Source organism: Pseudomonas sp. YuFO20, from assembly GCF_035064975.1.
Lineage (GTDB): Bacteria > Pseudomonadota > Gammaproteobacteria > Pseudomonadales > Pseudomonadaceae > Aquipseudomonas > Aquipseudomonas putida_AE.
The window spans coordinates 1-57671 of record NZ_JAXDEO010000026.1 but is presented as its reverse complement, the minus strand read 5'-3'; the positions used below and the strand labels follow the sequence as shown (position 1 = coordinate 57671).

Genomic DNA, 57671 nt, shown 5'->3' with positions numbered 1-57671 from the left:
CCAGAATTGACGAATGGGGCCGGGCACAATTTTGTGTGGGAACACGGAATCTGGATGCACGCGGGGCCACCTTGCACAGGTCTTGACGGGGCGGGCGATGACATTGGTTTCAACAGCTTCTGGAGACACCCGGTGGGTGCCGGGGTGTGTGCCAAGCGTGCGCTTGTCAATATCCCACAGCCCTTTCGTTATCTGACATTCGACATCACCTATGAGCTGACGACCCCCAACCCGCTGCAAATGGTCGCGGGTCAGTACACCGGCCAGCACGTGTTTCAAGTAGGTCCCCATAAGGATTTTGATCTCGGCGACATCATGCAGCCCGAAGACAACGTGATCGTGCTCGACTTTGTGCTGGATGTTGAACACATATTGAAAGTTGAGATTCCTCCTGGTGGTAACCGCGTTGAATTGGAACCCCAGAATGGCTGGCAGAGCTGGTTGCAACAAGGCCTGAAACCGACGCGTCTGTTCCGCGACCAGACATTCAGTATTTCCACCAGTTCGCGTTTCAAAATGAACCTGGAATGCCAGTACTCACAAGACAGCAAGACCTGCTCTTTGTATGAGCCCCGGTCCGGACATGGGGTACCGCTATTGGTCAGCGTGAGCCTGCCCCATGGGTTGACCGACGCTGACGGGCAAACCATCAACCGCCGCAGGTTATTGCTGGATGGCAGCGGTACCGAACTATTCCAACCAGGCATCTATGTGGACCGTAAACCGGGAACGCTGCATTTCGAGATTGCCCAGAACGAAGTTGCGGAAATGATCAAGCCGCGACAACTGCGGCATTACTCGGGCCAGGTCACGATTATCTGGGACTCCGAAGTCTAGGTCTTTGCGTTATTGCACATCCATTCGACGAGGTACAGGACGATGAAACGTCTGTTGGCAACTGTTGGTTTTTGTCTGCTCACCCAGGTGGCCCAGGCCGCCCCGAACATCAATATCGGCACCGTGTATGACTATCTGGACGGGGACAAAAGTACCTTCTTGAAACGCGTTTTCAATGGCGGCGACAGTACGGCGTTCGTCAAGGTCAACATCCTCGAGATTCTCTACAGCGCCGATGGCACATCCCAGGAAGTGCCGCTCAAGACCCATGCCGACGGCAATTCCCGCGATGGCCTGATGGCCAGCCCGGCGCGGCTGATCGTGCCGGCCAACGGCATGCAGGGCACCCGCCTGTTGTTCATGGGCGAGCGTGACAAAGAGCGCTATTTCCGCGTGCGTTTCGTGCCGGTGGTACCCGAGAAAGAGGATGAGTTCGCGGTCTCCAGTGAAGAGCGCGATGACTATAAAAAGGAATTGTCCGCCGGGGTCACCGTGTTGGCCGGTTATGGCGCGGTGTTTTTTGTCCGGCCCAAGGACACGGTTTTCAACAGTGCCATCGAGAATGACCCGGGCAACTATCGAATCCGCAACAACGGCAATTCCGTCGTGGTGGTCGATGAGTTTCGCGACTGCTCGATCAAGAACGAACAAGACTGCCAACCCACCACCAAACACCACATTCTCGCGGGCCGCACGTTCACCTTCGAAAAACAGGCGGGTCGTCAGTACCACTTCACGCTGGTGGAAGGCCAGAGCAGCAAAAAACTTGATGTGAAGGGATAACGCCATGTTCAAGAAGCTTTCACGGGTGCTTGTTGCTACGACCTTTGCGTGGGCCAGCTTGTCGGCATTTGCGGCCCGGGAAGTGCAAACGTTCGACGTGTTCGTCACCATTCCGACCCTGGGGTTTTACGTCATTCCCGCTGACCCCGGCTGGATCCACCGCGAACAACAACTGCCCTGGAACCTGAGCGCCTCGACGCTGGGCGGCTTGCGCAAGTATTTCGACGTCAAGAACGAAGCGGGCGCCATAGAGGCCAGGCTTGAAGGTCGGCCCTATTTGTCCAACGGATTCGCGGCCCAAGACATCGGCTTGCAGGTGCTGTTCAACGGCACGGCTTTGAGCGAACTGCAAAGCAGCGAAGTGGTTTCCCTGAGCGATGCGGCGCCGGGTAAACGGGTGTTGCTGGAAATCCTGCCCATGCCACCTGCCGATGGAGTCTACAAACCCGGCAGCTATTTTGGCAGCGTCAATTTGATCTTCAATGCAGTATTGCCGGAGGCTTGAGTGAAAGGCGATGAACTTCAAAAAAATATCAGGAAAAACCAGCCGTTTAGCCTGGGTCATGGTGTTGCTTGCAGGGAGCATTGAACCAGCGATGGGTGCTTCCACGGACATCAAGGCGCTGTTTCGGCCGGATTCATCGAAGCCCATGGACAACAAGTTTATCAATCAAACACCGAACAGTGGGTATTGCGTGTCCAACCCCGTCGAGTGTAATCGGCTGAACATGTTCAGCATTCGGCTACCCCTGAGGTTCGAGTCAACCAGGCCGCTTCTGCCTGACACTGATCCACGCAGTAATGCCATCTTTAGCGTGCCGGCACAGTGGCGCTCCCTGACGGTGAGGAACATCAGTACAGGAGAGTCGGAGCAAGTGGAAGTACGCATTGCAGGGTTCGGCTCACAGTACAGTCTAAGCGATACGGCCGCCAATCTGACAGGGGCCCCGGAAGGTGAAGCGCACCAGAGATTGTGGACCCAATCGAGCTGGGTCTATGCCCCCCCGCCCTGCGTGTACAGTGGCGTTGGATTCTACTCCCCTTACTCCTACTCTTTTTTCTGGAGGACGCCTGTCGCGGGTACCTGTCTCAAGTCGACCCTGTTTCCCATTCCGGCAATGGCTTACAACTATCTGGATTTCGCCTACGAACTTCGAACGCCGAATCCGCTGGGCATGTCATCAGGTTCTTATACGGGTGCCTTGAGTTATCGCGTCGGCCCCGGGGGCGACTTCGATATGGGCGATGTCATGGTTCCCAACGATACCGAGATGCTCTTGAACTTTGAGCTGGAGGTTCAGCACACGTTGAAAGTCGAAGTGCCACCGGGCGGCAATCGCGTGGAGCTGGTCCCCCAGGGTGGCTGGCAATCCTGGCTCACCCAGGGGCGCAAGCCGACGCGCCTGTTGCGCGACCAGACGTTCAACATCTCCGCCAGCTCACGGTTCAAGATGAGCCTGGAATGCCAGCACTCACAAGACAGCAAGACCTGCTCGTTGTATGAACCCCTGTCCGGTCACGCCGTCCCGCTGTTGATCAGCGTGAGCCTGCCCCATGGGTTGACCGACGCTGATGGGTTAGCCGTCAATCGCCGCCGGTTGTTGATGGATGGCAGCGGTACCGAACTGTTTCAGCCAGGCATCTATGTGGACCGCAAAGTGGGAACGCTGCATTTCGAGATTGCCCCGGACGAAGTCGGGGAGATGATCAAGCCGCGACAGTCACGACAGTATTCGGGTTGGGTCAATGTCATCTGGGATTCGGAGGTATGAATGCACGCCCCTGAAGGTGACCTTCAGGGGCGTATCCTGGCCAGGGATCGACTACTGCCCGGCGCGTTGCAGGGCCTCACGGGTCAACCGCCTGCTCAGTTGTTGTTCCTCGTAACCGATGTCGTTTTGTAACCCTTCGTACACCGCGTCGCTCATTCGCTCTGCGGTGAGCACGGTGGTTGGCGCAACATTGAGTTGCGTGGCGAGGTCCAGCAACCTTTGCTTGCTCATTTGTCGTTGCTCAATCGACGATCCTGGCGATTCAGACCAGGCGCGTTGTGCGTCCCGCAGTTCTTCGAGTAGATCGTTTTTGAGCTCGAAATTTCGGGCATTACGCTGGAACTCACGCGGGTAAGTGTTGCGCAGGTAGGTTTCCCAGAATGTCTGGGTGAGCATGTCGTTGATCAAGCCATCGCCTTCTCCCATCGAAATCACCGTATCAAAAGCGGTGTCGAGGGTCTCGGCACTGACACCGGCAACTTCTCGATAAAGCATTGCCTGCGATTGCCACGGCAGACCCAGGCGCTCAGCCAGTCCGGTTTCATAGGCCAGGTACACTTCGACTTCATCGGGCGTACCGGTACGACTGCCGAAATCCGCTCGGGCGATGTCATCGACCCGCATCAGGCGCGCGGCACCTTTTGCCAGCGTGACCAGTTGGCTTTCCAGGACGGTGGCCGACGTCGACAAGGCATAGGCTTCGGCTGCGAGCACCTTGATGCCCATGTGGTTGAACACCTGGGCCCCGGCATCGGCGCAGGTGGTAGGCGATGTTGCCATCTCGAACAGCTCTGTGCGCAGGTCACTGTCCAGGTCCATGGCTTCGATCATCCGCCACACCCTATCACTGAGTTGTTGGCGCAGGTCACCTCCCGCAAGATAATCGGCAGACCGCGTCTGCTTCTGGATCAAGGCGAAAAAATCTTCGGCGCCCGGCTCGTTCATCAAGTCGTGCCAGGCTTCCACTCTGAAAGTCCCCAATCCGGTCGCCTGGTCGCTCCACCACTGGGAGTCGTCCGACATGGGCCATTGATCGATCGCTCGATCGGCCATGGCCGAATAGACCTGCTCGGCATTCAGGCCTACCGAGCGTCTGTAGTCCTGGTAGGCGATACGATTGGCGTCCGAGAGGTCTTTCACATAGAGCCGTGCCCGCGCCACGAGGCGCGCGTCATCGGAACCCGGTACCACGCTTGGAATCTCGGTGAGCGGGTTTTGCATCAGGTCCAGTAGAAAACCCCGCGGCCGGCGCTTGTTGAGCAGGCCCTCAGGCCAGGTGGTCGCGCCGGTGTTGCTCAAGCTCAGGATCTTCAGTTTTGGCATGCGCTCCACGTTTGGCATCAATCCCAGCTGCGGGTTGTCGTCCAGCCTGATGGTTTCCATGCGCGTCAGGTGCTTGAGGTGCTCGACAGCGCGCGGCGTCAACCTGATCCGGTTGCTCATCAGGCGCAGGGTTCGCAGATAGTGCATGGCGCCGATACCTTCCGGCAGTTGCGTCAGTTGGCAGCCCCTGGCACTCAGTTGTCGCAGTTTCGAAAAGTTTTTCAGCAGGCCGCCGGCGTTGGCGGAAAACGTCGTGCGATCCAGGTTCAGGGTTTCTATCTGATCGAGGAAGCGCTGGATATCCGGCAGCTTTTTCCACCACAACTCGAGATCGTAGCGGCTTAATTCGGCTGAGAGGTCCAATACGTAGCCGTCTTCAAGGCGCGTGCTGCGCTCGCCGAACACGGTCGACTTCCTTTCGAAACATTGCATGAGCCGGTCGGCAATATGCTGCCCACCACCGTTTAAAAACCCGTTCCTGTCAGGGCCCCAGTGCTCCGGTTGCTGGTCGCGCCATTTGTCGAGAATTTCACCCAGCTCGTACTGTTCGCGTTCCAGGCGTTTGAGCGTCTCGAGCGCTTCGTCTGGCTCGCCCAGCGAATCTACAAATACCGCGACCTCCCGTTCATTGAAATGCGGATAGATCTCTCGCACCCGTTCTTCCGGCGTATCTGCAACGGTAGAAAGGCTCGGGCCACGCAGTAACCGTTCGGTCTGCAAATCCTGGGTCGCGCGAATCGGTGGCTCGGCCAGCACGGTCCGACGTTCAGCCGGTGCCTCGGTTTTCACCATCACCCACTGCTTGAATTGGGCGCCCTGGCCGGGTCGATAGCCCAGGCGAGCACGTTGGTCGGCGGGTAGCGCGTTGAGGACTGCCTGGTAAAAATCATCGGCTGCATGCAGTGGGGTGTTTGAGGCGTCATAAACGGCATATTTTCCCGGCTGCTCCCTGATCAGTTTGCGCAGGGTCGAAGCGTCCTCAGGGCCAACACTGCAACGCAAGTCACCGTCGTAGGTGCCGTCATGGACTTCGATACGCAAATCACCGAACGAATCGGTGAAAACCCTCAGGGTGTTCAGCACCAAACGTTCCGTGTCCGCCACCATCTGCACATCATCCTGGAACCCTTCGTAGGCATGATTGGTTTGTGCTTCGAAGGCTGCTTCACGGGCCAGGGATTTCAGGCGCAACGGTATCTGTTGATGGTCCGTCATGCGTTCAAACTCGGTGGCGCTGGCACGGGTCAGCAGCGTCTGCGCCACATTGGCCGGCAAGTCCGGGAACGTGGTGCAAAGCAGTTGAACGGAGGGGGTGTCGGAGCTTTGCGCAGCCCGGTAGAGCTGATTGAAAATATCCGGTTCGAGGCTGTTGGCCAGATCAGCCAGGCGATTGCGCAAGGCCTGAAGCTGCTCCTGCTTGGCGGGGTGACTGCCGATCAAGTCGCGCAGTTCTTCGTTACTCAGAAAATCGACAAGGCTTTGTGGCAGTTCACCGCTGGTGATGTGAGAGAGGCTGACGGACAGGGTTTGCGCCGGCGTAGCCTCGGCATTGCCATAGTGACGAGAGTGTCCTGTGAGATCGGCGTTTTCGTAGACCTTCAGGGCTTTTTCCGTGGGCCAGCCTTCCAGATAAGTCGCCAGCGGTTCGAACCAGTAAGCGGTCGGTTCTAGCGCGTCGCCGGTGCGGATGTTTTCGATGGCTTGGCGGGTCTGCTTCTGCAGTTGCAAGCGCTTGAGGCTGTCCGCCAGGAGCGGTGGTGGCGGGGTGTTGTCGACGTACATCCGGCGCAGCTCGCCGTCCTCGGTACCACTGATTATGCGGGTTTGCTCAAGCTCGGTATCACTGAATCCGTCCACGCCATGGCCGAGTCGACGCATCAGCGTCGGGCTGTCCCAGGTTCGCGGGTTTTCAGCTTCATGGGTCCAGGCGCCCAGGCCATTGTGCTCAAGCTCAGGTGAATAGGCGTTCGGGCGCTGTGGGTGCTTGATACGATAGCGCTGTGTTATCGGGTCTTGCCGCTGGACTTCGTAATGCTGGTTATCCAGCGCCAGGATGTGCTTGCCTTCGTGGGTGTGCAGTCCCAATGCATTGGGTTGGCTGTCGGCCGGCAACTTGAAATCTGGTAATGCGTAGGGGGTGAGATCGGGGTTCCACAGGCGGGTCTGACCCTCGGGGAGTACGACAGGCTTCAGGCTTTCGATGAATGCCGAGAGCCTCAGCCGGGGGATTTTCCCAAGCTCGGCCCCCGCCGCGAAAATCGCCAACTCCACGACATTGGTCACCACGGACACGATATGTTCGGCGGCTTCGATCCACAAGCCTTCGGCCAGGTCTACCAACGACTCGATAACGTCACTGGTGATCTGGTAGGCGGTATAGGCCATCATCAATTCGCCCAGGCCGGGTACGAACGGGGTGAGGACCATCAGCGCGACATTGAAGATGTCGGAAACTATTTTTTTGAAATTGTCCCACCAGGCCCAGCGGGCATTGCTGTCGGTGTCGGCGGTGGACACGGCAATGTGCTTGGCGTCGTTAAGGATCTTGTTCAGTTTTTTCTGAAAGAGATGTTCCCAGAGGTCACCGCTGACCGGTGTCACCGCAAACTGCAGGTGCGGGGTAGGCACGGGCTCCTCGCGCCATGTCGGACGTTGATCCAGGGGCTCCTTCTGATGCCATTCAATTGTGAACAGACGTTGCTGCAGCCCGGCAAAAAACGCCCCGCGCTCGGGCTGATCGACGAACTGGCTGAAGTATTGACGATAGGTCATGCCGCTGGAAGGGATGAAGTTGTTATCGCGCAACTGGCGGGTCAGTTCGTTCAGGAAGTCGGTGACCGACGGGTACTCCTTCAGGGGATGTTCCGGATCATGAGGGAGGTAAGCGATGATCGGCGCGACCTCGCGGGTTCGCTCAAGGTCTGGCGAAATCACCACGATGCCGGTCAGCGCCGTACCCATGATCGACAATTCGCCGAACTGTACTATTTTGCCCTTGAAGGTGAGGTTGCGCTGGCCATCGAGCATGGCCAGTACGAGCTGAAGGGTGTCGCGCTGAATGTCGCCAGTCATCACGGCCAGTTGTGCAGCCGCCGTGAACGCGGCTTTTTGGCTTTTGACCACGCTGCGTTTCAGGTAAGTCTCTGCGACCGGATCGCCGGGTAGCAAAAAGCTTTCAAGGTGTTCGGTGTATTGCGCGCCGATGTCCAGTTCGCGACACAGGGTCTGGAACTGGGCAATCGACATTTTGCGTTTGATCGGTTTGATGTCGAACAGTCCGCGTTCATCGGGCTGACTGATGAAATCGGAATCCGCTTCGCAGGTTTCGGAGAGAGCGAAGTTATGCAATGCGGCGTCCAGCAGGGAAACAGTACGAGTGGTGACGCCACTTGAGATATTGAGGGCATACCAGGGTCGTTCTTTAGGCAAGTAAAGATGTAAGTAAGTTGTTCGAACGTCGTCATCGACGCCGTATTGTTTTTTCAGTGCAGCACTTAATAGCGGTTCGGCGAATTCGTAAATATTTTGTAGCTTGTCCAGGGCCTTATCGACCTCGTTGTGTGTTGCCCAGAGTTCCAGGTTGGCATTTTTCAGCCGGTTGTGATTGTAGTTCGAGGCTGTCGTGACCCAGCGCGAGGGCCCCTTTTTAGCGGCGTCCAGTGCCTGTATCCGCTGCAGGGAAGCCGCCTGGATGACAGAAGGAATTCGATTTTTAATGAAGTCGTAGTGGCGGCCATTATTATCGGTTGTACGTCCTTGTAGTTCATTCACTTTTAATAAACCTTGAGTACCAATGGAAGTCACCAGCCTATCTTCCATCGCCCAAAGTAAAAGTCTGAATTCTTGCTGTTAAACCGCTGTTCGTCCGTACGAAACAGCGGGATTTTCCATGCCGAAAATAATTAATTACTACCCGGGTTCCTCAACGCCGTGCCACCTCTACGGGCAGGCACTGTGTATTACTCCCTGGTTGCAAATAAGGGGTGAGGATCGGCGCCATGCCTTTGAGCACTTGGGTTGGCAACGCCGAAGTGAACGTGAACGCCTCGGCCGAGCGCCCCGGCACGAATGCCGTCAGGGTGCCGAAATGATGGTCGCCGATGTAGAACACGAACGTGGCCGTGCGGTTGAGTGACTTGGAGCTGAGAATTCGCCCACCGGAGCCAATGGCTTCGATACGGTTGTCGCCGGTGCCGGTCTTGCCGCCCATGGCCAACGCCTTGCCATCCGGGGTGATGAAACTGCCGGATACACGTCTGGCCGTACCGGCGTCCACCACCTGCGACAAGGCTTCGCGCATGGCCGTGGCGACTTCGGATGGCATCACCCGTTTGCCGACGTCCGGGTCGTTGATCAGCTTGGTTTCGTAGGGTGTGTTCGCCGCGAAGTGCAGGCTGTCGATGCGCAGGGTCGGCATGCGCACACCGTCGTTGAGGATGGTGCCGATCAGCTCGGCCAGCGCCGCCGGCCGGTCACCGGAGCTGCCGATGGCAGTGGCCAGCGAGGGCACCAGGTGATCGAACGGATAGCCAACTTTCTGCCAGCGCTGGTGGATGTCGAGGAACGCTTCGATTTCCAGGATGGTGCGGATACGGTTGTCACGTGCGCCCTTGTGACGGCTCTTGAACAACCAGCTGTAGACTTCCTGGCGCTCGAACTGGCTGGCCTTGACGATGTCCTTGAACGTGGCGTCCGGGTGGGTCAGCAGGTAGCCCATCATCCACAGGTCCAACGGGTGGACCTTGGCGATGAAGCCCTGGTCGGGCAAGTCGTAGGTGCCGGGACCATAGGCGAGGTACAGGCGTTCGAGGCGCTCGTCGGTGAGTTTCTCCTTGTCGGTGGACTTTTCGCCTGTGAGGTGCGAACGCACAAAGGTGTTGAAACTTTGCTGGCTGGCGTGGGGTAACAGGTAACGGTGTACGGCGGCCAGGCGGATGGGCGTCGGGCGCATGCTGTCGAGGAAGGTCTCGAGCCGCGCCTGGGTGTCCTTGTTCTTGTATTTCTTCCAGAACTTGAGCAGGAACGACGTGCCTTCGCGGTCGGCGAACGAGGCCAGGTATTCCTGGCGCCGAGGGTCGCGATCATCCTTGAGCAGTTCGGCCCGGTTGTTGGGGCCCGAATAGGTGGTGTAGCGCACCAGGTCGCGCATCAGGCGAATGAACGGCAGGTTGATCGACTCACGCAGGGAATCGCGCAAGGTCGGGTTGCGCCCGTTGTCTTCCTTGCGGAAGTTATGAAACACATGCAAGCCGCCACCGGTGAAAAACGCTTCGCCGGGGCTGGCGGAGTACTTGCGATCCAGCGCGGCGCCGAGCATGGGTTGCAGGCTGTGGTCCTTGTTCTGGATCAGGTAGTCGACCACCCAGCGGCTCAGGCGATCCTGCTCCGGCACCTCGACTTTCTTCAGGTCCGGGACACTCATCTCGGCATATTTGTCGTGCAACTCGGCAATGATCTGCAGGTAAGTGGTCAGCACGCGCATTTTTGCCGTGGAGCCCAGTTCCAGTTTGCTGCCTTCATTGATGTCGAACGGCTGGTCGGTGCTGTCGGTCTGCACCCGCACCCGCGAGCCATCCGGGGTCAGTTCGAACAGGGTGAAGCTGTAGCGCACCTGGGTGGTGCTGGTGGGGGTCAGCAAGCGTTCGCCCATCAGGCCGATTTCAGCGGCATAGGCAGGGTCGGCCAGGCGCTTGAGGTAGGCGGTGGCCTGGGTTTGCAGGTCGCCTTGCAGGGTGCTGGTGGCCGAGAGGTCGAGCCGGTCGAGATCGTACAGCGGACGATTGAGCAGCCCGGCCAGGCGGCTGCGTGCCACGCTGATGCCCTTGTTGGTTTCGATCGGTTGAATGGTCGGTTGGGTGGCCCAGTCGCGATAGGTCACTTTGCTCGCCAATGCCGCGGCGGCAAAGGGCGCATCGATCACGCCGTTCTGTGCAAGCAGGCGAATGTGGCTGTCGGTGAGGTCGGCCAGTTCATCGCGACCCTTGGTCAGGTAATGGGAAGGACGGCGTTGGGCAATCATCAAGGACAGCATTTCGCGCAGGGCCAGGCCTTTGTCCGCCAGGCTCTTTGCATCCGTGGCATCGCTCGCCAGGGTTTTGTTGGCCGTGTTGAAGTCGGCGCCGTACCACACGCGCAAGCCCTCAGCCATGCCATGGACCTCACCGTGGCCCGGCACCGCCGACAGCGGCACGCTATTGAGGTAGTCGCGCACCACGTTCTGCCGGGCGATGAGCGTTTGCGGCCCATCCTGATAGGCGCGCACGGTGGCGGAAATCATCTGGCGAATCTTTTCCCCGCCCGACACGGTCAATCCGTCGGGTGAGTGCCGATACTTCTCCAGTTGCGTGGCCAGGGTACTGCCGCCTGCCGATTGACCGGGCAGGTGCAGCATCTTGGCGACCTGGGTATAGGCCGCCATGCCGAATCGCGGCCAGTCCACAGCCGGGTTGGCCAGGGGCTGGCGTGGGTCGAGCAGAAAGCGGTTTTCGATGAACAGCAGGCTGTTGACCACCACCGGCGGGATCGCCTCGAAGCTGGAATAGAGCTGTTGCGGATACTTGTACTGGTACAGGGGATTGGCGCGGCAATCGGTGATCGACAATCCCGCCTGGATTTTCTCCGCATAAGGCACGAACAGGCCCTTGCCCGTGTAGTCCATCAGGGCAGGAGAAAACCGGGTCTGGGCGGAAATCACGTAATCACGCTTGAGCAGGCGCGGCAGGAACTCGCCCAGCGAGCTGTAACCCAGGCGCAAATCGAAGGGGCCAGCGCCAGGGTAGCGGATCGAGTCGGTGGGACCGGGTTTGAGTTCATAGCTCAGGGTCTTGGCGAACTTGCTGGCTTCCCGAGCTTGAAACCGTGACGTGCGCATCTCCTTGGACGCCGCGAGGCCCAGGACAATTGCAATGATCACCACTAACAGCCAAAACGCTTTCCAGCCGTGCTTGACGCGACTGCGAGGAGGTTTTTCAGGTATTGGCGCTTCATCCACAGGTTCAGTCTGGACCACGTTTTTACTCGAATCGGTTTGTTCTAAAGCGCCCATAGTCGATTGATCCATTCACGCGCAGATTGATCGGACTTGTCTGAAGCTTAGTAGGAGCTGCCGCAGGCTGCGATCTTTTGATCCTGCTTTCACACAACAAAGTCAAAGGATCGCAGCCTCGTTGCACTCGGCAGCTCCTACAGGGCCGATCCAGAGGCGTCCAGAGCATTACCGAAACATGACGACGCACCAATACCGTGCAATACTCGCCGCCGTTTCAAAAGCGAAAAATCCTACAAAGCCTAGGCAATCCATCTCCGTAGATAGCGCTTTTACCGAGATTTACACCTGATTTTTGTGATTTATAGAGTGAAAATCTCTGTCGCGAGCTTTTTATACTGCACCCCCCGCTGATCGCGCAGGTTTTGCCCTGCAAGACGGTTCTGCCCATGAAGCAGGATCGGTTACGGGAGGCGCTGGCTTATCGGTCAACGCTTCGCCGCTCGGTGGATATATCCAATAACAAGACGAGGTTGTACCCCATGCCCGTAGGCAATCAGTTGCCCCACGGCGAGACCGCTCAAGGCGGCCCGCTCAAACGCGAACTCGGCGAACGGCATATTCGCTTGATGGCGCTCGGTGCCTGTATCGGCGTCGGTCTGTTCCTGGGTTCGGCCAAGGCCATCGAAATGGCTGGCCCGGCCATCATGCTGTCCTACATCATTGGCGGCCTGGCCATCCTGGTGATCATGCGCGCGCTCGGCGAAATGGCCGTGCACAACCCGGTCGCCGGCTCGTTCAGCCGTTACGCCCAGGACTACCTCGGCCCGCTGGCGGGCTTCCTCACCGGCTGGAACTACTGGTTCCTGTGGCTGGTGACCTGTGTCGCGGAAATCACCGCCGTGGCGGTGTACATGGGCGTGTGGTTCCCCGATGTGCCGCGCTGGATCTGGGCGCTCGCCGCGCTGGTCAGCATGGGCTCGATCAACCTGATCGCGGTGAAAGCCTTCGGTGAATTCGAATTCTGGTTCGCCCTGATCAAGATCGTCACCATCATTGCGATGGTATTGGGTGGTATCGGCATCATCGCCTTCGGTTTCGGCAACGACGGTGTGGCCCTGGGGATTTCCAATCTCTGGACCCACGGTGGTTTCATGCCAAACGGCGTGCAGGGCGTGTTGATGTCCCTGCAAATGGTCATGTTCGCCTACCTCGGCGTGGAGATGATCGGCCTGACCGCCGGTGAAGCGAAAAACCCGCAGAAGACCATTCCCAGCGCCATCGGCTCGGTGTTCTGGCGGATCCTGCTGTTCTACGTTGGCGCGTTGTTCGTGATCCTGTCGATCTACCCGTGGAACGAAATTGGCACCCAGGGCAGTCCGTTTGTGATGACCTTCGAGCGCCTGGGCATCAAGACCGCCGCTGGCATCATCAACTTCGTGGTGATCACGGCCGCGCTGTCGTCCTGCAATGGCGGCATCTTCAGCACCGGGCGCATGCTCTACAGCCTGGCGCAGAACGGCCAGGCCCCAGCCGGTTTCGCCAAGACCTCCAGCAACGGCGTGCCGCGTCGCGCCTTGCTGCTGTCGATCGGCGCCCTGCTGCTGGGCGTGCTGCTTAATTACCTGGTGCCTGAGAAGGTGTTTGTCTGGGTGACGGCGATTGCCACCTTCGGCGCGATCTGGACCTGGGTGATGATCCTGCTGGCCCAGCTCAAGTTCCGCAGAGGCCTGAGCGCCAGCGAGCGTGCCGGCCTCAAGTACCGTATGTGGCTGTTCCCGATCAGCTCTTACCTGGCGCTGGCGTTCCTGGTGCTGGTGGTCGGCCTGATGGCGTACTTCCCGGACACCCGCGTGGCGCTATATGTGGGCCCGGCGTTCCTGGTGCTGCTGACGGTGTTGTTCTATGTGTTCAAGCTGCAACCGACCAATGCGACGCAAGGTGCGGTGGGTTCGGCTTCGTAAGTCGTAACGCCTGAAATGCAAAAGCCCCGGTCAAATGATCGGGGCTTTTTTCATCCTGTAGCTGGCTTGTCGGGTCGCCGCATCGCAGCGAAGAAGCCCGAAAGGCCAGCGCAATACTCAAGACCGCCTTCGCCGGCAAGCCGGGCTCCTACAATGTTTTATGTTTGGCACGGATCCGTGGCTGTCCTCGCTCCCACAGGGGATCACCAGTGCACACAGATCTTGTGCACGGCGCCAATCAAAATGTGGGAGTGAGCTTGCTCGCGATGACTGCTGATCAGTCAATATAGATGCCGCCAGACCCACCGCCATCGCGAGCAAGCTTGCTCCTACAAGGGATCTCCAGTGCACACAGATCTTGTGCACGGCGCCAATCAAAATGTGGGAGCGAGCTTGCTCGCGATGACTGCTGATCAGTCAATCAAGATGTCATCTGACCCACCGCTTTCGCGAGCAAGCTCGCTCCCACAGGGGATCACCAGCGCGCACAGATCTTGGGCACGACGCCAATCAACCTGAGCTGGCTTGGCAGCGAAGGTGCGATGCGGCGACTCGACAAGCCAGCTCCTACAAGGCGGCGACGGCGGGAGCCGGTCGATTCAAGCGCTTGTTGAATTCCAGCCACGCCCCCAGCAACGCCATCAACCCGGCCCCCACCAACGCGGTGAAGACCTGCATGGCGAACGCATCGTCCGTCAGCGCATTGAGCATGTCCGCCAGGGGCGCCAGCAACACGCCCAGGCAGAAGATCTCCAGGGAAAAACGCCCCATGCGGCAGCATTGCTGTGCCAGCCAGTTTTGCGTCCAGCCGGTGTCGGGCAACAGTTTCGCGGCGACGTAGGCCAGCGCGAGAAAGTGCAACAGGCGCACAGGCGACAGGTTGGTCTTGCTGATCGGGTACAGCAGATTGCTCAGGCTCGCAGGCATCAGGGCGTCGTGGATCTGCGGCCAGCGCCAGGCGACCGTCAGCACCGCGGCGATCAATGCATACACCGCCGCCGTCATGAACAATGGCTGGCGCACCAGCGGCCGGGTGTCGGGCAAACGTGGGCGTTGCGCATGAATCGCCGCCGCGCCGCCGAGGATAAACAGCAGTTGCCAGGCCACGGGGTTGAAGTACCACACGCCATCCTTGATCGCGGCCAGGTTCCAGCCAAACAACGGTACGGTCAGGTACAGCGCAAAGGACACCGCCACCACCGGCCAGACCTTGCGCACCAGTATCGGCAGCACCAGCGGCAGGCCCGCCAGCAGCACGATGTACAGCGGCAGCGGGTCCATCAGGTTCGGTTTGAAGCGCAACAGGAGCTCATCGATCAAGGCCTGCTGGGGGTCGCTGATGAAATGGTGCATGCCCATTTCTTCCACCAGGTCGCGGGTTTCCACATGGCTGTTGGCGAAGAACACAATGCCCATCAGCATCGCCAGCAGGAAGATGTGCACCACATAGAGCACCCAGGCGCGGCGCAGGATTTTCACCCAGGCGATCAGCAAACCTTCCCGCGCAAGGACTTTGCCGTAGGCCAGGACGGCCGCGTAACCGGCCAGGAACACGAAGACTTCGGCGGCATCGCTGAAGCCGAAGTTGCGCAGGGTGATTTGACCCAAGGGGTTGTGGGGCACGTGATCCCAGAAAATGAAGATCAGTGCCAGGCCGCGAAAAAAATCGATCCGGTGATCGCGCGCTAACGTCATGACGGCAGGCTCGCTGGTAAACAGGTATTGAACAAAGGATGAGCCGAAGGCGCAAAAAGTTGCTTGCCGCCTATTGGCGGCGCGCAGGGTGGACTGATTCGCTGGTAATTGCAAAGGCGGGGTATTGCGGGATGTCTCCTGAGGTGGGCGCAGAGCCAGACCGCTGGTCTGAAAGGTCGGTATTCCTGCGATTTCTGACAGTAGACAAGCTCAAATGTTTGTGTGAGCAGCGTTCAATCGCAGGAGCGTCACGTGAGACTTTCATACAAGGGCTTGTCCAGCTACACCGTGATCGGCGTCGCCAATACGCTGATTCACTGGCAGATCTTTTTTCTCTTGAGCGTGGGCTTCGGCTTGACGCAAGCGGCCAGCAACCTGGCAGCCTTTTGCGTAGCGGCCTCGTTTTCCTTTTATATGAATGCGCTCTATACCTTTGATGCCAAGGCGTCAGTCGGCGGTTACCTGTTGTTCATGCTGGCGATGGGGGCGCTCAGCCTGGGCGTCGGCCATGTCGGCGATGTCTGGCGGTTGCATGGGTTGCTGACCGTGGCGCTGTTTTCTGCGTTGAGCCTGGTGTTCGGTTTCCTGTTTTCCAAGTACGTGGTGTTCCGTGAGCGTGACGTATGAAGGTTTCGCTTATCGTCCCGGTGTTTAACGAAGAACAGGCGATCAATCTGTTTTACCAGGCGGTACGACGAGAGTTGAAACTCGACGCGACCGAAGTCGAGATCGTGTTCATCAATGACGGCAGCTCCGATGGCACGGCCGAACAGGTGGCGGCCCTGGCGCAGGCGGACGAACAGGTCCTGCTGATCAATTTCTCGCGCAATTTCGGCAAGGAACCGGCGCTGTTTGCCGGGCTGGAATATGCCAGCGGCGATGCGGTCATCCCCATGGACGTAGACCTGCAGGACCCGATCAGCGTCATCCCGTTGTTGATCGAACAATGGCAAAAAGGCGCGGATGTGGTACTGGCCAAGCGCCGCGACCGCGCCGCCGACAGTTACTTGAAACGCCACAGCGCAGCGCTGTTCTACCACCTGTTGAATCGAATTTCCTACACCCGGATCGAGGAAAACGTCGGGGATTTCAGGCTGATGGATCGCAAGGTGGTGGACGTGATTCGCACCTTGCCCGAGCATCAATTGTTCATGAAGGGCGTGCTGTCGTGGGCCGGCTTCAACACCGTGGTGGTGGAGTACGAACGCGCCCGGCGGGTGGCGGGGGATAGCAAGTTCAACGGCTGGAAACTGTGGAACCTGGCGCTGGAAGGCGTGACCTCGTTCAGCACGGTGCCGCTGCGGTTATGGACGTATGTCGGCGGATGCGTGTCGATCTTTGCCGTGCTCTATGCGGTGTACATGGTGCTGGACAAGATTTTCTTCGGTAACAGCGTGCCCGGTTACCCTTCGTTGATGACCGCTATTCTGTTTCTCGGCGGCGTTCAACTGATCGGCATCGGCATCCTCGGTGAGTATGTCGGGCGGATCTACATCGAAGCCAAGCACCGGCCGCGCTATGTGGTCAAGGACATCGTCGGCGGCAAAGACAGGCGCAAACCCTAGCATGGGCAGGTTCAGCGATTTCTTCACCAAGGAACTCACTCGACGCCAGGCCTGGCTGTTTTTTCTGCTGGCGACCCTGGTGTACGTGCTGCCGCTGATCATTGCGGATTATCCCTACATCGATGACAACTGGCGCTCGCTGTCGGCCGGCATGGCCTGGGCCAAGGAAGGGCGTCTGTTCGCCGAGTTGTTCTACAACGCGCTGACCTTCAGCAGTGGCGCGCCGAACATTTTTCCGCTGCCGTTGTTGATCGCCACCCTGGCCATGTCCTGGGCACTGACCAGCCTGACCTTTCATCACTTCCGCGAACCGACCTTCGGCTGCTGCCTGGTGCTGTTGCCGCTCTGGTACAACCCGTTCTTCCTGCAGAACCTGACCTACCAGTACGACGGCCCGGTCATGACCTTGAGTGTGGTGGCGGTGATCTACGCCATCACCTTTCGTCACACTTCGCGCAGCCTGCAATGGCTGGTGCCTTCTTTCCTGATTGCGCTGGCGCTGGGCCTGTATCAAATCAGCGTCAATGTGTTTCTCGGCCTGTGCTGTCTTGAAGTGCTCAGGGCGGTCAATGACAAAGTGGCCTGGCCGCGTTGGGGCGGTTTGATCGGCTGGAGAATCGCCCAGCTGTTTCTCGGATGGCTGATTTACCTTGTCAGTGCATACCCCTTCATGGGGCAGGGTCGCACGGTGTTGCTGGACTGGGCAGCGCAGCCTTTGCTGCAGATCCACATCAACATCACGCGGGTACTGGAAAAAGTCGTGCTGCTGTTCCATGGCGGATTTGCCTGGGTGGCGGCCGGGTTGGTGCTCTGTGCCATTGCCGGTGCAGTGTGTTTGGGATTGAGGGTTATCGAGCGCAAGGACAGTGGACCGAAGAAACTGCTGATCGGCCTGCTGTGTGTGCTGACAGTGCCGGTCGTGGTGTTGCTGGTGTCCGGCGTCGCGCTGGTCTTTCGCGACTTCAACGAAGGCGCCAGGACCCTGATGGGATTCGCGGTGTTGCTGGTGCTGCTGTTCTACTTGAGTCACCTGGCCCTGGCCACACTCCACGAACGCTTGCCGCTGTTGTTGCTGGTGCCGCTGCTGGGCATGTTGTCGTTGTCGTTCGCCTATGGCCGGGTCCTGACGGTGCAGAAAGCCTTCGCCGGCAGCGCGCTGAGCAGCCTTGAACATAACATCGCCAGCCATCAACCCTTGCGTGACGCCAAGCGCATCTACATGTCGGTGACCTATTCCGATCACTGGCTGCTGGGGGCGGCGGGTTCGTTCAAGCAGATGCCGGTGTTGCATTACCTGCTGAACGTCGACTTCTACATGCTGGCGGAAAACCTGCCCAAGGTCGGCATCACCAACGTGGTGGCGGAGAAGGAGCGGCGCAATGCGACGCGGGTGGGTTATCTAGGTTACACGCCGTTGGTGGAGAGCCAGTTCTACCGGATCTACCTGATTGGTGATTACGGATTTATCGTGATGAAAGAACCGGCCCCGATCAAATCGCTTCATTGGTAAAGCGCAATGTCGGAGCCGTGAAGGTCAGGCCGCAGCCTCTTCATTGGGCTCGAAACTGTCTGCCCGCGCCATCTGCCACATCCGCGAATAAAACTCGCCATTCACTTCACCGGTCAGCAACTCCCCCGGTTTGAGGAACACATGCAGCTGTGAGAACAGCTTGATCTCGGTGGCCGACATGCGCCGCACCAGGTGCTTGGCCGACAATTGCGATGGATGTTCAAGGCCGGCGGCAGCGAGCATCTCGGCCAGGCCCTTGAGAGTGTTACGGTGGAAGTTGTAGACGCGCTGGGCCTTGTCCGGCACCACCAGCGCGCGCTGACGCAGGGTGTCCTGGGTGGCGACGCCGGTCGGGCATTTGTTGGTGTGGCAACTTTGCGACTGGATGCACCCGATGGCGAACATGAAACCGCGCGCCGAGTTGGCCCAATCGGCACCGATGGCCAGCACGCTGGCGATATCGAACGCACTGACGATCTTGCCGCTGGCACCGAGCTTGATCTTGTCCCGCAGGTTCAGGCCGACCAGGGTGTTGTGCACGAACAGCAGGCCTTCGCGCATCGGCACGCCGATGTGGTCGGTGAATTCCACAGGCGCGGCGCCGGTGCCACCTTCCTTGCCGTCGACCACGATGAAGTCCGGGAGGATGCCGGTTTCCAGCATGGCCTTGGCGATGCCCATGAACTCCCACGGGTGACCCAGGCAAAACTTGAAGCCTACCGGTTTACCACCGGACAGCTCGCGCAGTTGCTGGATGAAATGCATCATCTCGATCGGCGTGGAAAACGCACTGTGGCGGGACGGCGAGATGCAGTCTTCGCCCATCAGGATGCCGCGTGTGTCGGCGATCTCGCGGGTGACCTTGTGCTTGGGCAGGATCCCGCCGTGGCCGGGTTTGGCGCCCTGGCTCATCTTGATTTCGATCATCCGCACCTGGGGCGTTCGGGCCTGTGCGGCGAAACGCTCGGGGTCGAAGCGGCCATCGCTGGTGCGACAGCCGAAGTAGCCGCTGCCCAGTTCCCAGGTCAGGTCGCCACCGTGTTCGCGATGATAAGGGCTGATGCTGCCTTCGCCGGTGTCGTGGGCGAAGTTGCCGAGCTTGGCACCCTGGTTCAACGCGCGGATGGCATTGGCACTGAGCGAGCCGAAGCTCATGGCCGAAATGTTGAACACCGACGCGCAATACGGCTGGGTGCATTGCGGGCCGCCGACCGTGACCCGGAAACCGCTCGGGTCGCTCAAGGGCGCCGGGCGCATCGAGTGGCCGATGAACTCGAAACCCGACTGGTAGACGTCGATCAAGGTGCCGAACGGTTTGTCGGCGCTTTCATTCTTGGCCCTGGAGTAGACCAGCGAGCGCTGGGCCCTGGAAAAGGGCAGGGCGTCGCTGTCGGATTCGAGCAGGTATTGGCGGATTTCCGGACGAATGCCTTCGACCAGATAGCGGATATTGCCCAGGATCGGGTAATTGCGGCGCACTGCGTGGGGGCTTTGCAGCAGATCGAACAGGCCGATCAGGCTGAGTACGCCGGTGACGGCAGTGATAGGCCAGAGCCAGTCGTGTTGGAGGAAGGGCAGGCTGGCGAGGGTGAAGATCACGCAGGCGGCAAAGAAGGCGTAGCGGCTCAGGAGTGACAGGCTCATACGGTTTCCTTGGGTTCGGACTCAAAAACTTTGGCAATACACAAACCACCTCGCGATGGCGGTGCGTCAGCCAACATCAATGTCGAATATAATGGCGTTTTTGAGTCAAAGGCCTTTTTAATGTCAATGTCTGTTGCCCAGCCCTCTGCACTTATCCACATCGCCGCCGCCCTGTTGATCGGCCCCGACGGGCGAACCCTGCTGGTGCGCAAGCGCGGCACCCAGGCGTTCATGCAACCGGGTGGCAAGATCGAGGCCGATGAAAAACCGGTCAGCGCACTGGCCCGGGAGCTGGAAGAAGAGTTGGGTCTGCTCATCGATACGGCGCATGCCACGTTCCTCGGGCAGTTCTCGGCCCCCGCCGCCAATGAGCCGGGTTTTGTCGTGCAGGCCGAACTGTTTCTGCTGACCATCGATGCCGAAGTCACCCCGGCTGCCGAGATCGAAGAAGTGATCTGGATCGATCCGGCCAGCGACGGTGGTGTCGTTCTGGCGCCATTGACACGGGACCTGATCCTGCCGTTTTATCGAGCTTCGCTGACCGCTATCGCCTGATCATTACGCAAGGGACTTCGCCCATGATCCCGCTTCAAGACCTGCTGATTTTCGCCGCTGCCGCGTTGCTGATGGTGCTGACACCGGGGCCGAACATGATCTACCTGATCTCCCGTTCGATCTGCCAGGGACGCAAGGCCGGGGTCACCTCGTTGCTTGGCGTGGTCGCGGGTTTCTTCGTGCATCTGTTCGCCGCCGCGGCCGGTTTGACCGCGGTGTTCCTGGCGGTGCCAATGGCCTATGAAGTGTTGAAGTGGGCCGGTGCGCTGTACCTGTTGTGGCTGGCCTGGCAGGCGGTCAAGCCGGGTGCGCGTTCGCCGTTCGAAGCGCAGCAGCTGCCACCGGACTCGTCGCGCAGGCTCATTACCATGGGTTTTCTCACCAGCGCCCTGAACCCGAAGATTGCGGTGTTCTACCTGTCGGTGTTCCCGCAGTTCATCAGCCCCGAGCACGGTTCGGTGTTCACGCAAAGTATCGTCCTGGGCCTGACCCAGATCAGCGTCAGTTTCTGCGTGAACCTGATGATCGCCCTGTTCGCGGCGGGCATCGCGTCATGGTTCGTCAGCAATCCGACATGGCTGGCGATGCAGCGTTATTTCATGGGCTTTGTCTTGTCGGCGCTGGCGTTGCGCTTGATGCTCGAGCAAAAACGGATGGCCTGAACATGTTGATTCAGCGACTGGATGCCAGCCATGCGCTGGACTATCGGACGATGACGCTCGAAGCTTACGACCGGCACCCCCGGGCGTTCACCTCCAGCGTGCGCGAACGAGCAACGATGCCCTTGAGCTGGTGGGAGTCGCGCCTGACCGGCAAGCTGGATGTGGTGCTAGGCGCTTTCGACGAGGGCCGGTTGGCGGGCATCGCCGGGCTGGCCTTCGAGCCCCGGGAAAAGGCCCGGCACAAGGCGACGCTGTTTGGCATGTACGTGTCCGCCGACGTGCGCCAGCGCGGGCTTGGTTTGCAACTGGTGCAGGCGGTGCTGGCCGAGGCGCGGACCCATCAATATCTGCGGCTGATCAAATTGACCGTCACCGCCGGCAACGATGCCGCATTCAACCTCTATCGGCGCTGCGGCTTCGTCCAGTTCGGCCTGGAGCCGATGGCAGTGCGGGTGGGGGAGGATTACTTCGACAAGATCCACATGTGGCGCGAACTCTGAATCCGCCCCGATCAAAAAATGTGGGAGCGGGCTTGCTCGCGAATGCGGGTCAACATTCAGCATTGAAGCTGACTGATACACCGCTTTCGCGAGCAAGCCCGCTCCCACATATCAACGAACGGCGCTTACCCCATCCAGCGTCGAAAACGACGTGTCCTTGGCCGTCAGCAAAAAATCCCTCATGTACGGCGCATCGAGCATGTCGGCCCGAATCGCCGCATACAGCGTCGCAAACAAACCTTTCTCGCCCAGGCGCTTGGCCTTCACGTAGCCCCGTGAGCTGTATTCATGCAGTGCCCAATGGGGCATGCCGCACACGCCGCGACCGCTGGCCACCAGCTGCATCATCATCACCGTCAGTTCCGACGTGCGGACCTGGGCCGGCTCGACGTCGGCCGGTTCCAGAAAGCGCGTGAAGATATCCAGCCGGTCACGTTCCACCGGGTAGGTGATCAGGGTCTCGCTGAGCAGGTCCTGCGGGACGATGTAGGCCTTGTTGGCCAGGCGGTGCTGGTTCGCCACCGCGAGCATCGCTTCATAAGTAAACAGCGGCACATAGGTGATCCCTACCAGATCCACCGGGTCGGACGTCACCACCAGGTCCAGGTCGCCACGGGCCAGGGCGGGCAGGGGGGCGAAAGAGAAGCCCGACGCCAGGTCAAGCTCGACTTCCGGCCAGGCATCGCGGAACTGGTCGATGGTTGGCATCAGCCACTGGAAGCAACTGTGGCATTCGATGGCCATGTGCAAGCGCCCGGCGGTGCCTCCGGCCAACCGCGCGATGTCGCGCTCGGCCGCGCGCAGCAGCGGCAAGGTGGCATCGGCCAGTTGCAGCAGGCGCAAACCGGCGCTGGTGAAACGCACGGGCTTGGTCTTGCGCACGAACAACGGCATGCCCATGCGTTCCTCAAGCTCCTTGAACTGATGGGACAGCGCCGACTGGGTCAGGTGCAGGCGGTCGGCCGCATCCACCAGGCTATCGGCTTCGCGCAAGGCGTGCAGGGTCTTCAGGTGACGGATTTCAAGCACCGGGGGCTCCATGAGGAAAACTTGTGATCAACACGAAAAGGTTGAGTTTGTCTCATGATGCCCTGGCTGTCGACAATAGCGCCATCTTTTACAGGAGCAATTCGACATGGCCGTAGCCCACACCCTTGGTTTTCCCCGCATCGGTGCCGACCGCGAACTGAAAAAAGCCCTCGAATCCTACTGGAAGGGCGACCTCGACCAGCAAGCGCTGCACAGCGTCGGTCGCCAGTTGCGCGCTACTCACTGGCAATTGCAGAAAGACGCCGGCATCGACCTGCTGCCGGTCGGCGACTTCGCCTGGTACGACCAGGTACTGACCCATTCCCTGGCATTCGGTGTGATCCCCGAGCGCTTTGACAGCACCCGGGACGAACGCGGCCTGCCGACCCTGGACACCTTGTTCGCCATGGCCCGTGGCGCCACCGTGAGCTGTTGCGGCAGCGAGCACGGCCAGGCGCAATACGCCCAGGAATTGACCAAGTGGTTCGACACCAACTACCACTACCTGGTCCCGGAATTCAGCGCAGACCAACAGTTCAAGCTGAGCTGGGAGCAGCTGTTCGACGAAGTGGGCGAAGCCCAGGCTCTGGGGCACACCGTCAAGCCCGTCATAATCGGCCCGCTGACTTACCTGTGGCTGGGCAAGGTCAAGGGCGACGACTTCGACAAACTCGACCTGTTGGAACGCCTGCTGCCGGTCTACAACGAAATCCTCGGGCGCCTCGCTGCCCAAGGGGTGGAGTGGGTACAGATCGATGAACCGATCCTGACCCTCGACCTGCCGCAGGAATGGAAAAACGCCTTTGAACGCGCCTACCACATCCTCCAATACTCGCCGCTGAAAAAGCTGTTGGCGACCTACTTCAGCGGCCTGCAGGACAACCTCGGCCTGGCCGTCGGCCTGCCGGTGCAAGGCTTGCACATCGACGCGGTGCGCGCGCCGGATCAACTGCTGCACGTGCTCGATCGCCTGCCGACCTACAAGATCCTCTCGGTGGGCCTGGTCAATGGCCGCAACGTCTGGCGCTGCGAGCTGGAACCGGTGCTGGCACAACTGCAATTTGCCCAGGAACGCTTTGGCGACAACCTCTGGGTCAGCAGCTCCTGCTCGTTGCTGCACAGCCCGGTGGACCTGGAGCGCGAAGACAAACTCGATCCCGAGCTGAAAAGCTGGCTGGCGTTTGCCGTGCAAAAATGTGGCGAAATCGCCGTACTGCGCGATGCCCTGAACGATCCGCAAGCGCCCAAGGTGCAAGCCGCGTTGGCCGAAAGCCGTGCCATTGCGACCAGCCGCGCTGAATCTCCGCGCATCCATAAAGCCCAGGTGCAAGCCCGCATCGATGCCATTGGCACAGCGGACAGCCAGCGCCAATCGCCGTTTGCCCAACGCATCGAGCAACAGCGTGCACGGTTGAAACTGCCAGCGTTCCCGACCACCACCATCGGCTCGTTCCCGCAGACCGGCTCGATTCGCCTGGCGCGCCAGGCTTTCAAGCAAGGCAAGCTGTCGGCCAACGACTACACCGACGCCATGCACCACGAAATTCGTCATGCCGTGCAAATCCAGGAACGCCTGGGGCTGGACGTGCTGGTGCACGGTGAAGCCGAACGCAATGACATGGTCGAGTATTTCGCCGAGCAACTCGATGGCTATCTCTTCACGCGTTTTGGCTGGGTGCAGAGCTACGGTTCACGCTGCGTGAAACCGGCGATCATCTACGGCGACCTGAGCCGCCCGAAAGCCATGACGGTCGACTGGATCACCTATGCGCAGAGCCAGACCGACAAGGTCATGAAAGGCATGCTCACCGGTCCCGTGACGATGCTGATGTGGTCCTTCCCCCGTGAAGACGTGTCGCGCAAAGTCCAGGCACAGCAACTGGCGCTGGCCCTGCGCGACGAAGTGCTGGACCTGGAAGCGGCCGGCATCAAGATCGTGCAGATCGACGAAGCCGCATTCCGCGAAGGCCTGCCGCTGCGTCGGGCACAATGGCAGGAATACCTGGACTGGGCGGTGCAGGCATTCCGCTTGAGCGCCAGCGGCGTGCGTGATGAAACGCAGATCCACACCCACATGTGCTACAGCGAATTCAACGACGTGATCGAGGCCATCGCGGCGATGGATGCCGATGTGATCACCATCGAAACCTCGCGTTCGGACATGGAGTTGCTGCAGGCCTTCGAAGCGTTCGACTACCCGAACGACATCGGTCCGGGTGTCTATGACATCCACTCGCCACGGGTGCCGGACACGGCCGAGATGGTCAAGTTGATCAGCAAGGCGGTGAAGCGGATCCCGGCCGAGCGGTTGTGGGTCAACCCCGATTGCGGGTTGAAGACCCGCGCCTGGCCGGAGACTGAAGCGGCGCTGGTGAACATGGTGGCCGCGGCACGCCAGCTGCGAAGCCAACTGGCTTGAGGAACCCGCACGGGAGCGGATTGACCGCTCCCGTGCGGCCTGTCAGCCCTGATCGAAATGTCTGAGCGCCGCTGATTTCTTGCCGATATCGGCGTAAGGCAGGTTGGCGTTATCGGCGTGGGTCAAGGCACGATGTTCAGGCAACTTAAGATGCGCTTTTTCGAACTCGAGAAAGGCGGGGGCCGGCTTTGCGTAGTGGAAATGGGCATACCACAACAGCGTGGGAGGCGTTGCCGTCATGTCCCATATTTCGTATTCCTGCAAGTAATCGGTTCGCCGATCAGGACGTTTGCCCAAAGTTTTCAGCGCACTGGTCTTGCGTATCTCTGCGGCGTTTTGGCTGATCAGATCATCGAGCATTCCATCCGTAGGGTTTTTGCTGCGCAGTGACTGACGGGTGCGCATCCGACGTCCGGTGGCAATCAGTTCCACTGCCTTGTTCCGCAGTTGCTCGATGACGGGGCTCTGTGGGGAAATGGCTTCGATATCGAGCGCCCGGCGCTTCAGTTCGATGGCCTCGTTGACCATCATGTGCTCCAGATCGACCGGGAGCATATCCTGCGCTGCATAGGCTTGAATTCTCGACCGGTAGGCCGGCTGCGACTGCAGGCGATTACGCGCATCTTCAATCATGGCAGCTGCGTCCTTTTGCACGGGGCGAGCGGTTGGCTCGGGAGGATTGAGCAAGCGCGACTTGCCGTTTGCACCCTGTTCCCATATTTCCTCGACACCACCCTTCCCGGTCAGGATGTATTGACGTTTCTGGGTCGTTGGTTCCCAGCGCTCCCCCCCGATCAACAAGTGGTCATCTTCGGTGATGAAGACCTTCTTGCTGCGTTGCCCGGCCGACACGACTGGCGCGGGTTGGTCGATGCCCTTGCGTGCCCGTTGGGCCATTTTTTCGATTCCCTCCAGCAAGGGCGCGACCGCGTCGAGATAGAAGTGCTGGGGATCGCTGGCGGTCCAGGCATTCATGCCGCGACGGAACTGGCTGTAGTGCTCGAGGCATTCCTGGAAAATCTGATTGCGTTGGGCTCGGGTGGCAGGGACCTCCTGCAGGCTGAATTGAGTGAACAATGCACGGTCGACGTTGATGCGCAGGCTTTCGGCTTGGGTCTGTAGATGGAACCAGGACAGATCCCGTACCGTGTTAAAGCGATTGACCGTCTCCAGAAGATGAGCTGTTCTCAGGTAAAGCAGAGTGGGCTCGTTGAGGCGTCCGTTCAACGCCTCTACTTCGGATGTCATTTGTGCCTTTTCGGTTCTGACCGTAATGCGCTCGTACCACCGGTTGAGGTCGCGCATTGCCGTTTCAATCTGTTCCAGGTGGCCGATGACTTCCAGGCGTAGCTTTCGAATGTCGTGCAGAATCCGAACGCGTTCGGCGAGGGCACTGTCTGGTAGTTCGTCCAGTTGATCGATTAGAGCGTCAATTCGGTCGGTGAGCGGATTAGACCGATGGTTGGCAAAGAAAACCCTCTGCTTTTGCCTGTCGGCGATTATCAGGGCGTCATGACTTTGCATTTCACTGAGCAGGCGTCGTTTGTTGCCATGTGCCAGGGGCGCCAGCTCGACCAGCGTCTGGTAATGCCCGCTGGCCAGTTCGATGTCGCCGATACAGGCTGCTTCGGTCTCCTGAATCAGGGCCGGACGGGCTTCTGCAGCAACACTGTTGTACTTTTCCAGTGCCGCATTGGTGCGCGAGATCCGAGCATCGATTTGCGGCGCCAAGTTGTCGGCGGCGTCGGTCAGTGCATTGTGACGACGAAACACCCGATCGGCCCACCACCTTGGCAGGCGTTCGCGAATGGCAGCAGGCCAGATCGGGTCAAGTGCATCGGCCAGATGCCCGAGCACGCCGCCGCCACCCAGCCCGCCGCCTTCGAATGTCGACCCGTAGACGCCGAACCAGGTATCCCATTGGCCGGCTTCATCGAGCGCGATGGGTTGCCGGTAGGTTTTTTTCCGCGTGCCGCTCAGTCTCAAGCCGCGTGAGTCCTTACTCGGTTCAACCTGGAAGATGCGGCCCTGGCGCGTGATGAAGTCGCCATCGGCATGCCGGTAGACATTGCGATAGACCCCGTGCTCGAGCGGTTGCAAGCCGGCCAGGGAAATCGGTTTTTCATACTCGTATCCGGCGAAGCGCTGGGCGATATGTCGTGCGTGGCGTGCTGACGTCGACCGCAATGCCGTGGCGCCTTTGCCAAGCGCCGTCAACTGACGAGCACGCGCCAGCGAGCGGACGACGGTGGTCGAGCGGGTGGCCGGCGAAGTACCGGCGATGTCCATGGCGGCATCGATCAACGACAGCAACACCGACTCTATCTCTGCCAGGCCCTCAGCCACCTCGCCATGCAACAGAGCAGCGACCGCGTTGTTGGCGCTGCTCCAGGCATCATAAAGCGCAACTCCCGCACCGACGAAGGGCACCAGGCCTATCGCCATCTTGATGTAGTTGAACGCCTTCGAGCCGCTGAGCGCGTAGCGTTCCAGGTACAGGTCGGTGCGTGAGCGCGAGGTGTCGCGATGGGCTTCGATCAGGCGGCCCATGTGGGCATTGAGCAAATGTTCGGCCAGCGAAGTCGTCGATGGCCACGCCAGGCCAACGCCGATCATGGCGTCGAAATGCTTCAACACGGCCTGGTTGATGCGGCTTGCGTGGGCCGCCTCGCTGCCTTTCAAGGCTCGGCCGGCCAGGTAGCTGACCATCTCGCTGCGCAGGCACAGATTGAACAAGGCCCGGCGAGCGCTCTCCAGGCTGTCGTAGCGGCGCAGGCATTGGCCGTCGGGGCTGTCGGGCAGATACAGCAGGGTCATCCCGCTGACCTGTTCTTCGATGAAGGTCACGCCGGACAGGGTGGTCGGGCCTTCGTTTGGCGTGTCCTTGCCGCCGGCACTCAGGTAGGCCGGGAACAGTACGATACGATTGCCGTGCGCTTGCCAGGCCCCAGGGGTCTGGGCATCGATGGCAATGGTCAGGACCTGTAGCTGGTCCTGGTTGATCTGGTTTTGCAGGTGTGCGCATTGACCCTGCAATTTGAGCATCAGGCGCCAGGGCTCGACCAGGCATTCGCGGCGATGCTCCCTGACGAAGGGCGTTTCGCTGGCCGAGCCCATGAAGGTATTACGAATCTGATCTTCGTAGCGCTGTGCAAGGTCAAGCTCGGGCAGGACCTTGCGCAGGTAGGTGTTTGTGATGCCGGTCACCAGTGCCTGGCGTGCGCTTTCGTCCGTTGCGTTGACGTGCACCCGCATCTGGGCCAGTCGCAGTGAAAGAGGCTCCAGCTGCATGGACGGGGTGTTATCGATATTGAGCTGGGCCAGCTCCTCGAGGGACATTCGGCTGCGCGTGGCACTGGGCACCGCCACCAGTTTTTGCGGGGTGCCTGGCGCCGCGCCGTCGGCCAGTTGTTTTTCCAGCTTGACCGAATCCGGCAGGTCCAGCTGGATGTCAAACTCCCCTTCAATCGAGAAGTCACCGCGCAACCGCACCTGGAGGTGTTGACGGGTGAATGCGTCACGGGGCGCCAGGGCCGCTTCCAGTTGTGCGTGACTGCGATGCATGGCCTGGATATAGGCCTCGATCAGCTTTTTCAGCTCGGCGCCGGCTGACACCGACAATGTCGCCAGCCAGGTGGGCAGACGCGAAGCCATGCCGGCACTGCGGCTTTGTTCCAGGCGCTGCGCCAGAGCCAGATGACGGGCTGGGTTAACCGGGACCTGCAGCTTGGCCAGGGTTTTGCGCCGCAGCTTTTCCAGTTCATCGGCGCGTTCTGCCGCCTGCGCCGGGTCGGCATGGCGCTGGCGTACTTGCGCGGCCTGTTCTTCAAAGCGACTGATCTGTTTATCCTGGCTGTAAAGCAACGGATCGCAACTGATTTTTGTCAGCTGCAGGGTCAGCTCCGGATCCTGTTCGCGGATCTTGAACAGTTCCAGCTCCAGGTCCCTGCGACTGGCGAAGCGTTGCAAACCGCCGCCAATGCCGGGCCAGTAAATTAGCAGGCTGTGAGGCGCGGCGGGATCGAGCAGCACCTGGGAGCGGGTGATGACAAACGGCCCCTCCAACGCCTGGGTCTGGTTGCCGCTGGTGTCTTCGATCAACGACAGACTGGCCGCCACGACATCGGAATCGGTTTCGTCAGCCGCAGACGGTTCCAGGATGGCCTGGAGCATGTCGAACTGCGGACCGTCGAGCTGATTGAGCGACCTCTGCAGTTTGGCCTCGGCCTGCAACCCGTCCTTGTGGGCCTGATAAAGCGCGCTGGACTCTCGGTTGAAAGTCGTCAGGTCGAGGACGCGCGATCGGTAAAGCAGGGCGGATGCGGCCCTGTCGGCAGCCTGTTCCGCCGTTTCCAGAGCCTTGAGGGTGTCCTCGAATATCCGCTGAAAGTCAGTAGCGCTGTCCTCTCCCAGCAGTGTTTCCAGCGCCGCCTGCTGTTGGCGAAGCGAGGTCAGGCGCATGGCCAGGGGAATATCGGCAGACAGGCTATCGAACAGCGCTGATCGATCCTCATCGCCAAAGCCTTCGGTCAACTCCAGGCTCTCAAGGCTTGGCGCCTGGGCAAACGCTCCGGCACGCCGGGCTTGCAGTTCGGGCGCAAACAGGTCGCTGATGCCTGTGGTCAATGGCCCGGTAGTGGTCGTGTACTGAAAACTGTAATGGCTGGGTAACTCGGGCGGAGCAAGTAGTTGCGCGGACAGCCAATGCTCCATGTCGCTGCGCTCCTCGAAGGCCTGGACGGGAACCGGGCGAGAGGGCAGGTAGAGCAATTGCGCGACGGGTTGCTGGCTGCCCACGGTGATCACCCAGGCCGCCGGGATTTTCCAGAGGCTGTTGTCACTCAACTTCAGCGCCAACTGTTCGCAATGGATGGGCTGGTCGTCCAGATGCACCGTCTCGGTCCCGGCGTCCAGCATCAACCACAGCGGTTTCAATTGTTCGGCACCCAGGGTTCTCAGGGCGAACCCCAGTTGCGCCGCTGATTCAATGTGAGCGCGGTATAGCTGCTCGGCCCGATCACGGCGCGACAGCGGTGTACCCGGGGCACGGGCCTGCCAATAGGCCGTCGCGCCTTCATCCAGCGGCGCGCTTGCGAACAGTGCCTGCAAGCTTTCCTGACAGGCTTGCCAGCTCGCCAAGGCGCTTTGCAACAGGCTCTGGTGGGGATTGCTGGTCAGCGTTGAAAACTCGGGGATGGCGGTCGGCGAGGAGGGTGCGAGTGTTGGGAGTCTTTCGGTCATGATTGCGTGGCTCATCCATGAGGAGCGGCGGGTCCACTCCTGATCAAGCGCCATTTAAGAAAAATCCCCTGTGCCGGTGGCACTACATAGTTATCGCATCGACCATTGAGCGGCATTCATGAAACTGTCACGCAACTGTGGCAGCGCGCTTGAACAAACTTCATCAGACTCGCGCTCTACTGGGGTTCTGCGTTTTGGTGTTTTTCCATGGGTGCTTGGTTCTTTTCACGAATGGTTTTCCTGGCCGCACTGTTGTGCGGCCTGCCGTCTCTGGCGGCGTCTCGCTGTGACGTCAATGTTGCAACCCAACGGGTTGATCTGGCCCAGGTAAGCCTGGCGTACCAGAGCATTGGCCGTGCGTCCGACCCGGCACTGCTGCTGGTGATGGGGCTGGGCGGGCAGTTGATTCACTGGCCCGACGAGGTGGTGGTCGCGCTGTGTCAGCAAGGTTTCCGGGTGATTCGTTATGACAATCGCGATGTCGGCCTGTCGACCTGGCGGCAGACGCCGGCCGAGGCCAACCTGACCTTCGAAGTGCTGCGCTACAAGCTCGGCTTGCCTGTGTCGGCGCCATACACCCTGACCGATATGGCGGACGACGGACTGGGGCTGATGGATGCGTTGCACATCGAGCAATTTCACGTGCTGGGCGCGAGCATGGGCGGAATGATTGCCCAGCACATGGCAGCGATGGCGCCACAACGGGTCGAGAGCCTTACCCTGATCATGAGCACTTCAGGAGCCGAAGGCTTGCCCGCGCCAAGTGCGGCGCTGTTGCAGTTGCTGGCGCGTCGGGGTGCGCCCAACCGTGAAGTTGCATTGGAGCAGCAGGCGGACCTGCTGGCGGCACTGGGCAGTCCGGCGGTGACTGATGATCGCCAGGCATTGCTGCAGCAGGCGGCACAGGCGTACGACCGGGCCTTCAATCCCGAGGGCGCCAAGCGCCAGATCCTGGCGATCCTGGCCGAACCGAGCCGAGTGGCATTGCTCAATCAGCTACGGGTGCCGGCGCTGGTGGTGCATGGCACGGCCGATCCGTTGTTGCCGGTGATGCATGGCGTGCACCTGGCGGCGCATCTGCGTGGCAGCCAGTTGAAGTTGATACCGGGCCTGGCGCATCGTTTTCAGGAAGCGTTCAAGGCGCCATTGCTGGCAGCCGTGTTGCCCTATCTGCGGGCGCATCGCGAGGACACTTCGCATTGGGCGCAGATCGAGCCTGTGGCTGACCACAACCTTCTTTAGCGCACGGATCAGCCGTGCAGGCGAACCCAGACGCTGACCAATGCCGTCGCCGCGATCAACCACGCCACGGCCGCGACGGCCAGCGACGCCTCGAGGCGCATTCGATCGACCATCACATACAGGGTCGCCAGGTAGATGAAGTACGGAATGATCGACCACATGCCAAACACGATGGTGGTCTTCAGGTCATCCAGCGAACGGCCCTTGCCGACGATGTAATGGGCGATGAGGGCAAAGGTCGGGAACAGCGGCACAAGCCCGGCGATGTAATAGTTCCGGGTCTTGGCCAGGGCGGCGAGGATCACCACCACCGCCGCGCCCAGGGTTGCTTTGAGTATCAGGTCCACACAGGTCTCGCTTAATGGCTCAGGCCGTACTTTTTCACTTTGTCGAACAGCGTGGTCTTGGCCATGCCCAGTTCCAGGCTGGCCTGGGTCAGGTTGCCGCCGCTGCGTTGCAGGGCGTCGCTCAGCAGGTTGCGCTCGAAGGCCTCCACCGCTTCGGCGAAGGCCAGGCCTTGGGCGCTGCCGCCCGCACCGGGTTTCTTGAACGCCGGCAGGCCCAGGGCAAAGCGCTCGGCGACGTTGCGCAGTTCGCGCACGTTGCCCGGCCAGTCGTGGCTCATCAGGTTTGACAGGGTCTGGTTGTCGAGTTCCGGCGCGGCGCGGTCGAAGCGCAACGACGACTGCTGCAAGAAGTATTCGAACAATTGCAGGATGTCTTCGCGGCGCTCGCGCAGGGGCGGCAGTTCCAGGGTCACCACGTTGAGGCGGTAATACAGGTCGCTGCGAAATTCACCGGCCTTGCTCGACTGGTCGAGATCGGATTTGGTGGCCGCGATCACCCGGCAGTCCACCGCCACGCTCTGGTTCGAGCCGAGACGTTCGAGGGTGCGCTCCTGCAACACCCGCAACAGTTTGATCTGCAGGGGCAGGGGCATGCTTTCCACTTCGTCGAGGAACAGCGTGCCGCCGTCGGCGTGTTCGATCTTGCCGATCCGCCGTTTGCCGGCGCCGGTGAAGGCGTTGGCTTCGTGGCCGAAGATCTCGCTTTCGAAGAGGTTTTCCGGCAGGCCGCCGCAGTTGAGCGCGACGAATTGCCGGGTGTGGCGACGACTGAAGTCGTGCAGGCAGCGCGCGACCAGTTCCTTGCCGGTGCCGGTCTCGCCCTCGATCAGCACGTTGGCTGAAGTATCGGCGACATTGGCGATCAGTTCGCGCAGGTTCTGCATGGCCGGCGAGCGGCCGATGATCCGCCCTTCGAGGGAATCGCGCTCGGCCAGTTGCCGGCGCAACGACGAGACTTCCCGTGCCAGGCTGCGTTGCTCCAGGGCTCGACGGGCGACATCCACCAGGCGTTCGGGCGAGAAGGGTTTCTCCATGAAGTCGTAGGCGCCTTTCTGCATGGCGCCGACGGCCATGGAAATGTCGCCGTGACCGGTAATCAGCACGACTGGCAGGCTGCGATCGCGGGCCTTGAGTCGGTTCAGCAGTTCCAGGCCATCGATGCCCGGCAGGCGAATGTCACTGATGACGATGCCGGCGAAGTTGTCGCCGACCCGTTCCAGGGCTTCCTCGGCGCTGCCGACACCGATGCAGGGAATGTCTTCCAGGGTCAGCGCCTGTTGGCAGCCGAGCAGCACATGGGGGTCGTCTTCGACGATCAATACACTAAGGTCGTTGTTCATATTGGCTCAGCGGGAGTGGGGCTTACCAACGGTAAACTGAGGACGAAAGCGGTACCACCGCTGGCCGGGTGCTCGACACCCAGGTGACCGCCAGTGGCGGCGGCCAGGCTCGCGGAGAGTGTCAGGCCGAGGCCCAGGCCTTGTTCGCCGGGCTTTGTGGTGAAAAACGGTTCGAACAGGTGCTTGCGCGCTTCGGCATCGATGCCGTGGCCATTGTCCCGTACGCGCAGCCGATATTTACCATCGAATACTTCGCCTTCGAGCCACAGCTCCGGCTGCGGTTGCGCCTGCATGGCGTCCAGGGCATTGCCGATCAGGTTGACCAGGATTTGCTCGAGGCGGGTCTGGTCGATCCGCACCTGCACATCGTCGAAGTGCCGATGCAATTGCAGATGGGCGCTTTCCACGCGCCCGCCGAGCAATTGCAAGGCGGCGTCCACGGCTTTGCCGAGACAGGCCTGGCCCTTGTCGTCACCGCGCCGGGCGAAGGAGCGCAGGCTGGCGGTGATCCGGCCCATGCGGTCGATCAATTCGTTGATGGTCTTGAGGTTGGTGCTGGCCACGTCAAGCTGACCGCGCTCGAGAAAACGCACGGTGTTGCCGGACAGGGTGCGCAACGCCGCCAACGGCTGGTTCAATTCGTGGGCGATGCTGGTGGACATCTGCCCGATCGCCGCGAGTTTTCCAGCCTGCACCAGTTCATCCTGAGCACGGCGCAGCGTCTCTTCGGCTTGGCGGCGTTCGCGGATCTGACCCTTGAGCCGTTCGTTGCTGGCGCGCAGGTCGGTGGTGCGTTCGGTAATCCGACGCTCCAGTTGATTGTTGGCTTCCTGCAAGGCTTCCCGGGCGGCCAGGCGGGTGGCGATCACCTTGCGCCGCTCGTTCCAGGCAATGAGCAGGAACGCCACCAGGGCAAATGCCACGGCGACCAGAATCCCCTGGTTGATCGCTTCTCGGCGCAAATCCTGGAGTGGCGTGAGCAGGGTGAAATTCCACGGTGTATCGCTCAAGGGCCGGGTTTGCGACAGGTAGCTGATGTTTTCATCATCGGAGACCAGTTCGCTGTTGGCGGGGAAGGTGAGTTTTTCCACGCCCTCGGACAGGGTTTCCCGGGCCAGCGGTTGCAATTCGTTCAGCGGAAACCAGTAGTACTGGAGACTGCGGGCGAGCTTTTCCTTGGTGTCTTCGCTCAGCGGCACCACTGACTTGAGGCGTCGCGCCGGATCGCTGGAGAGAATGATGATGCCGTTCTCGTCGCTGACGAAGGCTTCCAGGCGCGCGCGCTGCCAGCGTTCTTCCATGGCTTCGAGGCGCACCTTGACCACCGCGACGCCAATGATCTTGCCGTGTTCTTCCAAGCCATGGGCCAGATAGTAACCGGGTTCGCCGTTGGTGCTGCCGATGCCATAGAAGCGTCCGGGCTGGCCGCGTACGGCGTTCTGGAAATAGGCACGGAAGGACAGGTCTTCGCCCAGGTAACTGTCGACATCGCGCCAGTTGCTGGTGGCCATGACACGGCCGGTGGTGTCCATCACGTAGATGGCCCGGCTGCGGCTGCGCCGGTTCAGGCCTTCGAGGTAATCGTTGACGGTCTGCCGGTGTTCCGGCGTCGGGTCGGCCAGCAGCCTGGAAACACTGGTTTCGAGTTCCAGCAGGCTGGGCAGGTAGGTGTACTTGCTGATCTCGCTTTCGACGGCGCGGGCGTGCAGTTCCAGCTGGCGCTGGCCGTTTTCGCCGAGGCTGCGGATGCCATAGTGTTCACTGGTCCAGAAGCCGATATAACCCAGTCCGATCATCAGCGCGATGATCAGCGGCGGCAGGAACAGATGGCGAATCAGGCGGGGTTTCACGGCGAGTGATGGCGACGTGGCGCGATAGAGAGTGGGGTCGCATTTCATCACAGATGCCTTGGGTCAACCACAACACAAATCCAAACCTTGCCCCGCCCCCTGTAGGAGCCGGCTTGCCGGCGAAAGCGTTAGCCCGGATACCAGAGTTCGTCTGGACACCGCCTTCGCTGGCAAGCCAGCTCCTACAGGGGAACGGTGTTTTCTTAGTGTTGCAGAATCTTGTTGAGGAAGTGCTGCGTACGCTCGGCACGGTGGCTGATGTCGCCGAAGAACTCCTCTTTCTTGCAGTCTTCGATGATCTTGCCCTGGTCCATGAAGATCACGCGGTCGGCCACTTTGCGGGCGAAGCCCATTTCGTGGGTCACGCACATCATGGTCATGCCTTCGTGGGCCAGTTGCACCATCACGTCCAGCACTTCGTTGACCATTTCCGGGTCCAGCGCCGAAGTCGGTTCGTCGAACAGCATGACGATCGGGTCCATCGCCAGCGCACGGGCAATCGCCACGCGCTGCTGCTGACCACCGGACAGTTGGCCCGGGTGCTTGTGGGCGTGCGCTGAGAGGCCGACACGTTCGAGCAGTTGCAGGCCTTTCTTGGTGGCCTCTTCCTTGCTGCGGCCCAACACCTTGATCTGCGCGATGGTCAGGTTTTCAGTGATGGTCAGGTGCGGGAACAATTCGAAATGCTGGAACACCATGCCCACCCGCGAACGCAGTTTCGGCAGGTTGGTCTTCGGGTCGGCGATGGACGTACCGTCGACCACGATGTCGCCTTTCTGGAACGGTTCCAGGGCATTGACGCACTTGATCAGGGTCGATTTGCCGGAACCGGACGGCCCGCACACCACGATCACTTCGCCTTTCTTGACCTCGGTGCTGCAATCAGTCAGCACCTGGAAGTCCCCATACCACTTGTTGATGTTTTTGATAGAGATCATACGGCGAACCTTTTTTGCAGACGCTTGACCAGCTGCGAGGCGGCAAAGCTGATGATGAAGTACACGAGACCTGCGAAGATCAGGAACTCATTGGAGCGGCCAATGATGTCGCCACTGGCGCGCGAAGCATTGAGGAAATCCACCAGGCCGACGGCGTACACCAGCGAGGTGTCCTGGAACAGGATGATGCTCTGCTGCAGCAACAGCGGGGTCATCTTGCGGAACGCCTGCGGCAGGATGATCAGGCGCATCATCTGGCCATAGCTCATGCCCAGCGCCTGGGCGGCACCCATCTGCCCCTTGGGAATCGACTGCACACCGGCGCGGACGATTTCGCAGAAGTACGCCGCTTCGAACATCATGAACGCCACGATGCAGGAGGTGAACGCGCCGATCGGGGTGTCTTCGCCAGTGATCCAGCGCAGCACGAACGGCACCGCCAGGTAGAACCAGGTGATCACCAGCAGCAACGGGATCGAGCGGAAATAGTTGACGTAGGCACCGGCAATGTTCGACAGCAGTTTGCTGTGGGACAGGCGCATCAACGCCAGGATGGTGCCGAGGATGATCCCGCCGATCACGCCCATGACCATCAGTTTGAGGGTCATGATCATGCCGTTCCACAGGCCGGGAATGGCCGGGACGATGCCCGAGAAGTCGAATTCCATCATTTACCCCCTACGGAAATCAGGCCAGGCACGGCGACTTTCTTCTCGACCAGGCGCATCAGCAACATCAGGCTCATGTTCAGGGTGAAGTAGATCAGCGTGGCCAGGGTGAAGGCTTCGAACAGGTTCGCGGAGAACTCGGCGGTCTGTTTGGTCTGCGCGAGCAGCTCCATCAGACCGATCAGCGAGGCCACGGAGGTGTTCTTGAAGACGTTCAGGAATTCCGAGGTGAGCGGCGGAATGATGATCCGGTAGGCCTGGGGCAGCAGCACGTTCCAGTAGATCTGCGGCAACTTGAAGCCCATGGCGCGGGCAGCGGATTCCTGGCCGCGGGGCAGCGCCTGGATACCGGTGCGCACCTGTTCGCAAACCCGTGCGGTGGTGAACAGGCCCAGGCACACGACGACGCTGAGGAAGGCCGAGGTGGTCGGATTCAAGTCCTGCTTGTACCACTCCTGCAGGTCGGCTGGCAGCAGGTCGGGTACCAGGAAGTACCAGATGAACAGCTGAACCAGCAGCGGCACGTTACGAAAGAGTTCGACGTAGCAGGTGGCGATGCCCGATACGATGCGGTTCGGCACGGTACGCATGACACCCAGGATCGAACCCAGTGTCAGGGCAATGATCCAGGCCGCGATGGCGATGCCGATGGTCCAGGCCAGACCGGACACGTACCAGTCGAGATACGTCTCGCTGCCCACGCCGGTGGACTTGAAGAACACGCTCCAGTCCCAGTTGTAATTCATTAGGGTCTCCCCTCAGATCGATCGATGTACAGGTACCCGCTTGGGGGAAGCTCCGTTCCCGCCTGATCTTTACGATCAGGCACACGCTCCCGGCTCGACAGCCACCGGTTCGAGTGTTTCCCAAAAATGCCAGCAGGAAGTGACCACCTCCTGAAAGGGCCAGGGCCCTCCCAGGAGATAAGGTTAGTCAGAAATCAGGATTTCTTGTCGTCAGCCGCTTTATCGGTCGGATTGGCGATCAGGGCCTTGAGCTCGTCGCTCATCGGGAAGTTCAGGTTCAGGTTCTTTGGCGGAATTGGCTGCATGAACCATTTTTCGTAGATCTTGTTGATCTCGCCCGACGCGTAGGTGGCCTTGATGGCGTCATCCACGGCCTTTTTGAACGGCTCGTCGCCTTTGCGCACCATGCAGCCGTAGATTTCGTAGGACTGTGGAGTGCCGGTCACGGCCCAGTCACTGGCCTTCTTGGCCTTGGCCGCTTCACCGGCCAGCAGGGCGTCGTCCATCATGAAGGCCACGGCACGGCCGGTTTCCAGCATCTGGAACGATTCGCCATGGTCTTTGGCGGAGATGACGTTCATGCCCATCTGCTTGTCGGCGTTCATCGCCTTGAGGATGCGCTCGGACGTGGTGCCGGCGGTGGTCACGACGTTCTTGCCGGCCAGGTCCGGGAAATCCTTGTACTTGGAATCTGCCTTGGACAGCAGGCGAGTACCGATTTCGAAGATACCGACGGAGAAGTCAACCTGCTGCTGGCGTTCGACGTTGTTGGTGGTCGAACCGCACTCGAGGTCCACGGTGCCGTTCTGCACCAGCGGGATACGGGTTTGCGAGGTGACCAGGTTGTACTTGACCTGCAGGTTCGGCAGGTCCAGGTCTTTTTTCAGGGCTTCGACGACTTTCAGCTGGATGTCGTGGGAGTAGCCGACCGGTTTGCCGGAGGCGTCCGCGATGTAGGAGAAAGGAATGGAAGCGTCACGATGCCCGAGGGTGATGACACCGGACTCTTTGATCTTCTTCAGGGTGCCGGTGAGTTCGGCGGCGAAAACTGGCGTGCTGATCAGAGCGGCAGCAATGGCTGCGCCCAGGATATGGGGAACGATGCGCATCAAATTTTCCTCGACTTTGTTTTTTTTATGGAGCCAGTTCTTCGGCCCTTTTGTGCTTCGAATGCCTGACGGCTCCTGAAGTGTTGGCGCAACAGGCATTCGTCCAAGAGTGTAGAGCATGACTCGTGCCAGGCCAGGCAGTAGGACATATTTTGTTGATTTATAAGGAGATTAAATTTTTATGGAGGGCATTTTGGGGCAGAAGAAATCCGGTTTACCGAATCGACCACCAAGTCGCGTTCGGAAAACCGAATGCGCATGTGTAGGAGCCCGGCTTGCCGGCGAAGGCGCCCGACAGACTGGCGCAAGTCTTGAGGACGCCTTCGCCGGCAAGCCGGGCTCTACAAAGGAGGGGAAATCAGGCCGCTTCGATCTTGCTGCGGTTCTGCTCGACCTTGCTCAGGTAATCCGCGAGCCTCTGCTGCTGCTCAGGAGTGGTGAACAAACCGAGTTTGCTGCGACGCCACAGAATGTCGTGGGCGCTGGTCGCCCACTCTTCGCTGCACAGGTAATCGACCTCACGGGTGTAGAGGCCGCCGCCAATGTGTTCGCCCATGTCATTGAGGCTTTGTACGCCTTCGAGCATGCGCCAGGTGCGACTGCCGTAGGTGGTGGCCCAGCGGCGCGAGATTTCGCTGGGGATCCAGTCATACTTGTCGCGGATCAGCGAGCTCAGTGCCTGCGGTGTGCTCATGTCTTCGCCGCCCGGCAGGGTGGCGGTGGCGGTCCAGCCTGGCTTGATCTGCGGGAAGTGCGGGGCCAGTTGCGCCAGCGCCGATTCGGCCAGCTTGCGGTAAGTGGTCAGCTTGCCGCCGAACACCGACAGCAGGGGCGCTTCCTCGCCGCTGCCCGACAGCGCCAGGGTGTAGTCGCGGGTGACGGCGGACGGGTTGTCGGACTCGTCGTTGCACAGCGGACGAACGCCGGAATAGTTGTGCACGACATCGTCGCGGCTGATCTGCTTCTTGAAGTGGGCGTTGACCACTTGCAGCAGGTACTCGGTTTCCGCCTCGGTGATCGCCACTTTGGCCGGATCGCCGGTGTACTCACGGTCGGTGGTGCCGATCAGGGTGAAGTGATTGAGGTACGGAATGGTGAAGACGATGCGCTGATCTTCGTTTTGCAGGATGTGCGCGTGATCGCCTTCGTACAGTTTCGGCACGATCAGGTGACTGCCCTGGATCAGGCGGATGCCGTACGGTGATTCCATTTTCAGGTCGTCGCGAATGAACTTGGCGACCCAGGGGCCGGCTGCATTCACCAGCGCCTTGGCGCGGATCGAAAACAGGCTGCCATCGGCGCGTTCCAGGTGCAGGTGCCACAGGCCTTTGGTGCGACGCGCGCTTACGCAGCGGGTCTGGGTGTGGACGTGGGCGCCGTTTTCCCGGGCTGCCATGGCGTTCAGTACCACCAGGCGCGCATCGTCGACCCAGCAGTCGGAGTATTCGAAACCTTTGGTGATTTCGCTTTTCAGCGCACTGTCCGGGCCGAACTTCAGGCTCTTTGAGCCGGCCAGTTTTTCACGTTTGCCCAGGTTGTCATAAAGGAACAGGCCTGCGCGGATCATCCAGGCCGGGCGCAGGTGCGGGCGATGGGGCAACACGAAGCGCATCGGCTTGACGATGTGCGGGGCCTTGGCCAGCAGCACTTCGCGCTCGGCCAGCGCTTCGCGCACCAGGCGGAATTCGTAATGTTCGAGGTAGCGCAGGCCGCCGTGGATCAGCTTGCTGCTGGCCGACGAGGTGTGGCTGGCCAGATCATCCTTTTCGCAAAGGAACACCGAAAGGCCGCGACCGGCGGCATCTGCCGCGATCCCTACGCCATTGATGCCGCCACCGATGACGGCGATATCGTAGACCTCGGCGAGAGGCGGCGTAGGCAAGGTAGTAGTGGGCATCGGCTAAGGCCTCGGAATTCTTTGATTTTCTGTATTTGAATTCGAACATTAATGTTCATTTGCGAAAATCTTAGCCCATAAAGACGCCCACAGCCAGTCGCATTCGATTGAAAAAACTGATCGAAGGGCGGTTAAAGGAAAATATTCGAACATAAAAGCAAAGATCGCAGCCTTCGGCAGCTCCTACAGGGATATGCAAAACCTGTAGGAGCTGCCGAAGGCTGCGATCTTTTGATGTTGAGAAGGGTTAAACGACTTCGAGTCGAATCTTGTGCTGATGCAACAACTGGGTCAGCGCCGGCACCGGCTCCTGGTCGGTGACCAGATAATCGATCAGGCTGATCGGTCCCAGGCGGATCATGGCGTTGCGCCCGAACTTGCTGGAGTCGGCGGCGAGAATCACCTTGCGGGCGTTGGCGATGATCGCCTGGGAGACCCGCACTTCCTGATAATCGAAATCCAGCAGGCTGCCGTCTTCGTCGATGCCGCTGATTCCGACCAGGGCAAAGTCGACCTTGAACTGGTTGATGAAGTCGACGCTGGCCTGGCCGACCACACCGCCGTCACGCCGCACATTGCCCCCGGTCAGCAGCACGTCGAAGTCGTCCTTGGCGCTGAGCATCGAAGCCACATGCAGGTTGTTGGTGATGATCTTCAGGTGATTGTGGTTGAGCAGGGCGCGGGCAATGGATTCGGTGGTGGTTCCGATATTGATGAACAGCGAGGCGTGGTCGGGGATCTGCGCGGCGATGGCTTCGCCGATGCGCTGTTTCTCATCGCGCATCTGATCGGCGCGCATGGCGTAGGCGGTGTTTTCAACACTGGAATCGTAAGCCGCGCCACCGTGGTAGCGGCGCAACAGATTGGCTTCCGCCAGTTGATTGATATCGCGGCGGATGGTCTGCGGGGTAACAACGAACAGCGTGGCCATTTCCTCGATGCTGACATAACCGCGTTCACGGACCAGTTCGAGGATTTGCTGCTGACGGGGAGGCAGATTCATGGGGCGTCCTTTGGGCTGCCGTGCAAAATTTGCCCATGATGCCGCAGGAATCTGCTCCCTACCAGTTACATACAGATACGAGCCTGTATCGCGGTTTATTCAGCTTCGTCTTCCGCCGCCCAATCGCGGGTGCGGCTGACCGCTTTTTTCCACCCTGCGTAGAGTTTTTCCTTCGCCGTTTCATCCAGCGTCGGCTCGAACTTGCGCTCGATCACTGCCTTGCCACGCAATTCGTCCAGGCTGCCCCAGAAACCGCAGGCCAGGCCCGCCAGGTAAGCGGCGCCGAGTGCCGTGGTTTCGCGCATCTGCGGGCGCTCGACCTGAGTGCCGAGGATGTCGGCCTGGAACTGCATCAGGAAATTGTTCGCCACCGCGCCGCCGTCCACACGCAGGGCCTTGAGGCGTTCGCCGGAGTCCTGTTGCATCGCATCGAGCACGTCGCGAGTCTGGTAGGCAATCGACTCCAGCGCGGCGCGGATGATGTGATCGACGCGCACGCCGCGGGTCAGGCCGAACAGCGCGCCACGGGCATAGGGGTCCCAGTACGGCGCGCCGAGGCCGGTGAAGGCCGGCACCAGATACACGCCGTTGCTGTCCTTGACCTTGTTGGCGAAGTATTCGGTGTCGTGGGCATCGTTGATGATCTTCAACTCGTCGCGCAGCCATTGCACGGTGGAGCCGCCGTTGAACACTGCGCCTTCCAGCGCGTAAGCGACTTCGCCACGGGGGCCGCAGGCGATGGTGGTGAGCATGCCGTGGTTGGATTTCACGGCTTTGTCACCGGTGTTCATCAACAGGAAGCAACCGGTGCCGTAGGTGTTTTTCGCCTGCCCGGCCTCGACACACATCTGACCGAACAGCGCGGCCTGTTGGTCGCCGGCGATACCACCTATGGCGATGCCGCTTTTGGTGTGACCGTAGATTTCCGACGACGACTTCACTTGCGGCAGCATTTCCCGCGGGATATCCAGCACTTCCAGCATCTTCGCATCCCACTCCAGGGTGTGGATGTTGAAGAGCATGGTGCGCGAGGCGTTGGTGTAGTCGGTGACGTGCACCTTGCCGCCGGTAAATTTCCAGATCAGCCAGCTGTCGACGGTGCCGAACAACAGCTCGCCGTTGCGCGCGCGTTCGCGGCTGCCTTCGACGTTGTCGAGAATCCACTTGAGCTTGGTGCCGGAGAAGTACGGGTCGGTGACCAGGCCCGTGGTGTCGCTGATGTATTGCTCGTGGCCATCGCGTTTGAGCTGCTGGCAAATCTCGGTGCTGCGTCGGCATTGCCAGACGATCGCGTTGTAGATCGGTCGGCCGGTGTTCTTGTCCCAGACCACGGTGGTTTCACGCTGGTTGGTGATGCCGATGGCCGCGACTTGGTCGTGGTGCAGTCCCGCTTGCGCCAGGGCTTCGACCATCACCGCACTCTGGGTGGCGAAGATTTCCATCGGGTCATGTTCGACCCAGCCGGCTTGCGGATAATGCTGCGCGAACTCGCGCTGGGCGGTGCAGACCACGTTGGCGTCGCGATCGAAAATGATCGCGCGCGAGCTGGTCGTACCCTGATCGAGGGCAATGATGTAGTTCTTGTTCTGAGTGTCGGTCATGTCGATTGCCTTGGACGAAATAGGGGAGTGAAGCCTGGCGCGCGAGCAAAAGGGGCAGGGTCGCGCGCCAAGGGTATCAAGAGGTTCTGGGCTTGCCGTCAATGGCTGGTGTTGCATCCTTTGTAGCAGGTGCGGCGTCAGGCAGGTGACGGGCAATCAAGCCGCGGTAGGCGGCAGCCCCCAGGCAGGCACCGACAATCGGTGCAAATACCGGAACCAGGAAGTACGGAATATCGCGGCCGCCAGTGAAGGAAATTTCACCCCAGCCGGCGAAGAAAGTCATCAGTTTAGGGCCGAAGTCCCGTGCCGGGTTCATCGCGAAACCGGTCAGTGGCCCCATCGAACTGCCAATCACCGCAATCAGCAGACCGATCAGGATCGGTGCCAGCGGGCCATTGGGCAGGCCATTGTTATCATCGGTCAGCGACATGATCACGCCCATCAGGATGGCGGTGATGATCACTTCGACCAGGAATGCCTGGGCGGTGGACAGGCTTGGGTTAGGGAATGTGGAAAACACCGACGCCAACTCAAGGCTGGCTGCGGAGCCGCGAACCATTTGGTGAGTTTGTTCGAAATCGAAGAATAGGTTGCTGTACAGCGTGTACACCAGCAAGGCGCCGCAAAAGGCGCCAGCCACCTGGGCGATGATATAAAAAGGCAGTTTGCGCTTTTCGAAGTCGGCAAAAATGCTCAGCGCGATGCTCACGGCAGGGTTCAGATGAGCGCCGGAAACCCCTGCGGTCAAATAGATCGCCATGCTCACGCCGACACCCCAGATAATGCTGATTTCCCACAGGCCAAAGCTGGCACCCGCGACCTTGAGCGCGGCAACGCACCCAGTGCCGAAGAAGATCAGCAGCGCAGTTCCCAGGAACTCGGCCATGCATTGGCTCGAGAGTGACGGTTGTTGTAAAGCAGTTGTCATTGAAACCTCATTGTTTTTCTTGTCTGACGCTTTCATTCCAGCAGGGTCAAAGCGCGTTCTTGATTGAGGCAGGATCCCCATCCTGTTCCCGTTTTACAGCTGGGCACTGCGGTAGGACTTTTCATTCAGATTCAGAAACGAAAAAATATAGACAAGAAACGCTGCTGTCAAAGGTCGAAAGTGAACCGTCGGTCACAAATAATCTATAAGTTGTGTGAATGACCGCGTCAGCGAGTGGCCGGGGCGCTTTTTTGCAACGGTTCGGCGATAGAGCCTTTTTTGGATCAATGTCTTAGAATCCGGCGCAGGATTTTTCCACTGCCACCCAGTCTGGAGCTGTCATGACACCCGCATTGGATTTGCTGAAAAAGGTTCGGGCCGAACACCGCGTGCACAGTTATGAACATGACCCGAAGGCGGCTTCCTATGGCTTGGAAGCCGCGGAGAAGCTCGGACTGGACCCGGCGCAGGTGTTCAAGACCCTGCTGGCGGCCAGTGAGAAAGGCGAGTTGCTGGTGGCGGTGGTGCCGGTTGGCGGAAGCCTGGACTTGAAGGGGCTGGCGCATGCGGCCGGGGTGAAGAAAGTCGAAATGGCCGACCCTGCGGCGGCCCAGCGCTCCACCGGTTATCTATTGGGGGGTATCAGCCCGCTGGGGCAGAAGAAGCGCTTGCGCACCTTTATCGACAGTTCGGCTCAGCCATTGGCGAGCATCTTTGTCAGTGCGGGACGGCGGGGGCTGGAAGTCGAACTGGCACCGGCGGTGCTGGCGGAGCATACCCAGGCGAAATTTGCCGAGATTGGCCGTGCTTGAACTGTAGGAGCGAGCTTGCTCGCGATGGACGTCAGGGCACCGCGTGCATTCAGGCAGCCCTCGTTATCGTTGACCACCATCGCGAGCAAGCTCGCTCCTACAGGGGGGATCAGTGCGCAGGGCTGTAGCGCCGCACCCCTGAATCAACCGTCGGAATCTGCGCCGCCATGCTGCCGGACGCCTGGAACAGCACCAGGTGTTCCGCCGCGACACGAATGCCGACCTCTGCGCCGACCAGATGATCGACATGGCTCGGGAAGATCGATTCCAGTTGCGCGCCAGTCGGCATTTGCAGGCGATAAAGCGTCGAGGCGCCCTGGAAAGACTTGCCGACAATCCGCGCCTTCAAGGCACTGTCGGGCGCATAAACGATATCGTCCGGACGCAGCAAGACATCCACCGCACCGCCGACCGGCCAGGTGTAGGCACGGTTGCCGCGCAATTCTCCGAGCTCCGTCTGCACCGACTCCGGGCTGCTCAGCTGACCGCGGATGAAGTAACCCTGGCCGATGAAGCTGGCCACATAGGGCGTCAGCGGTTCGTGATAGAGGTTGTAGGGCGTATCCCACTGCTCCAGCCGGCCTTCCTTGAACACGCCGACATGATCGCTGACTGCGAAGGCTTCTTCCTGATCGTGGGTCACCAGGATCGCACTGGTGCCGCGGGCCTTGAGAATGTCGCGCACCTCGTGGCTGAGCTTGCGGCGCAATTCACCGTCGAGGTTGGAGAAGGGTTCGTCCAGCAGCAGCAATTGCGGTTCGGGCGCCAATGCACGCGCCAGGGCGACCCGTTGCTGCTGGCCACCGGAAAGCTCGTGGGGGTAGCGCTTGCCGAGGTTTTTCAGGTTGACCAACTCGAGCAGTTCTTCGGTGACGCGATCCTTGTTCGGATGTTTGCGAATGCCGAAGGCGATGTTGTCGGCCACGGTCAAATGCGGGAATAGCGCGTAATCCTGGAACACCATGCCGATCCGGCGTTTCTCCGGCGCGAGGGTGAAACCGGCACTGGAGATGGTCTCGCCCGCCAGCTGGATATCCCCTTCGTGCACCGGTTCGAAGCCGGCGATGGCGCGCAGGGTGGTGGTCTTGCCGCATCCTGAAGAGCCCAGCAGGCAACCGATGTCGCCGGCGTTCAGGTGCAGGTTGAGGTTTTGCACCACGCGCTGGTCTTGATAGCCGCAGGCGAGGTTGCGCAGGTTGAGCAGTAATGGCTGGCTCATGCGTGGTGGTACGCCGGTTCGACGAGGAACTCGAGCAGGGCTTTTTGCGCATGCAGACGGTTTTCGGCTTGATCCCAGGCCACCGAGCGTTTGTCATCGAGCAGGTCGACGCTGATTTCCTCGCCACGGTGTGCTGGCAGGCAGTGCATGAACAGCACGTCGTCAGCGGCCAGGTCGAGCAGGGCGCAGTTGACCTGATACGGGGCGAACAGCTGAAGGCGCTTGGCGGTTTCCTCTTCCTGGCCCATGGAGGTCCAGACGTCGGTGCTCACCAGGTGTGCACCCCGCACGGCTTCCTTCGGATCGCGAACGATGGTGACTCGATCGCCGGCCTTGGCCACAAATTCTGGATTAGGTTCATAGCCTTCCGGGCAGGCAACGCGCAACTGGAAGTCGAACTGGATCGCCGCTTCTATATAGCTGTTGCACATGTTGTTGCCGTCGCCGATCCAGGCCACGGTCTTGCCCTGGATCGAGCCACGGTGTTCGAGGAACGTCTGCATGTCTGCCAGCAACTGGCACGGGTGCAGGTCGTCGGACAGGCCGTTTATCACCGGCACGCGGGAGTTGGCGGCGAATTCGGTCAGGTTGCTGTGGGCAAAGGTGCGGATCATCACGGCGTCGAGCATGCTCGACATGACGATCGCGCAGTCGCCGATCGGCTCGCCACGGCCCAGCTGGGTATCGCGAGGCGACAGGAAGATCGCCTGGCCACCGAGCTGGATCATGCCGGCTTCGAAGGAAATTCGGGTGCGGGTCGAGGACTTTTCGAAAATCATCCCGAGCACGCGGTTTTTCAAGGGCTCGAACAGTACGCCGCGGTTACGCAGGTCTTTGAGCTCAACGCCTCGACGGATCACGCTGACCAGCTCTTCGGGCGTGCAATCCATCAGGGAGAGAAAGTGCCTTGCGCTCATCATTGACTACCTTTTTGCTACAAACCGCAGATGCTCAAAGCCTTGTTTAACGGAACAACGGGCGAGACCTGCGGCGTAAGCCGCACGGGGCGACGAAATAGGGGAAGGCGCGATCTTATAATTAAATGTCGCGTCTTACCAATAGGGCTACGGTTTTTAGGGGATTCGGAGGGGCTATGGGGTGACCGCGATAGCGCTTTTGAAGCCTGTTTCCTGACTGCAGCCAGGCATTTGTACACCGGCGCCGTGGAGGTTTGCAAACAAGCGGGACGGTAATGGTGTTGGGACAGTCGGTTTCCAGGTGCCGCCAGGACTGCCGTCGAGCTGATTGCCGGCGGTTATCGGCAGGCCTGATGGCCGCCGATTCACAAGACGAACGTCGCTGGCGCGGTGGCAGGGCAGGCGCCATAGTTTTGTTCCCGCGGTCGCTATTGCCCGCCCAGAACAAGACAGAGACTGGCCATGACCAAGACTCTCCATCACCGTGCGTGCCATTTGTGTGAAGCCATCTGCGGCCTGACCATCGAAACCACTGAGCTCGAAGGCCACCTGCAGATCACCTCGATCAAGGGCGACTCCCAGGATACGTTTAGCCGCGGCCATATCTGCCCCAAGGCGGTGGCCCTGCAAGACATCCAGAACGATCCGGATCGCCTGCATCGACCGATGCTGCGGGTGGGCAGCGAATGGCAGCCGATCGAGTGGGACGCCGCCTTCGACCTTGTGGCCGAACGCCTGGCGGCGATTCAGGAGCGCCACGGGCAAAATGCGGTGGCGGTTTACCAGGGCAACCCCAGCGTGCACAACTATGGGTTGATGACCCACAGCAATTACTTTCTTGGCCTGCTGAAAACCCGCAACCGGTTTTCTGCGACGTCGGTCGATCAGTTACCCCATCACCTGACCAGTCACTTGATGTACGGCCACGGTCTGCTGTTGCCAATACCGGACATCGATCACACCGACTTCATGCTGATTCTCGGCGGCAACCCGCTGGCCTCCAACGGCAGCATCATGACCGTGCCGGATGTGGAAAAACGCTTGAAGGCGATCCAGGCCCGGGGCGGCAAAGTGGTGGTGGTCGACCCGCGTCGCAGCGAAACGGCGGCGATCGCCGACCAGCATCTGTTCGTGCGTCCCGGTGGCGATGCGGCGCTTTTGTTCGGTTTGCTCAATACCTTGTTCGCCGAAGGCCTGGCCCGCGCCAGTCATTTGCCGGTGGACGGTCTGGATGAGGTACGCGAAGCCGTGGCAGGTTTCAGTGCCGAAGCCATGAGTCCATTGTGCGCGGTGCCTGCGGAGCAGATCCGCCAGTTGGCCCGGGATTTTGCCGCAGCGCCGAGCGCGGTTTGCTACGGCCGCATGGGCGTCTCGACCCAGGCGTTCGGCACGCTGTGCCATTGGCTGGTGCAGTTGATCAACCTGGTCACCGGCAACCTCGACCGCGTCGGTGGTGCCTTGTGCACCGAGCCGGCGGTGGATCTGGTGGCCTCGACCTCGGGCGGGCATTTCAATCTGTGGCAGAGCCGGGTGTCCGGGCGTCCTGAGTATGGCGGTGAACTGCCGGTGTCGGCCTTGGCCGAAGAGATGCTGACTGAAGGCGAAGGGCAGGTTCGCGCGTTGATCACCGTGGCGGGCAACCCGGTGTTGTCCACTCCCAATGGCCGCCAGCTGGAACAGGCGCTGGACGGCCTGGAGTTCATGGTCAGCATTGACCTGTACATCAATGAAACCACGCGTTATGCCGACCTGATCCTGCCGTCCACCTCGGCGCTGGAAAACGATCATTACGACACCACTTTCAATATGTTCGCGGTGCGCAACGTCAGCCGTTTCAATCGCGCCATCCTGCCCAAGCCTGAAGGCGCCTTGCACGACTGGGAGATTTTTGTCGGCTTGGCCAAGGCGTTCGCGATCAGGACGGGCAAGGAGTTGAAGCCCACCATCGCCCCGGCGCAGATGATCGACCGCGGTCTGCGCATGGGGCCGTACGGCGATGCGTCGCCGCACAAGCTGTCGCTGGCCACTCTGTTCGATTATCCTCATGGGATTGACTTGGGCGCGCTGAAATCCAACCTGGCGTCCCGGCTGAAAACCGCCAACCAGCGAATCCAGGCAGCCCCTGGCGCCATAATCGCCGACCTGGCGCGCTTCGCAGCATTGCAGGCGCCGACCACCGATGAGTTGTTGATGATCGGCCGGCGACATGTGCGCAGCAACAACTCGTGGATGCATAACTATCACCGTCTGGTGAAGGGCAAGCCGCGTCATCAGTTGTTGATGCATCCAGAGGACCTGGCCAGTCGCGGGCTCACCGACGGGCAGCGGGTGCGGGTCAGTTCGCGGGTCGGGGTCATCGAGGTGGAAGTCCTGGCCAGCCTGGATATGATGAAAGGAGTGGTCAGCCTTCCGCACGGTTGGGGCCACGCGCGGCCGGGGGTGCAAATGAGCATCGCCAGCGGCCAGCCGGGTTCCAGCGCCAATGACCTGACCGACGAGTGTCAGCTCGATGAATTGTCGGGTAACGCGGCGTTGAACGGTGTGCCGGTGACCGTGGTAGCGGCCTGATCGCATCTGACGGAGAGACCGAGCAGGGCGCTCGGCTTTCCGTTACAATGCGCCACCGTGCCGACCCATGAGTCGGAAAGTTCAGCCGAGGTGCTCCATGGATATCATCGAAACGATTAAAGAGCAGATTGCCAACAACACCATTCTGCTTTACATGAAAGGCTCGCCGAATGCCCCGCAGTGCGGCTTCTCCGCGAAAGCATCGCAGGCCGTGATGGCGTGTGGCGAAAAATTTGCGTACGTGGATATCCTGCAGAACCCGGAAATCCGCGCCAACCTGCCTAAATACGCCAATTGGCCAACCTTCCCGCAACTGTGGGTAGCGGGCGAGCTGGTCGGCGGTAGCGACATCATGACTGAGATGTCCGCTGACGGTTCGCTGCAGTCCCTGATCAAGGACGCGGCGGCCAAAGCTGCGGCAGCCAAGACCGAAGCCTGATACTCGGGCATCGAAAAACCCTTCACGGTTATTCGTGAAGGGTTTTTTTTCGCCTGCAAATTGTGGGAGCGGGGAGGGTTGTCCTATTGGATGAAGCTGACTAACATGTCAGAAAATTCATCCTATGATTGGATGACAGGGCGAATCCTATGTCAGACATTTCTCCGTTAGTTAAACGTTCCCTGGTCGATCAGGCCCTGGAGCAGTTGCGCTTTCGCATCAACCAGGGCGCCTGGGCGGTGGGGCAGCGCCTGCCGACCGAACCCGAGCTGTCCGCCGAACTGGGTATCAGCCGCAACACGGTGCGCGAAGCCATGCGGGTGCTGGCGTTTTCCGGGTTGATCGAGATTCGCCAGGGCGACGGCAGTTACCTGCGGGCCCTGGTCGACCCGCTGGACACCCTCAAGGCGCTGTCCCGCTGCTCGCTCGAGCAGGCGCGGGAAACCCGGCACATCCTCGAAGTCGAGGCCATCGGGCTGGCCGCCCTGCGTCGTACCGATGAGGACCTGGTGGCATTGCGCGAGGCACTGGGCGTCAGCGGCAGCCACTATCACGGCGATCTCGATACCTACATTGCCTGTGACCTGGTGTTCCACCGCCGCCTGGTGGACGCCGCGCACAACCCGACCCTCAGCGAGCTGTATCGCTATTTCTCCAGCGTTGTCGGCGAGCAATTGCGCCACTGCCTGAACATCACGCCACGGCGCCAGGAGGTCTTCGACCTGCACGTCGAATTGCTCGATGCCGTGGAGCAACGCGACCCGGAACGGGCCAAAGCCCTGTCGAGGCAGTTGATCAATGAACCTTGAAACCGAGAACACCATGTCCAGAGATCTCCCATCCCCCAAGCGCACGGCAGAGCTGGAAGAGTTGCTGATCGACGCTGAGGCCGATGACGAACAGGTCCAGCAAACCCAGCCGCTCCTGGTTCGGCCGTGGCTATTGCTGCTGGGATTGATCCTGGTGGCGCTGAACCTGCGCCCGGCGCTGTCGAGCATGGCGCCGATGCTCAGCGAAGTATCGAAAAGCCTGGGTCTGTCGGCGTCGCAGGCCGGGTTGCTGACCACCTTGCCGGTGCTCTGCCTCGGCCTGTTCGCGCCGCTGGCGCCAGTGCTGGCGCGTCGTTTCGGTGCGGAGCGGGTGGTGCTGGGCATTCTCCTGACCCTGGCGGGCGGGATCATCCTGCGCAGTTCCTTTGGCGAGATCGGCCTGTTCGCCGGCAGCGTACTGGCCGGCGCCAGCATCGGTGTGATCGGTGTATTGCTGCCTGGCATCGTCAAGCGTGACTTCGCCAAACAGGCCGGGACCATGACCGGTGTCTACACCATGGCCCTGTGCCTCGGTGCGGCCATGGCGGCGGGCGCGACGGTGCCGCTGAGCGAACACTTCGACAAGAGCTGGGCAATGGGGCTCGGTTTCTGGGTGATTCCCGCGCTGGTCGCGGCGCTTTTCTGGTTGCCCCAGGTCGGGCAGAAACACGGCGCGCACAACGTGGCCTATCGGGTTCGCGGCCTGCTGCGCGACCCGCTGGCCTGGCAAGTGACCTTGTACATGGGCCTGCAATCGTCCCTGGCCTACATCGTGTTCGGCTGGTTGCCGTCGATCCTGATCGGTCGTGGCCTGACCCCGACCCAGGCCGGCCTGGTGCTCTCGGGTTCGGTGATCGTTCAGTTGGTTAGCTCCCTCGCCGCGCCCTGGCTGGCGACGCGCGGCAAGGACCAGCGCCTGGCGATCGTGATCGTCATGGCGCTGACCCTGGGTGGTCTGTTCGGTTGCCTGTACGCGCCGATCGAAGGCCTGTGGGGTTGGGCGATCGTGTTGGGCCTGGGGCAGGGCGCCACGTTCAGCCTGGCGTTGACCCTTATCGTGCTGCGCTCGCGGGACTCCCATGTGGCGGCGAACCTGTCGAGCATGGCTCAGGGCTTCGGTTACACCCTGGCGTCGATGGGGCCATTCGCGGTCGGCATCGTGCACGACTGGACCGGTGGCTGGAACGCCGTGGGCTGGATCTTCGGCGTCATCGGCCTGGGTGCGATCATCGCCGGCCTCGGTGCCGGGCGCGCACTGTACGTACAAGTCGAAAGCGAAAAGGTCTGACCCCTGCGCACTGTCGGTATTCGCCTGGCGAATGCCGATAGTGTTCGGCGTATTTGCAGACTATCGTGCAGGCCATCCATCGATTGAACGGAGCCTGCCCATGAGTGATGCCCACAGCGCATTGATCACCCAGTTCTACCAAGCCTTCCAACGGCTGGATGCCGAGGCCATGAGCGCCTGCTATACCGATGACGTGGTGTTCAGTGATCCGGCGTTCGGCGAGCTTCGCGGGCGCGACGCGGGTGATATGTGGCGGATGCTGACCACCCGGGCCAAGGATTTTTCCCTGACCTTCGATGACGTTCGTGCAGATGAGCGCACCGGTGCTGCTCATTGGGTGGCGACGTACCTGTTCAGCCAGACTGGCAACACCGTGGTCAACGATATCCAGGCACGATTCGTCTTTCGCGACGGCAAGATTTGCGAGCATCACGATCACTTTGATTTGTGGAAGTGGTCGCGTCAGGCGCTGGGTTTCAAAGGCCTGCTGCTGGGTTGGAGTCCGCTGGTGCGCAACGCCGTCCGCGCGCAGGCCCGAAAGGGGCTGAAGGCATTCCAGGCCAGTCGCTGATAAGATCGCGGCTTGTTTCCTTTCAAGCCTCGATCGTGCCGTGACCACCCTCAGCGAAAATCCTCCCGACGCCGATTCACCGGTGAGCAAACCCTGGTTCGTCTACCTCGTGCGGGCGGCCAACGGCTCGCTCTACTGCGGGATCAGTGACGATCCTGTGCGCCGCTTCGCCGCTCACCAGAGCGGCAAGGGCGCGCGCTTTTTTCTCTCCAGCCCGGCCGTAGCGCTGGTCTATACCGAACTCTGCCGCGACAAAAGCGAAGCGCTGCGCCAGGAGCGGCTGATCAAGAAACTCAGGAAAAGCGCGAAGGAATGCCTGGTGGCCAGCGCCGCCGCCGGCTTATCAATCTGACTGATAAGTTCCCATCAGGTGGACCTGTAGGCTGCCCTGCGAATGCGCGCTAAGCTGCGGACTCCTGATTCCTGCGGCGGAGCCGAGCATGTCCGAGTTGATTCTGCATCATTACCCGACGTCCCCTTTCGCCGAAAAAGCCCGGCTGCTCCTGGGTTTCAAGGGGTTGTCCTGGCGCTCGGTGACGATCTCGCCCGTGATGCCCAAGCCCGATCTCACCGCCTTGACCGGTGGTTATCGCAAGACTCCGGTGTTGCAGATCGGTGCGGACATCTATTGCGACACCGCCATGATCGCCCGTCGCCTTGAGCAGGAAAAAACCCTGCCGGCGTTCTTCCCCGAGGGGCAGGAAATGATCGCCGCGTCCTTCGCGGCGTGGGCCGATTCGGTGGTGTTCCAGCATGCGGTCAGCCTGGTGTTCCAGCCGGAATCGATAGCGGTGCGTTTCGGCAATATGCCGCCGGAAGCGATCAAGGCGTTCATCGCCGACCGCGCGGGCCTGTTCAGTGGCGGCAGTGCCACCCGCTTGTCCGCCGAGCAGGCCAGGCACCAATGGCCGACGATCATGGCGCGCCTGGAGCAGCAGCTGCAGCGCGAAGAGGGGGACTACCTGTTCGGCGAGCCGTCGATTGCCGACTTTGCCATGGCTCACCCGCTGTGGTTCCTCAAGGCAACGCCCGTGACCTCGCCGCTTGTGGATAACTATCCGGCGGTCTCGGCGTGGTTGGCGCGGGTGCTGGGGTTTGGCCACGGTGCGCCGAGTGACATGACTTCCGAGGAAGCGCTGAGCGTGGCCCGCGATGCGACGCCTGCTGCATTGCCGGATGAAGCGTTCGAAGATCCGAATGGTTTCAAGGTGGGGCAGCAAGTGGTGATCGCCGCCACTGACTACGGCGTCGATCCTGTCTCGGGTAAGCTGATGTTCGCTGGCAGCGAGGAATTGATTGTGCGTCGAGAAGACGAGCGCAGCGGCGTGGTGCATGTGCACGTTCCGCGATTCGGTTTCCGCATCGAAGCACAATAACCCCGCCATACACGACCTTGTAGGAGCTGGCTTGCCAGCGAAGACGGTGGTTCAGTCGACAAATGTACCGGCTGAACCACCGCATTCGCTGGCAAGCCAGCTCCTACAGGTCATTTCAAGGCTGCCAGAATCGCATCCGGGTCATACCCGCGAATCAACGTCCCGTTCACATCGATGATCGGAATCCCACCGCCACCCAACGCCTGATAGGCCTCGCGCGCCTCGGCATCCTTCTCGATATCAAACTCCTTGTAAGGGATACCCTTCTGATCGAGAAAGCGCCGGGTCAGCTTGCAGTAGCCGCACCACTCGGTGGCGTAGAGCACGACGTTGGCCTTGGCTTGGGTCTGCTCGGACACCACTTGCGAAGGGTTGAACACCCGCTCGATCTTGCCCCAGTTCTGATAGACCACGACCACCAGCAGGATCAGCAGGCATTTCTTCAGTACGCTGCCCAGCATCAGTTGCGGCGCTTGAGCTGGTCGGTGAGCGAGGTCGGCAGGCCCTTGATGATCAGGGTGCCAGCTTCTTCGTCGTACTCGATCTTCGAGCCCAGCAGGTGCGCCTCGAAGCTGATGGACAGGCCTTCGGCACGGCCGGTGAAGCGGCGGAACTGGTTCAGGGTGCGTTTATCGGCCGGGATCTCCGGCGACAGGCCGTAGTCCTTGTTGCGGATGTGGTCGTAGAAGGCTTTCGGGCGTTCTTCGTCGATCAACCCGGACAACTCTTCCAGGCCCATGGGCTCGCCGAGCTTGGCCTGGCTGCTGGCGTAGTCCACCAGGGTCTTGGTTTTTTCGCGAGCGTCGTCTTCGGGCAGGTCTTCGCTTTCGACGAAGTCACTGAAGGCCTTGAGCAGGGTGCGGGTTTCGCCGGGGCCGTCGACGCCTTCCTGGCAACCGATGAAGTCGCGGAAATACTCCGAGACTTTTTTGCCGTTCTTGCCCTTGATGAACGAAATGTACTGTTTGGACTGCTTGTTGTTCTGCCACTCGGACACGTTGATCCGTGCCGCCAGGTGTAATTGACCCAGATCCAGGTGCCGGGACGGGGTCACGTCCAGCTGTTCGGTCACCGCAACGCCTTCACTGTGGTGCAGCAGGGCGATGGCCAGGTAATCGGTCATGCCTTGCTGGTAGTGGGCGAACAGGACGTGGCCGCCGACCGAGAGGTTGGACTCTTCCATCAGTTTTTGCAGGTGCTCCACCGCCACGCGACTGAAGGCGGTGAAATCCTTGCCGCCCTCGAAGTACTCCTTCAGCCAGCCGCTGAACGGATGCGCCCCGGATTCAGCATGGAAGAAACCCCAGGCCTTGCCTTGTTTCGCGTTGTAACTTTCGTTGAGGTCGGCAAGCATGTTCTCGATGGCGCTCGACTCGGCCAGCTCGGAGTCGCGAGCGTGCAGAACTGCTGGTGTGCCGTCGGGTTTTTTGTCGATCAGGTGGACGATGCAATGACGGATCGGCATGGGCTTCTCGGCTGATTGAAGACGGGAGGGCGCGCTCCCCGAAAAAGCGCCCAGTGTACCGCAACCACTGGATTTGGCGCGGTGCGAAGGGCATTTCCAGGGCGACCGGTGGTGCTTATGCGTTTTTTTCCCGATTTAGAGCAATAAAGCTGACCAATTGGGTAGCTAGAGGCGGATATTTCCCCGTCTCTGTGCTAGTTTTGCCCGGTCTTACGCGTAGTCACTGCGTTAAGCGTGCATTCAGCATTTGTCAGGTCGAACCAAACCCTGATTTCGGAATCTATAACCCCGATCCCGTGGTTATTCAACCGAGGGTGCCAGATCCAGAAGATCGGGCTCGATGGCTGACACTGCACTCTGCAATCCATATGAATTTGATAGGGAAGGAACACTACATGGCTCTTACTAAAGACCAACTGATCGCCGACATCGCTGAAGCTATCGACGCGCCGAAAACCACCGCGCGTAACGCTCTGGACCAACTGGGCCAAATCGTTGCCGATCAGCTGGAAAACGGCGGCGAAATCACTCTTCCAGGTATCGGCAAACTGAAAGTGACTGAGCGTCCTGCCCGTACTGGCCGTAACCCTTCGACTGGCGCTGCCATCGAAATCGCTGCCAAGAAAGTGATCAAGCTGGTTGTGGCCAAAGGCCTGACCGACGCTGTTAACAAGTAAGACTTGTTAAAAAAAACCGTGCGCCGGAGCGATCCGGGCACGGTTTTTTTGTGTCCGCGATTTACCAGGCAGTGGCTCAGCTTTTCTGCGCCCAACGTTCGCGCCATACCTGCTGTTCGGAGGGGGTCTTGAAGGTCCAGGCGACGAATCGGCTCTGCTTCTGACCCTGGGACATTTCCACCACCTGGCTTTGCAGGGCACCGGCCTTCTTCAGGGCGGTCTGAATCGCCGGCAGGTTCGAGGCCTTCGACACCAGGGTGCTGAACCACAACACCTGCTGGCCCACCTGCGCGCTTTCGCTGATCAGTTGCGTGACGAACCGCGCCTCGCCGCCTTCGCACCACAATTCCGCCGCCTGACCGCCGAAATTCAGCACCGGCAGTTTGCGTTTCGGATCGGCCTTGCCCAACGCGCGCCATTTACGGCTGCTGCCCCGGGTGGCTTCCTCCAGCGACGCGTGGAACGGTGGGTTGCACATCGTCAGGTCAAAGCGCTCGGCGCTCTCCAGCAGACCCAGCAGAATATGCTTGCGGTTGCCCTGCTGGCGAACCTGGATGGCCTTGCTCAAGCCGTTGGACTGGATGATGGCCTTGGCGGCGGCAATGGCGGTGGCGTCGATCTCCGAGCCAAGGAACTGCCAGCGGTAGTCGCTGTGACCGATCAACGGGTACACGCAGTTCGCGCCCATGCCCACGTCCAGCACCTTCACCGCCGCACCGCGGGGGATGACGCCGTCATTGATGCTGGCCAACAGGTCGGCGAGAAAGTGCACATAGTCCGCACGACCCGGCACCGGCGGGCACAGGTAGTCTGCGGGAATGTCCCAGTGGGCGATGCCGTAGAACGCCTTGAGCAGCGCCCGGTTGAACACCCGCACCGCGTCCGGGCTGGCGAAGTCGATGCTTTCCTTGCCGTACGGGTTGATGATCACGAACTTCGCCAGCTCCGGCGTGCTCTTGATCAGTGCCGGGAAGTCGTAGCGACCCTGGTGGCGATTGCGCGGGTGCAGGCTGGCCTTTTCACGCGGCTCGACGGTCTTGGCCGGGGTCGCGGGTTCGGGCTTCTTGCGCGCAGGTCTGGGTGTGCGGGGGGCGGTCATGGGTGTGATCGATTCGGGTATGGCTGAAAGTGGCGGGCATTGTCCCACATCCTGTCACAATCGGTGTGCCCCCTGTAGGAGCTGCCGCAGGCTGCGATCTTTTGATTTTGTTTTTAAAAGCAAGATCAAAAGATCGCAGCCTGCGGCAGCTCCTACAGGGGAGTTTTGGTGTTCAAGAAAAAAAGGGAGGCCACCAGGGCCTAATGCCAGTCAGTTAAGCTGACTGGCATTTTTATTTCTGATCGGATACTTCGGCGATTTGAGCCGGATGGCTCGGG

At 60.3% G+C, this 57671-nt stretch carries 44 protein-coding genes (1 of these 44 running past the window's edge); 22 read left to right on the top strand and 22 right to left on the bottom strand.

Annotated elements, in window-relative coordinates; all coding sequences use genetic code 11:
• The 4 genes in view from SOP85_RS16335 to SOP85_RS16320 are tightly spaced (at most 42 nt apart) and all read left to right on the top strand, a layout consistent with a single transcriptional unit that may run on beyond the window.
• Nucleotides 1-837, top strand: partial view of a hypothetical protein gene (locus tag SOP85_RS16335; RefSeq protein WP_323627500.1) — the 3' portion only. Its footprint begins 420 nt before the window's first position; only the last 837 of its 1257 coding nucleotides appear in the window; the start codon falls outside the window, past its left edge; the stop codon is at nt 835-837.
• A gap of 42 nt (nt 838-879) precedes the next feature.
• Nucleotides 880-1620, top strand: coding sequence for a molecular chaperone (locus SOP85_RS16330; protein WP_323606921.1), 741 nt, complete (start codon nt 880-882; stop codon nt 1618-1620).
• Nucleotides 1621-1624: 4 nt separating this feature from the next.
• Nucleotides 1625-2125, top strand: coding sequence for a CS1 type fimbrial major subunit (locus tag SOP85_RS16325; RefSeq protein WP_323627499.1), 501 nt, complete (start codon nt 1625-1627; stop codon nt 2123-2125).
• A gap of 10 nt (nt 2126-2135) precedes the next feature.
• Nucleotides 2136-3392 carry a hypothetical protein gene (locus SOP85_RS16320; RefSeq protein WP_442967910.1) on the top strand — a complete coding sequence of 419 codons (1257 nt, stop codon included), beginning with the start codon at nt 2136-2138 and terminating at the stop codon, nt 3390-3392.
• Between the two features lie 51 nt (nt 3393-3443).
• Here SOP85_RS16320 and SOP85_RS16315 read toward each other — a convergent pair whose 3' ends face one another.
• Entirely contained in the window at nt 3444-8534 is a 5091-nt protein-coding gene (locus SOP85_RS16315; RefSeq protein ID WP_442967909.1) for an NEL-type E3 ubiquitin ligase domain-containing protein, read from the bottom strand.
• 103 nt (nt 8535-8637) lie between these two features.
• Nucleotides 8638-11760: a transglycosylase domain-containing protein gene (locus SOP85_RS16310; protein WP_323627497.1), complete on the bottom strand. Its 3123-nt coding sequence runs from the start codon at nt 11758-11760 to the stop codon at nt 8638-8640.
• Between the two features lie 482 nt (nt 11761-12242).
• Here SOP85_RS16310 and SOP85_RS16305 point away from each other — a divergent pair, with 482 nt between their 5' ends.
• A complete protein-coding gene (locus SOP85_RS16305; RefSeq protein ID WP_274074263.1) occupies nt 12243-13664 on the top strand; it encodes an amino acid permease in 1422 nt (473 codons plus the stop codon).
• Nucleotides 13665-14231: 567 nt separating this feature from the next.
• On the opposite strand, the gene SOP85_RS16300 is transcribed toward SOP85_RS16305, so the two are convergent.
• A complete protein-coding gene (locus SOP85_RS16300; protein WP_274074264.1) occupies nt 14232-15359 on the bottom strand; it encodes an OpgC family protein in 1128 nt (375 codons plus the stop codon).
• A 252-nt stretch (nt 15360-15611) separates the two neighbouring features.
• On the opposite strand from SOP85_RS16300, the gene SOP85_RS16295 reads away from it, so the two are divergent.
• Genes SOP85_RS16295 through SOP85_RS16285 form a run of 3 tightly spaced genes read left to right on the top strand, consistent with a single transcriptional unit; the run spans nt 15612 to nt 18434 of the window.
• The gene (locus SOP85_RS16295) at nt 15612-15986 is read left to right on the top strand and encodes a GtrA family protein (protein ID WP_274074265.1); all 375 of its coding nucleotides are present in this window, start codon (nt 15612-15614) and stop codon (nt 15984-15986) included.
• The gene (locus tag SOP85_RS16290; protein ID WP_274074266.1) at nt 15983-16924 is read left to right on the top strand and encodes a glycosyltransferase family 2 protein; all 942 of its coding nucleotides are present in this window, start codon (nt 15983-15985) and stop codon (nt 16922-16924) included. The genes SOP85_RS16295 and SOP85_RS16290 overlap by 4 nt, the downstream gene beginning before the upstream one ends.
• Before the next feature lies 1 nt (nt 16925).
• Nucleotides 16926-18434 carry a glucosyltransferase domain-containing protein gene (locus SOP85_RS16285; protein ID WP_323627496.1) on the top strand — a complete coding sequence of 503 codons (1509 nt, stop codon included), beginning with the start codon at nt 16926-16928 and terminating at the stop codon, nt 18432-18434.
• A 24-nt stretch (nt 18435-18458) separates the two neighbouring features.
• Here SOP85_RS16285 and SOP85_RS16280 read toward each other — a convergent pair whose 3' ends face one another.
• On the bottom strand, nt 18459-20078 hold the full coding sequence (locus tag SOP85_RS16280; RefSeq protein ID WP_323627494.1) for an FMN-binding glutamate synthase family protein: 1620 nt from the start codon (nt 20076-20078) through the stop codon (nt 18459-18461).
• Nucleotides 20079-20198: 120 nt separating this feature from the next.
• Between SOP85_RS16280 and SOP85_RS16275 the strand changes: the two genes are divergently transcribed.
• The 3 genes from SOP85_RS16275 to SOP85_RS16265 are packed head-to-tail and all read left to right on the top strand — an operon-like array spanning nt 20199 to nt 21795.
• A complete protein-coding gene (locus tag SOP85_RS16275; protein WP_323627493.1) occupies nt 20199-20633 on the top strand; it encodes an NUDIX hydrolase in 435 nt (144 codons plus the stop codon).
• Nucleotides 20634-20656: 23 nt separating this feature from the next.
• Complete coding sequence (locus SOP85_RS16270; RefSeq protein WP_274074270.1) at nt 20657-21295, top strand: LysE family translocator; 639 nt, start codon at nt 20657-20659, stop codon at nt 21293-21295.
• A 2-nt stretch (nt 21296-21297) separates the two neighbouring features.
• Complete coding sequence (locus tag SOP85_RS16265; RefSeq protein WP_323627492.1) at nt 21298-21795, top strand: GNAT family N-acetyltransferase; 498 nt, start codon at nt 21298-21300, stop codon at nt 21793-21795.
• 111 nt (nt 21796-21906) lie between these two features.
• Here SOP85_RS16265 and metR read toward each other — a convergent pair whose 3' ends face one another.
• A complete protein-coding gene (gene metR, locus SOP85_RS16260) occupies nt 21907-22824 on the bottom strand; it encodes a transcriptional regulator MetR (RefSeq protein WP_274074272.1) in 918 nt (305 codons plus the stop codon).
• Nucleotides 22825-22930: 106 nt separating this feature from the next.
• On the opposite strand from metR, the gene metE reads away from it, so the two are divergent.
• Nucleotides 22931-25243, top strand: coding sequence for a 5-methyltetrahydropteroyltriglutamate--homocysteine S-methyltransferase (gene metE, locus SOP85_RS16255; RefSeq protein ID WP_323627491.1), 2313 nt, complete (start codon nt 22931-22933; stop codon nt 25241-25243).
• A 42-nt stretch (nt 25244-25285) separates the two neighbouring features.
• Here the strand turns inward: metE and SOP85_RS16250 are convergent, their stop codons facing one another.
• Nucleotides 25286-30484 (bottom strand): dermonecrotic toxin domain-containing protein, encoded by a 5199-nt coding sequence (locus SOP85_RS16250; protein WP_323627490.1) that lies wholly within the window; start codon nt 30482-30484, stop codon nt 25286-25288.
• Nucleotides 30485-30691: 207 nt separating this feature from the next.
• On the opposite strand from SOP85_RS16250, the gene SOP85_RS16245 reads away from it, so the two are divergent.
• A complete protein-coding gene (locus tag SOP85_RS16245) occupies nt 30692-31726 on the top strand; it encodes an alpha/beta fold hydrolase (protein WP_274074275.1) in 1035 nt (344 codons plus the stop codon).
• Between the two features lie 8 nt (nt 31727-31734).
• On the opposite strand, the gene SOP85_RS16240 is transcribed toward SOP85_RS16245, so the two are convergent.
• From SOP85_RS16240 to SOP85_RS16190, 11 genes are all read right to left on the bottom strand, one after another.
• A complete protein-coding gene (locus SOP85_RS16240; RefSeq protein WP_180205389.1) occupies nt 31735-32064 on the bottom strand; it encodes a GlpM family protein in 330 nt (109 codons plus the stop codon).
• A 20-nt stretch (nt 32065-32084) separates the two neighbouring features.
• A complete protein-coding gene (locus SOP85_RS16235; protein WP_274074276.1) occupies nt 32085-33413 on the bottom strand; it encodes a sigma-54-dependent transcriptional regulator in 1329 nt (442 codons plus the stop codon).
• Nucleotides 33410-35311, bottom strand: a complete 1902-nt coding sequence (locus SOP85_RS16230; RefSeq protein ID WP_323627488.1) for a sensor histidine kinase — start codon at nt 35309-35311, stop codon at nt 33410-33412. The genes SOP85_RS16235 and SOP85_RS16230 overlap by 4 nt, the downstream gene beginning before the upstream one ends.
• Before the next feature lie 155 nt (nt 35312-35466).
• Nucleotides 35467-36201, bottom strand: coding sequence for an amino acid ABC transporter ATP-binding protein (locus SOP85_RS16225; RefSeq protein WP_095197146.1), 735 nt, complete (start codon nt 36199-36201; stop codon nt 35467-35469).
• Nucleotides 36198-36869 carry an amino acid ABC transporter permease gene (locus SOP85_RS16220; protein WP_323627486.1) on the bottom strand — a complete coding sequence of 224 codons (672 nt, stop codon included), beginning with the start codon at nt 36867-36869 and terminating at the stop codon, nt 36198-36200. Before SOP85_RS16220 ends, SOP85_RS16225 begins: the two co-directional genes overlap by 4 nt.
• Complete coding sequence (locus tag SOP85_RS16215) at nt 36869-37615, bottom strand: amino acid ABC transporter permease (protein ID WP_274074279.1); 747 nt, start codon at nt 37613-37615, stop codon at nt 36869-36871. The genes SOP85_RS16220 and SOP85_RS16215 overlap by 1 nt, the downstream gene beginning before the upstream one ends.
• A 194-nt stretch (nt 37616-37809) precedes the next feature.
• The gene (locus SOP85_RS16210) at nt 37810-38724 is read right to left on the bottom strand and encodes a glutamate/aspartate ABC transporter substrate-binding protein (protein WP_008056636.1); all 915 of its coding nucleotides are present in this window, start codon (nt 38722-38724) and stop codon (nt 37810-37812) included.
• Between the two features lie 358 nt (nt 38725-39082).
• Nucleotides 39083-40621 carry a glycerol-3-phosphate dehydrogenase gene (gene glpD, locus SOP85_RS16205; protein WP_323627484.1) on the bottom strand — a complete coding sequence of 513 codons (1539 nt, stop codon included), beginning with the start codon at nt 40619-40621 and terminating at the stop codon, nt 39083-39085.
• 247 nt (nt 40622-40868) lie between these two features.
• Nucleotides 40869-41624, bottom strand: a complete 756-nt coding sequence (locus SOP85_RS16200) for a DeoR/GlpR family transcriptional regulator (protein ID WP_323627483.1) — start codon at nt 41622-41624, stop codon at nt 40869-40871.
• A 95-nt stretch (nt 41625-41719) separates the two neighbouring features.
• Nucleotides 41720-43225 (bottom strand): glycerol kinase GlpK, encoded by a 1506-nt coding sequence (glpK, locus tag SOP85_RS16195; protein WP_323627482.1) that lies wholly within the window; start codon nt 43223-43225, stop codon nt 41720-41722.
• Between the two features lie 76 nt (nt 43226-43301).
• Entirely contained in the window at nt 43302-44153 is an 852-nt protein-coding gene (locus SOP85_RS16190; RefSeq protein ID WP_323607003.1) for an MIP/aquaporin family protein, read from the bottom strand.
• 341 nt (nt 44154-44494) lie between these two features.
• Here SOP85_RS16190 and ybaK point away from each other — a divergent pair, with 341 nt between their 5' ends.
• Entirely contained in the window at nt 44495-44965 is a 471-nt protein-coding gene (gene ybaK / locus SOP85_RS16185; protein ID WP_274074283.1) for a Cys-tRNA(Pro) deacylase, read from the top strand.
• Nucleotides 44966-45074: 109 nt separating this feature from the next.
• On the opposite strand, the gene SOP85_RS16180 is transcribed toward ybaK, so the two are convergent.
• The gene (locus SOP85_RS16180) at nt 45075-46184 is read right to left on the bottom strand and encodes an ABC transporter ATP-binding protein (RefSeq protein ID WP_323627481.1); all 1110 of its coding nucleotides are present in this window, start codon (nt 46182-46184) and stop codon (nt 45075-45077) included.
• Nucleotides 46181-47101, bottom strand: a complete 921-nt coding sequence (argF, locus tag SOP85_RS16175; protein WP_274074285.1) for an ornithine carbamoyltransferase — start codon at nt 47099-47101, stop codon at nt 46181-46183. The genes SOP85_RS16180 and argF overlap by 4 nt, the downstream gene beginning before the upstream one ends.
• A gap of 462 nt (nt 47102-47563) precedes the next feature.
• Here argF and SOP85_RS16170 point away from each other — a divergent pair, with 462 nt between their 5' ends.
• The 7 genes from SOP85_RS16170 (at nt 47564) to SOP85_RS16140 (ending at nt 54152) form a co-directional block, all read left to right on the top strand.
• Nucleotides 47564-49669 carry a molybdopterin oxidoreductase family protein gene (locus SOP85_RS16170; protein WP_323627480.1) on the top strand — a complete coding sequence of 702 codons (2106 nt, stop codon included), beginning with the start codon at nt 47564-47566 and terminating at the stop codon, nt 49667-49669.
• A 97-nt stretch (nt 49670-49766) separates the two neighbouring features.
• Entirely contained in the window at nt 49767-50108 is a 342-nt protein-coding gene (gene grxD / locus SOP85_RS16165) for a Grx4 family monothiol glutaredoxin (protein ID WP_274074287.1), read from the top strand.
• Nucleotides 50109-50257: 149 nt separating this feature from the next.
• Entirely contained in the window at nt 50258-50917 is a 660-nt protein-coding gene (locus SOP85_RS16160; RefSeq protein ID WP_323627479.1) for a FadR/GntR family transcriptional regulator, read from the top strand.
• Nucleotides 50907-52205, top strand: a complete 1299-nt coding sequence (locus SOP85_RS16155) for a CynX/NimT family MFS transporter (RefSeq protein ID WP_323627478.1) — start codon at nt 50907-50909, stop codon at nt 52203-52205. The genes SOP85_RS16160 and SOP85_RS16155 overlap by 11 nt, the downstream gene beginning before the upstream one ends.
• 100 nt (nt 52206-52305) lie before the next feature.
• Nucleotides 52306-52776, top strand: coding sequence for a nuclear transport factor 2 family protein (locus tag SOP85_RS16150; protein ID WP_274074290.1), 471 nt, complete (start codon nt 52306-52308; stop codon nt 52774-52776).
• Nucleotides 52777-52816: 40 nt separating this feature from the next.
• On the top strand, nt 52817-53128 hold the full coding sequence (locus SOP85_RS16145) for a GIY-YIG nuclease family protein (protein WP_323627477.1): 312 nt from the start codon (nt 52817-52819) through the stop codon (nt 53126-53128).
• Between the two features lie 88 nt (nt 53129-53216).
• A complete protein-coding gene (locus SOP85_RS16140) occupies nt 53217-54152 on the top strand; it encodes a glutathione S-transferase family protein (RefSeq protein WP_274074292.1) in 936 nt (311 codons plus the stop codon).
• A 110-nt stretch (nt 54153-54262) separates the two neighbouring features.
• Here SOP85_RS16140 and SOP85_RS16135 read toward each other — a convergent pair whose 3' ends face one another.
• The gene (locus SOP85_RS16135; RefSeq protein ID WP_323606902.1) at nt 54263-54613 is read right to left on the bottom strand and encodes a glutaredoxin family protein; all 351 of its coding nucleotides are present in this window, start codon (nt 54611-54613) and stop codon (nt 54263-54265) included.
• Nucleotides 54613-55617: a nucleoid-associated protein YejK gene (yejK, locus tag SOP85_RS16130; RefSeq protein ID WP_274074294.1), complete on the bottom strand. Its 1005-nt coding sequence runs from the start codon at nt 55615-55617 to the stop codon at nt 54613-54615. The genes SOP85_RS16135 and yejK overlap by 1 nt, the downstream gene beginning before the upstream one ends.
• A gap of 395 nt (nt 55618-56012) precedes the next feature.
• On the opposite strand from yejK, the gene SOP85_RS16125 reads away from it, so the two are divergent.
• Nucleotides 56013-56294, top strand: a complete 282-nt coding sequence (locus tag SOP85_RS16125; protein ID WP_007905514.1) for an HU family DNA-binding protein — start codon at nt 56013-56015, stop codon at nt 56292-56294.
• Nucleotides 56295-56370: 76 nt separating this feature from the next.
• Here SOP85_RS16125 and rlmF read toward each other — a convergent pair whose 3' ends face one another.
• Complete coding sequence (gene rlmF, locus SOP85_RS16120; protein WP_323627476.1) at nt 56371-57393, bottom strand: 23S rRNA (adenine(1618)-N(6))-methyltransferase RlmF; 1023 nt, start codon at nt 57391-57393, stop codon at nt 56371-56373.
• Between the last annotated feature and the right edge of the window lie 278 nt (nt 57394-57671).

Bases quoted from the DNA above. Each gene is read 5' to 3' on its own strand.
- SOP85_RS16265 (WP_323627492.1), top strand. From the start codon at position 21,298: ATGTTGATTCAGCGACTGGATGCCAGCCATGCGCTGGACTATCGGACG.
- SOP85_RS16170 (WP_323627480.1), top strand. From the start codon at position 47,564: ATGACCAAGACTCTCCATCACCGTGCGTGCCATTTGTGTGAAGCCATC.
- SOP85_RS16300 (WP_274074264.1), bottom strand. From the start codon at position 15,359: ATGACGTTAGCGCGCGATCACCGGATCGATTTTTTTCGCGGCCTGGCA.
- glpD (WP_323627484.1), bottom strand. From the start codon at position 40,621: ATGCCCACTACTACCTTGCCTACGCCGCCTCTCGCCGAGGTCTACGAT.
- SOP85_RS16315 (WP_442967909.1), bottom strand. From the start codon at position 8,534: ATGGAAGATAGGCTGGTGACTTCCATTGGTACTCAAGGTTTATTAAAA.
- ybaK (WP_274074283.1), top strand. From the start codon at position 44,495: ATGACACCCGCATTGGATTTGCTGAAAAAGGTTCGGGCCGAACACCGC.
- SOP85_RS16320 (WP_442967910.1), top strand. From the start codon at position 2,136: ATGAACTTCAAAAAAATATCAGGAAAAACCAGCCGTTTAGCCTGGGTC.
- SOP85_RS16270 (WP_274074270.1), top strand. From the start codon at position 20,657: ATGATCCCGCTTCAAGACCTGCTGATTTTCGCCGCTGCCGCGTTGCTG.
- SOP85_RS16215 (WP_274074279.1), bottom strand. From the start codon at position 37,615: ATGAATTACAACTGGGACTGGAGCGTGTTCTTCAAGTCCACCGGCGTG.
- metE (WP_323627491.1), top strand. From the start codon at position 22,931: ATGGCCGTAGCCCACACCCTTGGTTTTCCCCGCATCGGTGCCGACCGC.
- SOP85_RS16210 (WP_008056636.1), bottom strand. From the start codon at position 38,724: ATGCGCATCGTTCCCCATATCCTGGGCGCAGCCATTGCTGCCGCTCTG.
- SOP85_RS16200 (WP_323627483.1), bottom strand. From the start codon at position 41,624: ATGAATCTGCCTCCCCGTCAGCAGCAAATCCTCGAACTGGTCCGTGAA.
- SOP85_RS16325 (WP_323627499.1), top strand. From the start codon at position 1,625: ATGTTCAAGAAGCTTTCACGGGTGCTTGTTGCTACGACCTTTGCGTGG.
- SOP85_RS16125 (WP_007905514.1), top strand. From the start codon at position 56,013: ATGGCTCTTACTAAAGACCAACTGATCGCCGACATCGCTGAAGCTATC.
- SOP85_RS16135 (WP_323606902.1), bottom strand. From the start codon at position 54,613: ATGCTGGGCAGCGTACTGAAGAAATGCCTGCTGATCCTGCTGGTGGTC.
- SOP85_RS16275 (WP_323627493.1), top strand. From the start codon at position 20,199: ATGTCAATGTCTGTTGCCCAGCCCTCTGCACTTATCCACATCGCCGCC.
- SOP85_RS16225 (WP_095197146.1), bottom strand. From the start codon at position 36,201: ATGATCTCTATCAAAAACATCAACAAGTGGTATGGGGACTTCCAGGTG.
- SOP85_RS16310 (WP_323627497.1), bottom strand. From the start codon at position 11,760: ATGGGCGCTTTAGAACAAACCGATTCGAGTAAAAACGTGGTCCAGACT.
- SOP85_RS16155 (WP_323627478.1), top strand. From the start codon at position 50,907: ATGAACCTTGAAACCGAGAACACCATGTCCAGAGATCTCCCATCCCCC.
- SOP85_RS16280 (WP_323627494.1), bottom strand. From the start codon at position 20,078: ATGAGCCTGTCACTCCTGAGCCGCTACGCCTTCTTTGCCGCCTGCGTG.
- SOP85_RS16305 (WP_274074263.1), top strand. From the start codon at position 12,243: ATGCCCGTAGGCAATCAGTTGCCCCACGGCGAGACCGCTCAAGGCGGC.
- SOP85_RS16160 (WP_323627479.1), top strand. From the start codon at position 50,258: ATGTCAGACATTTCTCCGTTAGTTAAACGTTCCCTGGTCGATCAGGCC.
- SOP85_RS16150 (WP_274074290.1), top strand. From the start codon at position 52,306: ATGAGTGATGCCCACAGCGCATTGATCACCCAGTTCTACCAAGCCTTC.
- SOP85_RS16180 (WP_323627481.1), bottom strand. From the start codon at position 46,184: ATGAGCCAGCCATTACTGCTCAACCTGCGCAACCTCGCCTGCGGCTAT.
- yejK (WP_274074294.1), bottom strand. From the start codon at position 55,617: ATGCCGATCCGTCATTGCATCGTCCACCTGATCGACAAAAAACCCGAC.
- SOP85_RS16330 (WP_323606921.1), top strand. From the start codon at position 880: ATGAAACGTCTGTTGGCAACTGTTGGTTTTTGTCTGCTCACCCAGGTG.
- argF (WP_274074285.1), bottom strand. From the start codon at position 47,101: ATGAGCGCAAGGCACTTTCTCTCCCTGATGGATTGCACGCCCGAAGAG.
- SOP85_RS16290 (WP_274074266.1), top strand. From the start codon at position 15,983: ATGAAGGTTTCGCTTATCGTCCCGGTGTTTAACGAAGAACAGGCGATC.
- SOP85_RS16245 (WP_274074275.1), top strand. From the start codon at position 30,692: ATGGGTGCTTGGTTCTTTTCACGAATGGTTTTCCTGGCCGCACTGTTG.
- SOP85_RS16190 (WP_323607003.1), bottom strand. From the start codon at position 44,153: ATGACAACTGCTTTACAACAACCGTCACTCTCGAGCCAATGCATGGCC.
- SOP85_RS16220 (WP_323627486.1), bottom strand. From the start codon at position 36,869: ATGGAATTCGACTTCTCGGGCATCGTCCCGGCCATTCCCGGCCTGTGG.
- glpK (WP_323627482.1), bottom strand. From the start codon at position 43,225: ATGACCGACACTCAGAACAAGAACTACATCATTGCCCTCGATCAGGGT.
- SOP85_RS16140 (WP_274074292.1), top strand. From the start codon at position 53,217: ATGTCCGAGTTGATTCTGCATCATTACCCGACGTCCCCTTTCGCCGAA.
- rlmF (WP_323627476.1), bottom strand. From the start codon at position 57,393: ATGACCGCCCCCCGCACACCCAGACCTGCGCGCAAGAAGCCCGAACCC.
- grxD (WP_274074287.1), top strand. From the start codon at position 49,767: ATGGATATCATCGAAACGATTAAAGAGCAGATTGCCAACAACACCATT.
- SOP85_RS16230 (WP_323627488.1), bottom strand. From the start codon at position 35,311: ATGAAATGCGACCCCACTCTCTATCGCGCCACGTCGCCATCACTCGCC.
- SOP85_RS16235 (WP_274074276.1), bottom strand. From the start codon at position 33,413: ATGAACAACGACCTTAGTGTATTGATCGTCGAAGACGACCCCCATGTG.
- SOP85_RS16250 (WP_323627490.1), bottom strand. From the start codon at position 30,484: ATGACCGAAAGACTCCCAACACTCGCACCCTCCTCGCCGACCGCCATC.
- SOP85_RS16285 (WP_323627496.1), top strand. From the start codon at position 16,926: ATGGGCAGGTTCAGCGATTTCTTCACCAAGGAACTCACTCGACGCCAG.